This window comes from Streptomyces sp. Ac-502 (genome assembly GCF_045222935.1).
Lineage (GTDB): Bacteria > Actinomycetota > Actinomycetes > Streptomycetales > Streptomycetaceae > Streptomyces > Streptomyces monomycini.
The window spans coordinates 8889860-8941801 of record NZ_JBHFFO010000001.1 but is presented as its reverse complement, the minus strand read 5'-3'; the positions used below and the strand labels follow the sequence as shown (position 1 = coordinate 8941801).

The 51942-nt window shown below is 71.9% G+C and carries 71 protein-coding genes and 2 pseudogenes (2 of these 73 only partly in view); 15 read left to right on the top strand and 58 right to left on the bottom strand.

Annotation, left to right across the window (positions count from 1 at the left end; all coding sequences use genetic code 11):
* Window positions 1-22 carry the 5' end (the start) of a threonine/serine dehydratase gene (locus tag ACEXOX_RS40750; RefSeq protein WP_406525715.1) on the bottom strand. 935 nt of this gene lie to the left of the window's left edge, so the window shows 22 of its 957 coding nt (coding positions 1-22); it begins with the start codon at window positions 20-22; the stop codon falls past the left edge of the window.
* Between the two features lie 273 nt (window positions 23-295).
* On the opposite strand from ACEXOX_RS40750, the gene ACEXOX_RS40745 reads away from it, so the two are divergent.
* A complete protein-coding gene (locus tag ACEXOX_RS40745; protein WP_406525714.1) occupies window positions 296-1273 on the top strand; it encodes a hypothetical protein in 978 nt (325 codons plus the stop codon).
* Window positions 1274-1280: 7 nt separating this feature from the next.
* Here ACEXOX_RS40745 and ACEXOX_RS40740 read toward each other — a convergent pair whose 3' ends face one another.
* Both ACEXOX_RS40740 and ACEXOX_RS40735 read right to left on the bottom strand, forming a co-directional pair.
* Window positions 1281-1829, bottom strand: coding sequence for a hypothetical protein (locus ACEXOX_RS40740; RefSeq protein WP_406525713.1), 549 nt, complete (start codon window positions 1827-1829; stop codon window positions 1281-1283).
* A 64-nt stretch (window positions 1830-1893) separates the two neighbouring features.
* A complete protein-coding gene (locus ACEXOX_RS40735) occupies window positions 1894-2718 on the bottom strand; it encodes a hypothetical protein (protein WP_406525712.1) in 825 nt (274 codons plus the stop codon).
* A 437-nt stretch (window positions 2719-3155) separates the two neighbouring features.
* On the opposite strand from ACEXOX_RS40735, the gene ACEXOX_RS40730 reads away from it, so the two are divergent.
* Window positions 3156-3347 (top strand): hypothetical protein, encoded by a 192-nt coding sequence (locus ACEXOX_RS40730; RefSeq protein ID WP_406525711.1) that lies wholly within the window; start codon window positions 3156-3158, stop codon window positions 3345-3347.
* A 342-nt stretch (window positions 3348-3689) separates the two neighbouring features.
* Window positions 3690-5492: an ABC-ATPase domain-containing protein gene (locus tag ACEXOX_RS40725; RefSeq protein WP_406525710.1), complete on the top strand. Its 1803-nt coding sequence runs from the start codon at window positions 3690-3692 to the stop codon at window positions 5490-5492.
* Window positions 5493-5703: 211 nt separating this feature from the next.
* On the opposite strand, the gene ACEXOX_RS40720 is transcribed toward ACEXOX_RS40725, so the two are convergent.
* Complete coding sequence (locus ACEXOX_RS40720) at window positions 5704-7038, bottom strand: amidohydrolase family protein (RefSeq protein WP_406526632.1); 1335 nt, start codon at window positions 7036-7038, stop codon at window positions 5704-5706.
* A 544-nt stretch (window positions 7039-7582) separates the two neighbouring features.
* Between ACEXOX_RS40720 and ACEXOX_RS40715 the strand changes: the two genes are divergently transcribed.
* The 5 genes from ACEXOX_RS40715 to ACEXOX_RS40695 all read left to right on the top strand — a co-directional run bounded on the left by ACEXOX_RS40715 (window position 7583) and on the right by ACEXOX_RS40695 (window position 10634).
* The gene (locus ACEXOX_RS40715) at window positions 7583-8446 is read left to right on the top strand and encodes a GntR family transcriptional regulator (protein WP_406525709.1); all 864 of its coding nucleotides are present in this window, start codon (window positions 7583-7585) and stop codon (window positions 8444-8446) included.
* On the top strand, window positions 8433-9206 hold the full coding sequence (locus ACEXOX_RS40710; RefSeq protein WP_406525708.1) for an MFS transporter: 774 nt from the start codon (window positions 8433-8435) through the stop codon (window positions 9204-9206). The genes ACEXOX_RS40715 and ACEXOX_RS40710 overlap by 14 nt, the downstream gene beginning before the upstream one ends.
* Window positions 9173-9625: a hypothetical protein gene (locus tag ACEXOX_RS40705; RefSeq protein WP_406525707.1), complete on the top strand. Its 453-nt coding sequence runs from the start codon at window positions 9173-9175 to the stop codon at window positions 9623-9625. Before ACEXOX_RS40710 ends, ACEXOX_RS40705 begins: the two co-directional genes overlap by 34 nt.
* A complete protein-coding gene (locus tag ACEXOX_RS40700) occupies window positions 9622-9990 on the top strand; it encodes a hypothetical protein (RefSeq protein ID WP_406525706.1) in 369 nt (122 codons plus the stop codon). The genes ACEXOX_RS40705 and ACEXOX_RS40700 overlap by 4 nt, the downstream gene beginning before the upstream one ends.
* A gap of 83 nt (window positions 9991-10073) precedes the next feature.
* Window positions 10074-10634 carry a GNAT family N-acetyltransferase gene (locus ACEXOX_RS40695; RefSeq protein WP_406525705.1) on the top strand — a complete coding sequence of 187 codons (561 nt, stop codon included), beginning with the start codon at window positions 10074-10076 and terminating at the stop codon, window positions 10632-10634.
* Between the two features lie 66 nt (window positions 10635-10700).
* On the opposite strand, the gene ACEXOX_RS40690 is transcribed toward ACEXOX_RS40695, so the two are convergent.
* The 3 genes and pseudogenes from ACEXOX_RS40690 to gcl all read right to left on the bottom strand — a co-directional run bounded on the left by ACEXOX_RS40690 (window position 10701) and on the right by gcl (window position 14396).
* Window positions 10701-11594 (bottom strand): 2-hydroxy-3-oxopropionate reductase, encoded by an 894-nt coding sequence (locus ACEXOX_RS40690; RefSeq protein WP_406525704.1) that lies wholly within the window; start codon window positions 11592-11594, stop codon window positions 10701-10703.
* Window positions 11595-11622: 28 nt separating this feature from the next.
* Window positions 11623-12470 (bottom strand): annotated as a pseudogene (locus ACEXOX_RS40685) (TIM barrel protein).
* A 147-nt stretch (window positions 12471-12617) separates the two neighbouring features.
* Complete coding sequence (gcl, locus tag ACEXOX_RS40680) at window positions 12618-14396, bottom strand: glyoxylate carboligase (protein WP_406525703.1); 1779 nt, start codon at window positions 14394-14396, stop codon at window positions 12618-12620.
* A 316-nt stretch (window positions 14397-14712) separates the two neighbouring features.
* Here gcl and ACEXOX_RS40675 point away from each other — a divergent pair, with 316 nt between their 5' ends.
* Entirely contained in the window at window positions 14713-15465 is a 753-nt protein-coding gene (locus ACEXOX_RS40675; RefSeq protein WP_406525702.1) for a type 1 glutamine amidotransferase, read from the top strand.
* Between the two features lie 11 nt (window positions 15466-15476).
* Here the strand turns inward: ACEXOX_RS40675 and ACEXOX_RS40670 are convergent, their stop codons facing one another.
* Window positions 15477-16055, bottom strand: a complete 579-nt coding sequence (locus ACEXOX_RS40670) for a hypothetical protein (protein ID WP_406525701.1) — start codon at window positions 16053-16055, stop codon at window positions 15477-15479.
* A 51-nt stretch (window positions 16056-16106) separates the two neighbouring features.
* Here ACEXOX_RS40670 and ACEXOX_RS40665 point away from each other — a divergent pair, with 51 nt between their 5' ends.
* From ACEXOX_RS40665 to ACEXOX_RS40655, 3 genes are all read left to right on the top strand, one after another.
* Entirely contained in the window at window positions 16107-17006 is a 900-nt protein-coding gene (locus ACEXOX_RS40665; protein ID WP_406526631.1) for an alpha/beta fold hydrolase, read from the top strand.
* A 119-nt stretch (window positions 17007-17125) separates the two neighbouring features.
* Window positions 17126-17530, top strand: a complete 405-nt coding sequence (locus ACEXOX_RS40660; RefSeq protein WP_406525700.1) for a hypothetical protein — start codon at window positions 17126-17128, stop codon at window positions 17528-17530.
* A gap of 146 nt (window positions 17531-17676) precedes the next feature.
* Window positions 17677-17874 (top strand): hypothetical protein, encoded by a 198-nt coding sequence (locus ACEXOX_RS40655; protein WP_406525699.1) that lies wholly within the window; start codon window positions 17677-17679, stop codon window positions 17872-17874.
* Between the two features lie 20 nt (window positions 17875-17894).
* On the opposite strand, the gene ACEXOX_RS40650 is transcribed toward ACEXOX_RS40655, so the two are convergent.
* Entirely contained in the window at window positions 17895-18074 is a 180-nt protein-coding gene (locus ACEXOX_RS40650; RefSeq protein WP_406525698.1) for a hypothetical protein, read from the bottom strand.
* A gap of 133 nt (window positions 18075-18207) precedes the next feature.
* Window positions 18208-18300 (bottom strand): annotated as a pseudogene (locus ACEXOX_RS40645) (acyl-CoA dehydrogenase family protein); the annotation flags it as partial.
* A 502-nt stretch (window positions 18301-18802) separates the two neighbouring features.
* Between ACEXOX_RS40645 and ACEXOX_RS40640 the strand changes: the two are divergent.
* On the top strand, window positions 18803-19408 hold the full coding sequence (locus tag ACEXOX_RS40640) for a UTRA domain-containing protein (protein WP_406525697.1): 606 nt from the start codon (window positions 18803-18805) through the stop codon (window positions 19406-19408).
* A 114-nt stretch (window positions 19409-19522) separates the two neighbouring features.
* Here ACEXOX_RS40640 and ACEXOX_RS40635 read toward each other — a convergent pair whose 3' ends face one another.
* From ACEXOX_RS40635 to ACEXOX_RS40620, 4 genes are all read right to left on the bottom strand, one after another.
* Window positions 19523-19855, bottom strand: a complete 333-nt coding sequence (locus tag ACEXOX_RS40635; protein ID WP_406525696.1) for a DUF6415 family natural product biosynthesis protein — start codon at window positions 19853-19855, stop codon at window positions 19523-19525.
* Window positions 19852-20004, bottom strand: a complete 153-nt coding sequence (locus ACEXOX_RS40630) for a hypothetical protein (RefSeq protein WP_406525695.1) — start codon at window positions 20002-20004, stop codon at window positions 19852-19854. The genes ACEXOX_RS40635 and ACEXOX_RS40630 overlap by 4 nt, the downstream gene beginning before the upstream one ends.
* A gap of 131 nt (window positions 20005-20135) precedes the next feature.
* The gene (locus ACEXOX_RS40625) at window positions 20136-21320 is read right to left on the bottom strand and encodes a helix-turn-helix domain-containing protein (RefSeq protein WP_406525694.1); all 1185 of its coding nucleotides are present in this window, start codon (window positions 21318-21320) and stop codon (window positions 20136-20138) included.
* A 109-nt stretch (window positions 21321-21429) separates the two neighbouring features.
* Window positions 21430-22065: an HAD family hydrolase gene (locus ACEXOX_RS40620; RefSeq protein ID WP_406525693.1), complete on the bottom strand. Its 636-nt coding sequence runs from the start codon at window positions 22063-22065 to the stop codon at window positions 21430-21432.
* Window positions 22066-22105: 40 nt separating this feature from the next.
* Between ACEXOX_RS40620 and ACEXOX_RS40615 the strand changes: the two genes are divergently transcribed.
* Together ACEXOX_RS40615 and ACEXOX_RS40610 are read left to right on the top strand one after the other, a co-directional pair.
* Window positions 22106-22279: a hypothetical protein gene (locus ACEXOX_RS40615; protein WP_406525692.1), complete on the top strand. Its 174-nt coding sequence runs from the start codon at window positions 22106-22108 to the stop codon at window positions 22277-22279.
* 9 nt (window positions 22280-22288) lie between these two features.
* Window positions 22289-22492: a hypothetical protein gene (locus tag ACEXOX_RS40610; protein WP_406525691.1), complete on the top strand. Its 204-nt coding sequence runs from the start codon at window positions 22289-22291 to the stop codon at window positions 22490-22492.
* 276 nt (window positions 22493-22768) lie between these two features.
* On the opposite strand, the gene ACEXOX_RS40605 is transcribed toward ACEXOX_RS40610, so the two are convergent.
* From ACEXOX_RS40605 to ACEXOX_RS40390, 44 genes are all read right to left on the bottom strand, one after another.
* Window positions 22769-22930, bottom strand: coding sequence for a hypothetical protein (locus ACEXOX_RS40605; RefSeq protein WP_406525690.1), 162 nt, complete (start codon window positions 22928-22930; stop codon window positions 22769-22771).
* A gap of 75 nt (window positions 22931-23005) precedes the next feature.
* Entirely contained in the window at window positions 23006-23164 is a 159-nt protein-coding gene (locus tag ACEXOX_RS40600) for a hypothetical protein (protein WP_406525689.1), read from the bottom strand.
* A 2-nt stretch (window positions 23165-23166) separates the two neighbouring features.
* On the bottom strand, window positions 23167-23520 hold the full coding sequence (locus ACEXOX_RS40595) for a hypothetical protein (RefSeq protein WP_406525688.1): 354 nt from the start codon (window positions 23518-23520) through the stop codon (window positions 23167-23169).
* Window positions 23517-23948, bottom strand: coding sequence for a hypothetical protein (locus tag ACEXOX_RS40590; protein ID WP_406525687.1), 432 nt, complete (start codon window positions 23946-23948; stop codon window positions 23517-23519). Before ACEXOX_RS40590 ends, ACEXOX_RS40595 begins: the two co-directional genes overlap by 4 nt.
* Window positions 23949-23957: 9 nt before the next feature.
* Window positions 23958-24308, bottom strand: a complete 351-nt coding sequence (locus ACEXOX_RS40585) for a hypothetical protein (protein ID WP_406525686.1) — start codon at window positions 24306-24308, stop codon at window positions 23958-23960.
* 2 nt (window positions 24309-24310) lie between these two features.
* Window positions 24311-25153: a peptidoglycan recognition family protein gene (locus ACEXOX_RS40580; RefSeq protein ID WP_406525685.1), complete on the bottom strand. Its 843-nt coding sequence runs from the start codon at window positions 25151-25153 to the stop codon at window positions 24311-24313.
* A gap of 62 nt (window positions 25154-25215) precedes the next feature.
* On the bottom strand, window positions 25216-25848 hold the full coding sequence (locus ACEXOX_RS40575; protein WP_406525684.1) for a hypothetical protein: 633 nt from the start codon (window positions 25846-25848) through the stop codon (window positions 25216-25218).
* Entirely contained in the window at window positions 25848-26129 is a 282-nt protein-coding gene (locus ACEXOX_RS40570; protein ID WP_406525683.1) for a hypothetical protein, read from the bottom strand. The genes ACEXOX_RS40575 and ACEXOX_RS40570 overlap by 1 nt, the downstream gene beginning before the upstream one ends.
* Before the next feature lie 8 nt (window positions 26130-26137).
* On the bottom strand, window positions 26138-26743 hold the full coding sequence (locus ACEXOX_RS40565) for a hypothetical protein (RefSeq protein WP_406525682.1): 606 nt from the start codon (window positions 26741-26743) through the stop codon (window positions 26138-26140).
* On the bottom strand, window positions 26743-27834 hold the full coding sequence (locus tag ACEXOX_RS40560) for a DUF5047 domain-containing protein (protein ID WP_406525681.1): 1092 nt from the start codon (window positions 27832-27834) through the stop codon (window positions 26743-26745). Before ACEXOX_RS40560 ends, ACEXOX_RS40565 begins: the two co-directional genes overlap by 1 nt.
* Window positions 27835-27837: 3 nt before the next feature.
* Window positions 27838-30063 (bottom strand): hypothetical protein, encoded by a 2226-nt coding sequence (locus ACEXOX_RS40555; RefSeq protein ID WP_406525680.1) that lies wholly within the window; start codon window positions 30061-30063, stop codon window positions 27838-27840.
* Window positions 30064-30065: 2 nt separating this feature from the next.
* Complete coding sequence (locus ACEXOX_RS40550; protein ID WP_406525679.1) at window positions 30066-33110, bottom strand: transglycosylase SLT domain-containing protein; 3045 nt, start codon at window positions 33108-33110, stop codon at window positions 30066-30068.
* A 15-nt stretch (window positions 33111-33125) separates the two neighbouring features.
* Complete coding sequence (locus tag ACEXOX_RS40545) at window positions 33126-33398, bottom strand: hypothetical protein (RefSeq protein ID WP_406525678.1); 273 nt, start codon at window positions 33396-33398, stop codon at window positions 33126-33128.
* A gap of 539 nt (window positions 33399-33937) precedes the next feature.
* Complete coding sequence (locus tag ACEXOX_RS40540; protein ID WP_406519409.1) at window positions 33938-34498, bottom strand: hypothetical protein; 561 nt, start codon at window positions 34496-34498, stop codon at window positions 33938-33940.
* A 76-nt stretch (window positions 34499-34574) separates the two neighbouring features.
* Complete coding sequence (locus ACEXOX_RS40535; protein WP_406525677.1) at window positions 34575-34979, bottom strand: hypothetical protein; 405 nt, start codon at window positions 34977-34979, stop codon at window positions 34575-34577.
* Window positions 34976-35167: a hypothetical protein gene (locus tag ACEXOX_RS40530; RefSeq protein ID WP_406519411.1), complete on the bottom strand. Its 192-nt coding sequence runs from the start codon at window positions 35165-35167 to the stop codon at window positions 34976-34978. Before ACEXOX_RS40530 ends, ACEXOX_RS40535 begins: the two co-directional genes overlap by 4 nt.
* Entirely contained in the window at window positions 35164-35556 is a 393-nt protein-coding gene (locus tag ACEXOX_RS40525) for a hypothetical protein (protein WP_406519412.1), read from the bottom strand. The genes ACEXOX_RS40530 and ACEXOX_RS40525 overlap by 4 nt, the downstream gene beginning before the upstream one ends.
* Window positions 35556-35891, bottom strand: a complete 336-nt coding sequence (locus ACEXOX_RS40520; RefSeq protein ID WP_406525676.1) for a hypothetical protein — start codon at window positions 35889-35891, stop codon at window positions 35556-35558. The genes ACEXOX_RS40525 and ACEXOX_RS40520 overlap by 1 nt, the downstream gene beginning before the upstream one ends.
* Window positions 35891-36328 (bottom strand): hypothetical protein, encoded by a 438-nt coding sequence (locus ACEXOX_RS40515; RefSeq protein ID WP_406519414.1) that lies wholly within the window; start codon window positions 36326-36328, stop codon window positions 35891-35893. Before ACEXOX_RS40515 ends, ACEXOX_RS40520 begins: the two co-directional genes overlap by 1 nt.
* A gap of 185 nt (window positions 36329-36513) precedes the next feature.
* Window positions 36514-36741: a hypothetical protein gene (locus ACEXOX_RS40510; RefSeq protein ID WP_406519415.1), complete on the bottom strand. Its 228-nt coding sequence runs from the start codon at window positions 36739-36741 to the stop codon at window positions 36514-36516.
* A gap of 10 nt (window positions 36742-36751) precedes the next feature.
* The gene (locus tag ACEXOX_RS40505; RefSeq protein ID WP_406519416.1) at window positions 36752-37159 is read right to left on the bottom strand and encodes a hypothetical protein; all 408 of its coding nucleotides are present in this window, start codon (window positions 37157-37159) and stop codon (window positions 36752-36754) included.
* A gap of 10 nt (window positions 37160-37169) precedes the next feature.
* On the bottom strand, window positions 37170-38132 hold the full coding sequence (locus tag ACEXOX_RS40500) for a phage major capsid protein (protein ID WP_406519417.1): 963 nt from the start codon (window positions 38130-38132) through the stop codon (window positions 37170-37172).
* Window positions 38133-38184: 52 nt separating this feature from the next.
* Window positions 38185-38688 carry a hypothetical protein gene (locus tag ACEXOX_RS40495; protein WP_406519418.1) on the bottom strand — a complete coding sequence of 168 codons (504 nt, stop codon included), beginning with the start codon at window positions 38686-38688 and terminating at the stop codon, window positions 38185-38187.
* A gap of 50 nt (window positions 38689-38738) precedes the next feature.
* Window positions 38739-39713, bottom strand: coding sequence for a hypothetical protein (locus ACEXOX_RS40490; protein WP_406519419.1), 975 nt, complete (start codon window positions 39711-39713; stop codon window positions 38739-38741).
* Window positions 39694-41079, bottom strand: a complete 1386-nt coding sequence (locus tag ACEXOX_RS40485) for a phage portal protein (protein WP_406519420.1) — start codon at window positions 41077-41079, stop codon at window positions 39694-39696. The genes ACEXOX_RS40490 and ACEXOX_RS40485 overlap by 20 nt, the downstream gene beginning before the upstream one ends.
* A gap of 30 nt (window positions 41080-41109) precedes the next feature.
* Window positions 41110-42849, bottom strand: a complete 1740-nt coding sequence (locus ACEXOX_RS40480; protein WP_406519421.1) for a terminase large subunit — start codon at window positions 42847-42849, stop codon at window positions 41110-41112.
* The gene (locus ACEXOX_RS40475; RefSeq protein WP_406519422.1) at window positions 42821-43411 is read right to left on the bottom strand and encodes a P27 family phage terminase small subunit; all 591 of its coding nucleotides are present in this window, start codon (window positions 43409-43411) and stop codon (window positions 42821-42823) included. Before ACEXOX_RS40475 ends, ACEXOX_RS40480 begins: the two co-directional genes overlap by 29 nt.
* Before the next feature lie 580 nt (window positions 43412-43991).
* Window positions 43992-44219: a hypothetical protein gene (locus ACEXOX_RS40470; protein WP_406519423.1), complete on the bottom strand. Its 228-nt coding sequence runs from the start codon at window positions 44217-44219 to the stop codon at window positions 43992-43994.
* A gap of 24 nt (window positions 44220-44243) precedes the next feature.
* Window positions 44244-44444, bottom strand: coding sequence for a hypothetical protein (locus tag ACEXOX_RS40465; protein ID WP_406519424.1), 201 nt, complete (start codon window positions 44442-44444; stop codon window positions 44244-44246).
* A gap of 25 nt (window positions 44445-44469) precedes the next feature.
* Entirely contained in the window at window positions 44470-44796 is a 327-nt protein-coding gene (locus tag ACEXOX_RS40460) for a hypothetical protein (RefSeq protein WP_406519425.1), read from the bottom strand.
* A gap of 147 nt (window positions 44797-44943) precedes the next feature.
* Window positions 44944-45186, bottom strand: coding sequence for a hypothetical protein (locus ACEXOX_RS40455; RefSeq protein ID WP_406519426.1), 243 nt, complete (start codon window positions 45184-45186; stop codon window positions 44944-44946).
* A gap of 124 nt (window positions 45187-45310) precedes the next feature.
* Window positions 45311-45652 (bottom strand): hypothetical protein, encoded by a 342-nt coding sequence (locus tag ACEXOX_RS40450; RefSeq protein ID WP_406519427.1) that lies wholly within the window; start codon window positions 45650-45652, stop codon window positions 45311-45313.
* Entirely contained in the window at window positions 45649-45957 is a 309-nt protein-coding gene (locus ACEXOX_RS40445) for a hypothetical protein (protein WP_406519428.1), read from the bottom strand. Before ACEXOX_RS40445 ends, ACEXOX_RS40450 begins: the two co-directional genes overlap by 4 nt.
* A gap of 2 nt (window positions 45958-45959) precedes the next feature.
* Complete coding sequence (locus ACEXOX_RS40440) at window positions 45960-46382, bottom strand: hypothetical protein (RefSeq protein ID WP_406519429.1); 423 nt, start codon at window positions 46380-46382, stop codon at window positions 45960-45962.
* A gap of 16 nt (window positions 46383-46398) precedes the next feature.
* Entirely contained in the window at window positions 46399-46662 is a 264-nt protein-coding gene (locus ACEXOX_RS40435; RefSeq protein WP_406519430.1) for a hypothetical protein, read from the bottom strand.
* A 12-nt stretch (window positions 46663-46674) separates the two neighbouring features.
* On the bottom strand, window positions 46675-46848 hold the full coding sequence (locus ACEXOX_RS40430; protein ID WP_406519431.1) for a hypothetical protein: 174 nt from the start codon (window positions 46846-46848) through the stop codon (window positions 46675-46677).
* A gap of 10 nt (window positions 46849-46858) precedes the next feature.
* Window positions 46859-47161, bottom strand: a complete 303-nt coding sequence (locus tag ACEXOX_RS40425) for a hypothetical protein (protein WP_406519432.1) — start codon at window positions 47159-47161, stop codon at window positions 46859-46861.
* Window positions 47162-47247: 86 nt separating this feature from the next.
* Window positions 47248-47442, bottom strand: coding sequence for a hypothetical protein (locus ACEXOX_RS40420; RefSeq protein ID WP_406519433.1), 195 nt, complete (start codon window positions 47440-47442; stop codon window positions 47248-47250).
* Between the two features lie 81 nt (window positions 47443-47523).
* Window positions 47524-47715: a hypothetical protein gene (locus ACEXOX_RS40415; RefSeq protein WP_406519434.1), complete on the bottom strand. Its 192-nt coding sequence runs from the start codon at window positions 47713-47715 to the stop codon at window positions 47524-47526.
* Between the two features lie 8 nt (window positions 47716-47723).
* Window positions 47724-47927, bottom strand: coding sequence for a hypothetical protein (locus ACEXOX_RS40410; RefSeq protein WP_406519435.1), 204 nt, complete (start codon window positions 47925-47927; stop codon window positions 47724-47726).
* On the bottom strand, window positions 47924-48448 hold the full coding sequence (locus ACEXOX_RS40405; protein WP_406519436.1) for a hypothetical protein: 525 nt from the start codon (window positions 48446-48448) through the stop codon (window positions 47924-47926). The genes ACEXOX_RS40410 and ACEXOX_RS40405 overlap by 4 nt, the downstream gene beginning before the upstream one ends.
* A 242-nt stretch (window positions 48449-48690) precedes the next feature.
* Window positions 48691-50691: a hypothetical protein gene (locus tag ACEXOX_RS40400; protein WP_406519437.1), complete on the bottom strand. Its 2001-nt coding sequence runs from the start codon at window positions 50689-50691 to the stop codon at window positions 48691-48693.
* A 4-nt stretch (window positions 50692-50695) separates the two neighbouring features.
* Window positions 50696-51295 (bottom strand): plasmid transfer protein TraA, encoded by a 600-nt coding sequence (gene traA / locus ACEXOX_RS40395; RefSeq protein ID WP_406519438.1) that lies wholly within the window; start codon window positions 51293-51295, stop codon window positions 50696-50698.
* Window positions 51296-51388: 93 nt separating this feature from the next.
* A protein-coding gene (locus tag ACEXOX_RS40390; protein ID WP_406519439.1) for a hypothetical protein crosses the window boundary here: on the bottom strand, window positions 51389-51942 show its 3' portion. It continues 208 nt past the right edge of the window; the window shows 554 of its 762 coding nt (coding positions 209-762); the start codon falls outside the window, past its right edge; it ends in the stop codon at window positions 51389-51391.

The window sequence follows — 51942 nt, the reverse complement described above, 5'->3', positions numbered from 1 at the left end:
CCTCGTAGCTGATGCTGCTCATCGCGGGCCACTCTCCCGGGGTCAAGACGTCGGACGTCGTGTCACGGTGCCGTCCGGCGCGGCCGGCGGGGCCGCCCTCGCGGCCGGACCGGTCCAGTTGATCACGGGCCGCGTCCCGGGTGCCCGGCCACCCCGGTCCCGTAAGGGCGAAAGTCCCGCCCGGCCAGGACTTTCCGCCCTTGGCGCACGGGACCGTCGACCGAAATGATCTTGGTACGCCGAGCCGGCGGCGCGTCCGAGCCGCCGGCCGACCGAAGGAAAGCACCCGCACCTGATGACCTTACGTACACCCGCCGTGATCACTTCCGGCGCCGCGGCGGCCCTCTTCCTGGGCCTGCTCCAGGCCCCCGCCGCCCAGGCCGCCGACCGGCCCCGGCCGTCCGGCGCCGGATCGCTGGACAACGTGCTCTGCATCTACAGCACCGAGATCACCGACCGCACCACCGGCGGCTACGTCTGGGACATCGGCAAGCGGGCCCACGCGCTGTGGAAGAGCGACGACTTCACGAAGAAGTACGGCGACCTGTCCTACGCCGAGCAGACGAACAAGCTGCTCTACGAACTGAACGTGAGCCAGCACGTGTTCGGCCACAGCTGGCTCGTCCACTTCACCACCGGCGGCAAGCTGCACCGGAAGCTGGACAACGGCGAAGAGGCCCGGTACGACACGTATTCCTTCCAGCCGAACGACCCGGACGGCATCAACGGCGACGGTTCCCCGGTCGACGGCATGTCCGTCAACTACACCGGCTACGACATCAACGTCCCCGGCAAGCCCTTGGTCGAGTGGGACCGGCCGAGCCGCAAGCAGGACCAGGGCCAGGCGCACTCCCCGCGCGCCGCGCGCTGCACGGCACTGACCGGCGCCCAGCAGAGCGCCTTCAAGCAGGAGATCCAGCGGCGCGCCAAACTCGACGAAAAGTACACGCTCCTGCCCAGCTGGAACTTCCTCCTGACCGGCGGCTGGGCGGGAACCTCCGCCAGGAACTGCACCACGTTCGCCCTCCAGGTCTGGGACGCGACGATGAAGGACACCCCGGCCGAACGCATCGACGCGCCCGGCGGATACCCCGCGGCGGACATCGACAAGCTGGGCGGCGAGGTCCCCGGCGACCTGACGCGGAGCGAGTACTCGGCCTGGATCCCCGCCCTGGCCGGCAAGTGGATCCGCGAGAAGAACGGCGGCCACGACGAGAACCCGGGGGTACCGCGCTTCGCCGACGACGCGCTCGCGCCGGTTGACGCGCCCTAGGCTCCCGTCAGCTGTCCTTTTGCCGTGGCTCCGACGGGCCGGCGTCGTGTGGCGCATGCCCGTCGCGCCGCTTCTGCCGTTCCGACAATGCCACTTCCTGATCGACGGCCCGCTGTTCGACATCGTCGCGCGCTTCCGCGCGGCGCAGGGCCTCGTCGGCGCGCAGGAGCTGGTCCCGGCTGGCCGCGATCAGGCCCTGGGCCCGGTCGATGGCCTCGGAGGAGCGTTGCCGGTGGCCGGCGGTGCGCTCCCCGGCCGCGCGGGACCGGTGGTCCGCCTGCTCCTCCTGCGCGTCGAGCGCGTCCTCGCGCCGGTCGGCGGCTCTCTCCCGGTCGTCCGCGCGGCGTTCCCGCAGGGCGGCCTCGCCCTCCCGGACATCGGCGAGGCGTTCTCGCCGGTCGGCGGCCTCGTCACGCCGGTCCGCCAGCTCTTCCCGCTGGTCGGCGTGGCGTTCGCGGCGGTCCGTCTCCTTCTCGCGCTCTTCGAGCCGCCGTTCCCGTTCGGCGGACTGTTGTGCGGCAGTGTCCGGCACCTCGTCCGAGGACTCGTTGCTCACCCTGGCAGTATGCGCCGTGGCGCCGCCCTCGTGCGGCAACGGTGTGCCGGCCGACGACGCCATGTCAGCCTCCCGTGGTGTCCAGGTAGGCGCCCAGCGGCTGGAGCGGCGTCCACAGTTGTTCGAAGTAGGCGGCGAAGTAGGACATGTACGTCGGGGCCTGGACGCTGAAGCCGTTCAGTTTCTGGTGGGCGCCCCCGGAGAAGGTCAGGAAGACCGTGCTGTCGTCGATCAGCGCCATGTTCAGGCCGTCGGCCGCCGCCGTCCACCGCAGGACGTTCGCCTCGTAGTTGAGCAGGCGACCGGTCTCCTGCCGGTGCTGCCGGGCCCAGGCGAGGACGTCCCGGTCGGGCACGCCGTGGGTCTCGGGGATGCCGATGATGCGGCGGACGCTTCGCTGGTCCTCGGTGTCCTCGTGCGCCCAGGCCAGGGTGTCCGCGAAGTAGTCGGCGGAGGCCTTGGTCGTGTACTGGTCGGGCGGATAGCGGCGGGTGTACGTCACCCTGATCTCCGACCGGGCCACCCGGACGTACCGGGCCGCCGCCGAGTAGAACTCGGGGTTGCTGCGGTACCAGGTCGCGGCGAGGAGCGCGTCACCGCCGACGTCCGGCAGCGCCGCCGGGGCCGCCGCACCGTCCTGTCCGGCCGGTCCCCGGCGCGGCGCGTCGAGGCGGCGCTTCGCTTCCCGCCAGCGGTCCAGCCAGTCCGCCGGTTCCGCGCCGCAGGCGCTGACGAAGGCGGAGGTCGGTGCCCAACCGGGGAAGCGGCGCCCGTTCAGCATCGCGGACACCGAGCTGCGCCCGCACTTCATCTGGAGGGCGAGGCGGGCCTCGGTCGGTTCGAAGCAGCGCGGCCGCAGTTCGCGCAGTTGCTCCGCGAATGCTTCCACGGGCTCCGGGACGGGCGGGGACGCCGGCCGTTCGGTCAATGGATCATCATCCCCCCGGGTGCGAGGCGGCGGCGTCACAGATGTTCCGTGCCTGTCCGTCATTGTCCGCCGGTGCCACCGGTGTTCGCCAGTGTTCCGCCGCGCTGTCGCGGTGCTCAGAAGTGCCTGCGCCCGTCTCTGTGCCATAGGCGCAGGTGAGCGCGGGGCCGACACTTCCGGTGTACGGGCTGCATCGGCTCCGCGCGGCGGGAGCGCGGGAAGGAGGACGCCATGTGACCTGACAGCCGATCGCGACCGACCCGGACGAACCGACGGACGGGCGGCGCCCGTACCGCCACCGGCACGCGAAGAGGCCGCTCCCTGGTGCTTCTGGCGGGAAGCGGGGAACGGCCTTCTGCCGAACTCGGAAAACCTCGTGTTCCCCACAAGGCGATCTCATGTCCGTCGACTTCAGGATAGCCCTTCGCTGTACGGGCATCGCCTTCGTGGCGGTGCTCGTCGTGGGCGTCAGCCTGGTGACGCCCTCCCCCACCGGTTTCCCCGTCCCGCAGGGCTCCCTCTGGGTCCTGCTCGTGGCATCGGCGCGCACGCCGGCCGCCGTGCGCGGCGGGACGGGACGGCGACGGTGAGCGCGGCGCCGACGGCGGCGTGCCGCCGGTGCGGGGCCTCGGAGCCGCGCACCTTCACCGCCCCGGTCGTCGACTGCTCCGGCCGGCTGCTCATCGCCACGTCCGTGATCTGCGCGTGCGGCGGCTCGCCCCTGGTCGGTCTGCGGCCGCCCGTCCGGCTGACGGCCGGGACGCGCGGGACCGGTGACCGTGACCGGCCGCGGACGGGTGCGCCCCGCCGTGGCCGGTCACGCGTCCGCGTGCGACGGCGCGGGGCCGGTCTGGGTATCGTCGGCCGTCGGGCCGGTGGACCGCCGGTGACCGTACGACACGACGAGACACGACGAGAAAGGTGCAGGCGCTGTGCCACGCCCTCAAGGCCGGGACCACGACCGCGGACGCGCACACGGCCGGGACCGCGGGCAGCCCCGTGGCCACGGCCGTCCACAGGACTGGTCGCCGGCCGACCGCCCGCAAGGGGTACGGGACGGACTGGCCGGGGAACTGCGCCGGATGGACGGCGCCTCGTACGGCAGATACAAGGCGCTCCTCGGCAGCTGGTCCATGCCCGGCTTCACCCTGGAGGTGATCCGCGGACAGTCCGACCCGTACGCGCCGCCCGCACGGGTCGCCCTGCGCGTACCGGCCGAGGAGGCCGGGTTCCCCGCCGATCTGTGGGAGTCGCCGGTCCGGCGGCGGGCCTTGGCGAGCTATCTGGCGCGGCGGGCCGCCGAGGCGGCGGACCACCGGGCGCTGCGGGTGGACGCCGGCGGCCAGGAGGTGCTGGAGCGCAGTTCCTGCCTGGTCGACGCGCGGGACGGCTCGGTGACACTGCGCCTGGGCGTCGACCTGCCGGGGCACGGCCGCCGCATCGACGGGCACGCCGCGGAGCACGTCCTGTGCGGTCTGCTGCCGAGGGTCGCCGAGCGCGCGCTGCGGTACGCGGCGCTGGACGCCGACGACGTACGGGCCTTCGCCGACACCGTCGAGGACTCGGCCGCCCTGCGCGCCGCGCTGCCCGGCCTCGGCCTGGTCGCGTTCGTGGCCGACGGCGCGGTGCTGCCGCGGCGCAGCGGCGTGGACGACCGCCCGGCGGCCGGTGACGGAGTCGTCCCGTTCACCTCTCCGGAGGAGCTGCGGGTCTCGGTCGACCTGCCGCACGCGGGGACGGTCACCGGCATGGGCGTACGCGAAGGCGTCACCCTGATCGTCGGTGGCGGCTTCCACGGCAAGTCGACGCTGCTGCGGGCCCTGGAGACGGGCGTGTGGGACCACGTTCCGGGGGACGGCCGCGAGCGCGTGGCGGCCCGGCCCGACACCGTCAAGATCCGCTCCGAGGACGGCCGCCGGGTCGAGCGGGTGGACGTGCACGCCTTTGTCGACCATCTGCCGAGCGGCGCGGACACCACCGACTTCTGCACGGACAACGCCTCCGGCTCCACGTCGCAGGCCGCCTCCCTGTGCGAGGCCGTCGAGGCGGGCGCGCGGGCTCTGCTCATCGACGAGGACACCGCGGCCACCAACCTGATGATCCGGGACGCGCGGATGCAGGCGCTGGTCGCCAAGGAGCGGGAGCCGCTGACGCCGTTCGTGGACCTCGTCCGCTCCCTGCACCGCGACCACGGGGTCTCGACCGTGCTGGTGATGGGCGGGTCCGGCGACTACATGGAGGTCGCGGACCAGGTGGTCATGATGGACGCGTACCGGCCGTCCGACGTCACCGAGCAGGCACGCCGGCTGGCGGCGGTGCCGACCGGCCGGACCGCCGAGGCGGACGCCTTCCCCGGCGTCGCCCACCGCCGCCCGGACCCCGGTTCGCTCGACACGTCCGTACGCGGCCGCTCCCGTATCCGGGCGCGCGGCGACGACGGGCTGACCTTCGGCGAGCACGACATCGACCTGCGGGCCGTCGAACAGATCGCGGACGCGCGCCAGGTGGTGGGCATCGGGCTGGCCCTCGAACTGATGGTGCGGCGCGGACACGTGGACGGGAAGCGCACCCTGGCCGAGGCGCTCGACCTGCTCGACGGCGACCTGGAGGACGGCGCGCACCGCCTCCTGGCCGTCCGCGACGAGGACTTCGCGCTGCCGCGCCGCCACGAGGTGGCCGCGGCCCTGAACCGCCTGCGCGGCCTGCGGGTCCTGGGCCGGCCGACGGGAAGCTAGCCAACGGGGCCGGCCGCCGGGGGCCTGCCATCGGGGGCGGCGGAAGGCTAAGGACCGACCGTCAAGGGTGGCGGAGGACTGAGAACCGGGGCTCTCCGCGTACGCGGCGCGCTGCGTACGGCTACGCGGGTGTGCGGCGCGCGCTGCGTACCGGCTGGTGCGCGCGCTGTACGTACGCGGACGGGCCCCCGGCGCACTCCCGCGGCGCGCGCTACGACGCCGAGGGCACCGGTTCCACACGCCGGATGCCCGCCCGCCGCACGACCTCGCGCCCCACCTCGGCGGCCCGCCGTACCAGTGCGGCGCCGTCCCAGTGGGGCGGCCGGCCCTCCCACAGCCGCAGGCGGCCGCCGACCACGACCGCGCGGATCTGGTCGCGGCCCGCGAGCCGTACCAGCTCCCAGCTCAGGTCCCACGACGGCGTCAGCTCCGGTACGTCGAGGTCCACGACGAGGAAGTCCGCCGCCTTGCCGGGCGTGATCTCGCCGGTGACCCGGCCGAGGCCGAGCGCGTCGGCGCCGCGCGAGGTCGCGTGCTCCAGCCACAGCCGCCCGGCGCCGCACACCGAGTCGCCGCTCTCCAGGCCGAACGCCAGCCGTTGCGCGGTTTCCGCGGCGTCCACCAGCCGGAACCCGTCGCCGCGGGTGCCGTCCGTGCCGGTGCCGAAGCGCACCCCCATGGCGGCCATCGTCCCGGCCTGCGCGACGCCGTTGCCCTTCCACGCGCTGGCGACGGGGTTGTAGCTGACGGCCGTGCCCGTGTCGGCCAGCAGGCGGAGTTCGCCGGGGGTGAGCAGGGTGGCGTGGGCGCCGAGCGTGTGCGGTCCGAGGGCGCCGACGTGGTGGAGGTGTTCCACCGGGCGCCGGCCGACGCTCTTGAGGGAGCGTTCGACGGAGGCGAGGTGTTCGTTGACGTGCACCTGGAAGACGGCGCCCGCTTCGGCGCACAGCCGTGCCGTGCGCCGCAGTACCCCGGCGTCGGCGGCGTCCTCCGGCACGGGGATCGCCAGCGAGGGGTGCACCAGCCGGGATCCGTCCCAGCGGGCGAGGTGCCGTTCGCCGCCCTTGCCGTCCGAGCACACCCGGCCCAGCACGCAGCGGACACCGGCATCCTGAGTGGCCTGCGCCAGGACCGCGACGTCGACGGGCGCGCGGGTCCCGGCGTCGGCGACGGTGGTGAACCCGCCGCGCAGCGCTTCCAGCGCGGCCAGTTTCGCCGCCAGGTAGGCGCTCTCCTCGTCGAGCGCGCGTTCCAAGGGCTCCCAGACCGTCTTGAAGATCTCCGACGGCTGCCCGAACGCCTGCGCCTTGCCGAAACTCTGCGTCAGATGGTGGTGCGCGTCCACGAATCCCGGCATCAGCAGCGTGCGTCCGAGGTGTACCGGGGTCAGGCGACGGTGGGTGCCGATCAGCTTGCGCGCGGGCCCGACCTCCCGGAAGATTCCGTCGGCCACGCGTACGGCATGGTCCCTGACGGGCCCTCCGGGCAGCAGCAACGCTTCCGGTACGAGGAGGAGTTCGTCGCCTTCGAAGTGCTCGGGGCGCAGTGCGGGGGCGGCGGCCGACGCGGGACCCGCCGCCGCGGTCGCCGTCCCCGCGGTCGCCGCCAGCAGCCCGCCCGCCCCGGTCAGCCCGGCGTGCGTCAGGAAGGACCTGCGCCCCGTTCCCGCCTCCCGGCCCTGAGGGTTTTCCCGACCCGGCCGCTCCTTCTGGCTCCCCCGGCCCTCCTCCGGGCGCGGCCCTTCGTCCGCCGCCCGCGCGCCCTCGTCCCCCGACCGCTCCCGCCCTGCCTGGTTCGCCAACGCGCTCTCCTCCGTAGCCGGTTTCCCGCCGCCCTGGGCCGGGCGGGCCGACGATAAAGGAGCCCGCGACACGGAACAACCCTTCCGGCATACGGGAGAAGCCGTATCCCCACGAGCGCGCCGCCCCGGGTGGCGGAACCCCCCGACACGGCGCACAAACTCGCATGTCCCAGCGTCGTCCCAGGTCAGCGCGGGTGGCGTAACTTCGGGGAAATGTGCGGACCCTAGGTTGGGCGGGCGCCTGGCACCCTGCCGCCCGGCGTACCCCGAGCCGAGTTGCGGAGATCCCATGACCGCGTCGCCGTCCGACCCGACCGCCGCTCCGGCAGGCCCCCGCACCCGGTCCCGCGCGGACCGGGCCCGGCAGGTCGCGGAGGTGCTGCGCCGGCAGATCGCCTCCGGCGCCTTTCCCTCCGGCGTCCTGCCGGACGAGCGGAGCCTGGTCGCCGACCACGGCGCCTCGCGGAACACCGTCCGCGAGGCGCTGGGTGTCCTGCGCGACGAGGGCGTGGTGGAACGGCGGCAGGGCGTGGGCACGGTGATCCGGCACCGTACGTACGAGCACACGCTGGAGCGGCTGACCGGACTGGCCGAGACCCTGTCGGCGTACGGGCGGATCAGCAACGAGGTACGGGTCGCGGACGTGGTCCGGCCGCCCCGTGAGGTGGCACGCAAGCTGTGCGTCCCGGAGGACGGACAGGTGGTGTACATCGAGCGGCTGCGCCGCCTCGGCGAGGACCCGCTGTCACTGGACCTGACCTACCTGACCACCGACATCGGACGGCCGTTGCTGGACGCTGACCTGGCGGGCCGGGACCTGTTCGGCCTGATCGAGGAGTCGGTCGGCGGCCCGCTGGGCTCGGCGAGCGTGACCGTGCACGCGGTCAACGCGGACCCCGGCACCTCGGCCCTGCTCGGAACCCCGCCGGGGCAGGCGGTGTTCACCGTCGAACGGCTCACCCGGCTGCCGGACGGGCGCCCCGTCGACCTGGAGTTCCTGCGCGTACGGGGCGACCGGCTGGCGTTCCGCGCGGAGCTGGGCCGGGACACCGGTGCGCCCGGCAGCCCGCCCGCCGGTTCCGGCCTTGAGGGGAAGCACGGGTCCGCCCCGACGGAGTACAACGGTTCCGGCCCGGCAGGTGACGACCGATGACCCGCGCCGCACCCACCTCCCGTACCGCTTCCCCCGCGCCGCGAACGCCGCCGCCACCGGCCCGACCCGCCTCAACATCGCCGTGCTGTGCCTGTGCGTCACCCTCGTCGTCGGCATGGTGTCCGCCGTCAACCTCGCCATCCCGTCGCTGTCCCGCAGCGCGCTGCATCCGTCCGCCGAGGCGGTGGTGTGGGTCGTGGACGGGTACGTGGTGTTCTTCGCCTGCCTGCTCGTCCCGGCGGGCGCGCTCGCGGACCGGCTGGGCCGCAAGGGCACCCTGCTGGGCGGGATGGCGCTGTTCACGGCGGGGTCCGCGCTGTGCGCCGTCGCGCCCGGCATCGCGGTGGTGATCGCCGGCCGGATGCTCTCCGGAGCCGGTGCCGCCGCCGTACTGCCGACGACGCTGGCCCTGCTGGTGGCGGACGCGGCGCCGGAGCGCCGGCCCCGGCTGGTGGCGGTGTGGGCGTCGATGACGGGGCTGGCGGCGGTGCTGGGCAATGTCGGGGGCGGCGCGGCTCTCCAGACCGGTTCCTGGCGGGCCCTGTTCCTGTGCGTCGTCCCGCCGGCCCTCCTGGCCCTCGTCCTGATCGCCGTCTGCGTTCCGGCCGCCGTACGCCACGGCCGTCCGGTCTCTCCGCTCTCGGCGGCCCTGCTGACCGCCGGCTTCCTGGCCCTGCTGGCGGGCATCGTCTCCGGGCCGGAGTCGGGCTGGCTGGGGGACGGACGGTGGGCGGGTTCGCCTTCGCCGCCGTACTGCTGACCTGCTGGGTGCGGTACGAACTCCGGCGGCCGCAGCCGATGCTGGACCCGCGGCTCTTCGCCCTGCCGGTCGTGCGGGCGGGAGCGCTCGGTCTGGCGCTCGCTTTCGTCGGCATGTTCGGCCTGTTCTACGTCAACGGCCAGTACCTCCAGTACGCGCAAGGCCATTCGCCGCTGGGTGCGGGCATCCGCCTGCTGCCGATGGCGGCCGCGCTTCTGCTGGCCCCGCGCTGTGCGATGGCACTGGAGCGGCGGCTGGGCGGCCGGGCCACCGTGGGTACGGGGCTGCTGGTACTTGCGGCGGGCCTGGCCACCGTGTCGACGGTGAGCGCGCGCACCCCGTACGTCCTCTACGCCACCGGTGTCACACTGACCGCGGCCGGCTGCGGCCTGGCCACCCCCTGCTCTCGCACGGCATGATGTCGGCGCTGCCGCCGGACCGGGCCGGAACCGGCTCCGGACTGCAGAGCCTGGCCCGCGAGTTGGGCAGCGCGCTGGGCATCGCGATCAGCGGCAGCATCGTCACCGCCCTCTTCACCGCCCGCCTGCCCGCCGTACTGCGCGGCCCGCATCCGCCGACGACCGTGGCCGCGGCGGAACGGGAACTGAGCGCGTCCGGCCCCGCGGGCAGCGGCCTGCGGGACGCGGTGCTGGACGCCTTCACCGGGTCGCTCGATGCCGCGATGCTCGTACTGGCCGCGGTGGTCGTGGCGGGCGGGGCGCTGGTGGTCGCGTGGTACCCAGGACGCCGCTCCCGCACGGCCGCTGGCAAGATCCACCCATGACTTACGCCACCACGCCTGCCGCGGTTCCTTCCACGGCCGCTTCCACACCGTCCCCGATACCTCCCGTGGTACCCGCCGGTCGTATGCGGGACAGCGATCAGCCCACCCTCGGGCTCACCGCGGACGCCGAGTTACGCCCGTGGCGGCCCACCGACGCGCACGCACTGGTCGCCGCCTGCCAGGACCCGGACATCCGGCAATGGAACCGGCCCGCGCAGGTCTCGGCGGAGGGCGCGCGGGCCAAGATCGCGCACTGGCATCAGCGGTGGCACGACGAGCAGGCCGCCGTCTGGGCCGTCGCGGACGGCGCGGACGGCGCAGCGGTGGGACTGGCCGGACTCGCGGACCTGGACCTCAGGGGCGGCAGCGCGGAGTTCCTCTACTGGCTGCTCCCGGCCGGACGCGGGCGCGGGCTCGCGGCGTCGGCGACCGTACGGATCAGCCGATGGGCCCTGGAGGATCTCGGCCTGCACCGGTTGCGGCTCAGCCACTCCGTGGCCAACCCGGCGTCCTGCCGGGTGGCGGCCAAGGCGGGCTTCCGGCTGGAAGGCACCCTGCGCAGCGCGCTGTTGCACGCCGACGGCTGGCACGACGAGCACCTGCACGCCCGCATCGCGGGCGACGACTGGCCCGCGGACGCCTGAGCCACCGCCGCGGGCTGCTGGTCGCGGCGGTGGCTCGGGCAGGCGTCGTCCGGTACGGGCGCGGTGTCAGCCGGTGGTGTGGCCGGAGAGGCGTTCGACGCCGCGCAGGAGGGCGGAGTGGTCGAGGTTGCCGTCGCCCTGGGCGCGCAGGGCGGCGACCAGGGAGGCGACGAGGGTGCCGGTGGGCAGGGCGGCGCCGACGGCGCGGGCGGCGTCGGTGACGATGCCCATGTCCTTGTGGTGCAGGTCGATGCGGAAGCCGGGCGTGAAGTCGCGTTTCAGGAAGTTGTTCTTCTTGCGGGTCAGGACGGTGGAGCCGGCCAGGCCGCCGCCCAGGACGTCGAGGGCGGCGGCGAGGTCGACGCCGGACTTCTCCAGGAAGACGACGGCTTCGGCGCAGGCCTGGAGGTTGACCGCGACGATGAGCTGGTTGGCGGCCTTGACGGTCTGTCCGGCGCCGTGCGGGCCGCAGTGCACGATGGTCGTGCCCAGGGCCTCGAAGAGCGGGCAGGCGGCGTCGAAGTCCTCCCGGGCCCCGCCGGCCATGATGGACAGGACCGCCTCGACGGCGCCGGCCTCGCCGCCGGAGACCGGGGCGTCCAGCACCCGGATCCCGCGCTCGGCCGCGGCGGCGGCCAGGTCGCGGGAGGTCTGCGGGGTGATCGAGGACATGTCGATCAGCAGCGCGCCGCGCCGGGCGTTGGCCAGGATGCCGTCGGGGCCGTAGGCGACGGCCTCGACCTGCGGGGAGGCGGGCACCATGGTGACGATGACGTCCGCTTCCCGGACCGCCTCGGCGACCGAGGCGGCGGGGGTGCCGCCGGCGGCGGCCAGCCGGTCGAGCTTGGCTGGTTCGAGGGTGTGGCCGGTGACCGGGTAGCCGGCCCTGAGCAGGTTCTCGGCCATGGGCGCGCCCATGATGCCCAGCCCGATCCAGGCGATTTTCGAAAGAGTGCTCATGTGCGGTGCCTTTCGGGAGACGGGGGTGTCAGGGGGCGGCGGTGGCGGCGCGCAGGGGGCGGGGCAGCCAGGCGAAGGACTGGGCGGAGGGCCGGTCACCGGGTGTGTACTCCAGGCCGGTGAAGCCGGTGTAGCCGTTGGTGTGCAGCCGCTCCAGGAGGTCTTCGAGGGGCAGGGTGCCGGTGCCGGGGGCGCCGCGGCCGGGGCTGTCGGCGATCTGCACGTGTCCGGTCCGGGGGTGTAGCGGTCGATGACCTCTGCCAGGTCCTCGCCGTTCCTGGCCAGGTGGTAGAGGTCCATCAGGAAGCGGGCGTTGTCCAGGCCGGTGGCGGCGTTGACCGCGTCCACCACCTCGACGGCCCTGGGCGCGGAGACGAGCGGGCACGCGGGCGACTCGGGCGCGTTGAGCGCCTCGATCAGCAGGGTGGCCCCGATGCGGTGTGCGGCGCGCGCGGCCAGCGTCAGGTTCTCCAGCGCCAGCGCGTCCTGGGCGGCCGGGTCCACGCCCTGCACCCGGTTGCCGTACAGGGCGTTGAGCGCGGTGCAGCCCAGCGACTGCGCGAAGTCCGCGGCCACCTCCACATTGGCCCGGAACCGCTCGGACTCCCGCCCCGGAATCGACAGGGCGCCGCGGTCGGGACCGGGCAGCTGCCCGGCATAGAAGTTCAGCCCGACCAGCTGCGTGCCCGCAGCACGCAACGCCCCGCGCAGCGCGTCCAGCTCCCGCTGCGCGGGCACCGGGGCGTCCGCCCACGGCCACCACAGCTCCACCGCGCCGAACCCGGCGGCCGCGGCCGCCGCCGGGCGTTCCAGCAGCGGCAGTTCGGTGAACAGGATCGACAGGTTGACGTTGAAACGCGCGTCCGAGAAGCCCATGCCGGGCCGTCCTTTCGTGAAGCGGGGTCTTGCGTGAAGCGGGGTCTTGCCTGAAGCGGGGTCTTCCATGGAACGGAATGCGGAAGCAGAGCGGTCGGGAGGTGGTGGGCGAGGGCCCCCGCCCCCACCTGCTCCACCCGGCCCGGCTCAGCTCATCGGCACGACGGCGGTCGGCGCGTGGCCTGGCTCGGTGGCCAGGTCCTCGAACTCGTTGACGCTGCCGATGTCGGTGCCGCTCATCGCGATGTTGGTGACCCGCTCCAGGATCGCCTCGACGACCACCGGGACCCGGTGCTCGGCGGCCAGCTTCTTGGCCTCCTCGAAGGCGGGCAGCAGCTGGTCCGGCTCGGTGACGCGGATCGCCTTGCAGCCCAGCCCCTCGGCGACCTTGACGTGGTCCACGCCGTAGACGCCGAGTTCGGGGGTGTTGATGTTCTCGAACTCCAGGGTGACCTGGTAGTCCATGGCGAAGTTGCGCTGCGCCTGGCGGATCAGGCCCAGGTAGGAGTTGTTCACCAGCACGTGCACGTACGGGATGCGGTGCTGGGCGCCGACCGCCAGCTCCTCCAGCATGAACTGGAAGTCGTAGTCGCCGGAGAGCGCGACCACGCTGCCGTCGGGGTCGGCGGTGGCGACGCCCAGCGCGGCCGGGATGGTCCAGCCCAGCGGCCCGGCCTGGCCGCAGTTGATCCAGTGACGCGGCTTGTAGACGTGCAGCATCTGGGCGCCGGCGATCTGCGAGAGGCCGATGGTGGTGACGTAGCGGGTCTCGGGCCCGAAGGCGCGGTTCATCTCCTCGTACACCCGCTGCGGCTTGAGCGGCACGTCGTCGAAGTGCGTACGGCGCTGGAGCGTGGCCTTGCGCTGCTGGGCCGAGGCGGCCCACTCGCCGCGGTCGGGCAGTTCGCCCGCGGCCTTCAGCTCCTTGGCGACCTCGACGAACAGTTCCAGCGCGGCCTTGGCGTCGGAGGCGATGCCGTAGTCCGGGGCGAATATCCTGCCGATCTGGGTGGGCTCGATGTCGACGTGCACGAAGGTGCGGCCCTGGGTGTAGACGTCCAGCTTGCCGGTGTGCCGGTTGGCCCAGCGGTTGCCGATGCCGAGGACGAAGTCGGACTCCAGGAAAGTCGCGTTGCCGTAGCGGTGCGAGGTCTGCAGGCCCACCATGCCGGCGTTGAGGCGGTGGTCGTCGGGGAGGGTGCCCCAGCCCATCAGGGTGGGGATGACGGGGACGCCGGTCAGCTCGGCGAACTCGACGAGCAGGTCCGAGGCGTCGGCGTTGATGATGCCGCCGCCCGCGACGAGCAGCGGGCGCTCGGCGGCGTTCAGCATGGCGAGGGCCTTCTCGACCTGCTTGCGCGTCGCCTTCGGCCGGTGCACCGGCAGCGGCTCGTACGTCTCCGGGTCGAACTCGATCTCCGTCATCTGCACGTCGATCGGCAGGTCGATCAGGACCGGTCCGGGCCGCCCGGAGCGCATCAGGTGGAACGCCTGCTGGAAGACGCCGGGGACCTGGGCGGCCTCCAGGACGGTGGTGGCCGCCTTGGTGACCGGGGCGGCGATCGAGGCGATGTCGACGGCCTGGAAGTCCTCCTTGTGGATCACCGCGGTCGGCGCCTGGCCGGTGATGCACAGGATCGGGATCGAGTCGCCGGTCGCGGAGTACAGGCCGGTGATCATGTCGGTGCCGGCGGGCCCGGACGTACCGATGCAGACGCCGATGTTGCCGGGGCGGGCGCGGGTGTAGCCCTCGGCCATGTGGGAGGCGCCCTCGACGTGGCGGGCGAGCGTGTGGTGGATGCCGCCCCCGGCCCGCAGCGCCGCGTAGAACGGGTTGATCGCCGCGCCCGGCACACCGAACGCGTCGGTCACGCCCTCGCGCTTGAGGATCTCCACAGCCGCACGGGCGGCGGTCATTCGAGGCATCGAGTACTCCTGCGTCGGCCGGTCGGGATCGCGCTCCGGCCCGGGGCGGAAGCGCGAGCTGGGCTCTTTCCGCATAGTGGAATACTTGTTTTACTCTGCGGAAGTAACGACGAAAGTAGAGCGCGTTCTTCCCGCCGTCAAGGGATCGCCGTACGGAGAAGAACCCCGGCAGGCCGGTGCGTCGAAGAGGGCGGAGGCGCGGCCGAGACAGGCCCGAGGGCGTCGGCCCATACGCCGCGGCACGGCCCTGACCAGGCACGTTAAGCTGCTCATCCCCCTGTTGTCGCTTTGCCGCCCCCACGGAGGAGACCGCCCCATGCCCCCGCGCACCGTCCTGATGCTCCAGCACATAGAGGTCGAGAAGCCCGGCCTGATCCTGGACGCCCTGGACGGCAGCGGCCTGCACGTCGACATCCGCAATCTGATCGACATGCCGGGCGCCTCGGCGGACGACCTGCCGCCGCTGTCCGACCTGGCAGGGCTGGTCGTCTTGGGCGGCCCCATGAACGCCGACGACACCACGGAGCACCCGGTGCTGAAGGTGGAGCGGGACCTCCTGGTCGACGCGCTGCGGGCCGGCGTCCCGACGCTGGGCGTGTGCCTCGGCGCCCAGCTCCTCGCCCGCGCCCAGGGCCTGGCCGTACGGACCGGTGCCGAACTCGGCCGGGAGAGCGAGATCGGCTGGTCCGCGCTGGTCGACGTGGACCGCGCCGACCCGTTCGTCGGCCCGCTGGCCGACGCCCCGGCCGTACTTCACTGGCACGACGACCGCATCGTGCCCGCCCCCGGCACCCGCGTCCTGGCCCGTACGGGCACCACCGAGTGCCAGGCGTTCCGCGCCGGCCCGGCTGCCTGGGGCATCCAGTTCCACCTGGAGGTCACGCCCGGTCTTTTGGACACGTGGCTCACCGAACCGGCTTTCGCCACCAAGGCCACGGACGCCCTCGGCCCCGGCGCCACGGCCCGGCTGCGGGCCGATGCCCTGGCCGCGGCCCCCGCCCTGCGCCCCCTGGCCGAGCGGAGCCTGGCGCACCTGCGCGCCCTCTTCATGGAGCGCGCGGGACTCTGATCCCTACGGCCTCACAAGGCGGCGCCACCGAGCCGCTCGTCGGCCCCGTCCCGGCCCGCTCCCCCGCCGAGCCACACCCCGATCACCTCGGACGCCACCGACACCACCGACCGTCCGGTGGTGTCGATCACCCACGTGCCCGGCGGCTCCGGGCGCGCGAGGTCCGCGTGCTGACGGAGCGTACGGGCGAGCTGGTCCGCCGTCCCGGACCCGATCTCCCGGCCGCGGACCCGGCGCTCCAGGGTGGGCACGTCGGCGGTCAGCCGTACGGAGGTGATGCCGGCGTCCGGCACGGCGTCGGCGATCCACGCCACCTCCCGTTCCAGCGTGACGAACACCCCCGTCAGGATCAGCCGGGTGTGGCCGACCGCGGCCAGGTTGGCCCAGAGCGCGGCGAGGTTGCGGCGGGACAGCTCGCCCGGCCCGAGACCGGGCGGCGGCCAGGGGTGCACCTGGTCCAGTTGGTCGGTGTCGATCAGGGCGTGCGGGACGTCGGCGCGGCCGAGCTGGTGGGACACCTCGTACGCCGTCGTGGACTTGCCGACCCCGGCGGCGCCGCACAGGACCAGGATTTCCGTCGTGGGCTGCATCACCGCCCATGATGAGCCGTCAGCACCCGCCTCGCCAGCGAATTCCCGGGCCTGAGAAGGTGTGCCCGGGCCCCGGTCGCGCCGCGACGCGCCCCGGGCGGCCCGCGTCCGCGACCGCCTCGGGCCCGCAGCCCACATCCGACGAGTTGGAGGGACGACCGTGCGCAACGCCGTGGTGACGCCGGGGGCGACCGTATCCGCTGGGCCGAACTGCCGGGCGCGGAACCGACCCGGGTCTACCTGCACGGCCTCGGCGCCACCTCCCCCGCCTACTTCACCGAGACCGCCGCGCACCCGCTCCTGGCGGGCCGCCGCTCCCTCCTCCTGGACCTGCTCGGCTTCGGCATCAGCGACCGGCCCACCGGCTTCCCGTACACCCTGGAGGCGCACGCCGACGCGGTCGCCGAGGCGCTGCGCGCCGCCGGTGTGCGCGCGGCGGACGTGGTCGGCCACAGCATGGGCGGCTCAGTGGCGATCGTGCTCGCCGTCCGTCACCCGGATCTGGTGGCGCGACTCGTCCTCGTGGACGCCAACCTCGACCGGATCGAGCCGCGGCGCGGCGCCTCGGGCAGCGGCGGCATCGCCGCGCTCTGCGAGGAGGAGTTCCTCGCGGGCGGCTGGGAGCGGATACGGGACGCCGCGGGCGCGCACTGGTGGTCCACGATGCGGCTGGCCGGTCTGGAGGCGCTGCACCGCAGCGCGGTCCACCTCGCCCGGGGCAGCGAGCCGGTCATGCGGGAGCTGCTGATGAAGCTGGCGATTCCGCGTACGTTCCTGCTGCCCGCGGCCGACGGCCCGCTGCCCGGTGCCGGCGCACTGGCGGCGGCGGGCGTACGGGTCGTGCCGGTGCCCGACTGCGGGCACAACATCATGCTGGACAACCCGGAGGCGTACGTACGCGCGGTCGCGGCCGCCCTGGCACCGGAGGCGGGCCCGGCGCCCACCACGTGACCAGGCCGGACAGCGGCCGGGAATTCGGGTGCCCGGTCGTTCGCCTCCGTGCGAAGATCCCCTCATGCACATCCCACACATATCCACCGGCCGGCACCCGCGCCCGGTGCGGAAGGCCCATGGCGCGTAGGCGCCCAGCCCAGGTCCGGGACGGCCTGGCGCTCCGGCGGCCCACCGCTTTCACGGTGGTCGACGGCCTCGACGCCGCCGCCCAGCTCGATGTCCGCAGGTTCGAACAGACACGCCTGGCGCCCGGAGTCCTGGCCAAGGCCCTGAAGAGCTGGCGGCAGCAAGTACGACTGCCGGGCCGTTATCCGACTGATACGACACCGTTCGGCTGCCCCTGCTGCTGCGACGGCGGGCACGGGCGCACGGAACTGGAACTCGCGCTGCACGCCCTCCCTCGCCGCAGCGCGCGCCAACTCCGCGCCCTCGTCGAGCCCCTGGATCACATTTTCCTCTCCCGTACACTTCACGACCCGCACCTGCCGGATGACCTGCCCTGGTGGGATCGCCGCTGCTGAGGGGGAGGCGGACGGCCGGGCCGGGCCGGATTGACGCCGCCTGACGCGGCGTTGAGCTTCTGTTCATCGCCGTGTCGCAAGCTGGCTGAGCCGACGGCGCGGTGGTGCCGACGGGGGATATTCCGTGCCGAGATGGGGCTGATGTCATGAACGTCGTTCAGGAACCGCTTCGCGTGCCCGCCGTGTCGTTACCGCGCCAGCTGCCCGCGGGCAGCGCCCGGTCGCTGCCGATGCTGGACGCGGTGGTGGAGGTACTGCGCGCCGCCGGTGAGGATGTGCACGTGGTGTACGCCGCGCACGGTGACGTGTTCAAGGTCGTGCCGCGACAGGACGCCGCTGCCTGAGCGGGCAACAGCGCCGCGGTTCAGCCGTTGTTGTCGCGCAGCAGGACGTCGCGGCAGGCGGCGGAGAAGTCGCTGAGGCGGGCGTGCACATCCGCCCTGCTGTCGGCGAGGCGCTCCTGTATGGCGTCGGGTTCTGCCGGCCCGGAGGGCTCCCGGCGCTCCGCGAGTTCGCGGTGCGCCGCGACGAAGCTGCCGGTCACGCTGACCAGTGCCCGAGCGGCATCGTGAACCCCCGGGCCCGAGACCAACGCCCGGGTGGCGGAGACCCGGCCGGACCGGCTCGGCCGGGTCCGCGCCTCCTCGGAAGCGCCGCGGAGCGGCGGGCGGCGTCCGCTAGCGGATCGGCACTCCCGCCACCGTCCGGGCGATGACCAGCCGCTGGATCTCGCTCGTCCCTTCGAAGATCGTGTAGATGGAACTGTCGCGGTCTACGGCCTCGGCGATCTCCTTGATACGCGGCTCATTCACCTCGTGTGTTGGTGATTGCTCTGGGTTGCTTGTGCGTACCGCCGGGTTTCGACTGCATGATCGTCTCCCATTTTTCTCCCACGCGGGAGAGGGGCGTCAGGGCGAACAGTTGGCTGTGATTGGGGCAGCGGGCGTGCCTACTGAGGGGCAGAATGCCAGCGAGCCCCCTCCGCAGAGTGGAGGGGGCTCGCCTGTGCCGGAGATCGAGGGGGCCACCTGGATGCCCCGGCACGCCTGAGGGTGTCGATCGCTTTCCCTGGTCAACGGATGTACTGATCAGCAGTTCTTCACTCTTCCGAGTGAACATTCATTCGAATTTAGCGCAGGCGTCTCAGTCGTGCGACAGCAGGCCAGTGCGGCGGAATCTCGCGTCGATCTCCCGACAGTATCTGTTACGTAGCAGATTCTGCAGGTTCTCCTACGGTGACCATCCGCAAGATCGTTCGCCGCAGGGACCCCCATGGACGTGCCGCACCGCCGCCTCGCCGCGCTGCTGCGGCAGCGCATGGCCGACGGCACCTACCCACCCGGCAGCACCTTCCCCTCGGTCCGCACGATCGCCGCTGACTACGAGGTAGGCCTTGGCGCTGCCTACCGGGCCGTCGAGCTACTCCGCACGGAGGGCCTCCTCGACGGAGAGCCCCGTCGGCGGCTGACCGTGGCGCACCCTGTAGCCGTGCGCACCCTGACCGACCCGGACGCCGAGTGGCCGCACGGTCACGGTGACGTCGAGCACGCCTCGGTCCGCGCTACCAACGGACTGGCGGAACGTCTCGGCGTATCGCCGGGTACGCCGCTACGCCGCGAGCGTGCCGAGCTACTGGATCCCGACGGGCGGCCGGCGATGCTGGTGACGACCTGGCGGCGCGGCGCTGCCCGGCGCCACGCGTCGTTCCGCTGTACGGCGCAGGTGCGGCCGATGGGCCGTGAGGAGGCCGCCCTGCTGGGCCTGGCTGTCGGTACGCTCGCCTTGCTGCTGGAGCGCACCCGGCTGGATGAGCGGGGTGCGGTGGTTGAGGTGGCGGATCTCGTCCTCCCCACGGACAGATGGGTCATCGCCTTTTGACGGCCCGGTTGGGGGCCCGAGCCGATGTTCATGCAACAGTAAACTATCCCCCAAGCGCATATGCCAGGGTGTGATCCGAGTCCCCATATGCGCCCGATCTACACCCCGGGTGAGTCACCCCGGCGGTGCGTGCTGGTCGAGCAGCCACTGGCAGTGCCGGGCGCGCTGCTCGATGTCGGCCAGGGCGGACAGCGGCGAGGCGGGCAGAGGCCGGGTATGTTCGCGGATGGCGTCGAGGATGCTGGCCTGGCGGTACCAGTCGATCGAGCCGCGCCACAGGCCGTCGACGGTCTTCTCCGCTTCGGGCAGCAGGCGGGCGACGTGCTCGCGCAGCTGCCGGTCGAGGTCGGTGAGTGCGGGCATGGAGGTGCGGCCGTGCCGCATCGACAGCGCGGCCGTGATGGTGCGCTGGATCTCCGCCGTGCCGGCGCTCGCTTCGGTGCTCACGTGGCCCTCCGGTCCCGGTGTGCGTCGCAGGCGACGATGAACCACTGGCGGAAGCCGCCCTCCTGTAGGGGCGTGGTGACGGTCCCGGCGGCGTGGAGGTCGCCGAGTGCTGCGCCGCACCACCAGCAGGCTTCGCCGTGCAGGCGCACGATGCTGACGTCGGGCGGAGCGGGGGCGCCGCTGGGGCGCTGGCTGCTTTCACCTGGTCTCCCTGGGGTGCGGTCAGGAAGATGGTGATCCATCGCAAGGGGCACAAGTACCCCTGTGAGGGGTAGCGGGGTCACTCGCCCGCGCGGCACCAAGCGGCGAAGTTGTTGAGCGTCTCGGCGTCGGCCCGCTTCAGGCGGCGCAGGGTGGCGGCGTCCTCGCGTACCCAGCGGTGTTCGCGGGTGTGCTGCGGGGCGATGCGGCGGGCGACCTTGAGCGATTCGAAGGCGTGGTCGGCCTGGCCGGCCCACAGTTGGGCCCGGGCCAGCTCGATGTAGAAGCCGGAGCGCCGCTCGGCGGGCAGGTCGGCGGGTGGCTGCCATTCGCGGGCGAGGTCCAGGGCGCGGCCGGTGTGGGCGTCGCCGAGGCTGACGGCGAGAGAGACCTCGTGGATGCGGACGCTGTCCGGGCCGACTGCGGTGCCGCCGTAGACGCCCTCGGGGACGCGGTCACCGAGGGCTCGGGCCTCGTCGAGGTGGGTTTCGGCGGCGGCGTGCTGTCCGGCGCGGCCGGCGATGACGGCAGCCCGCATGTGCAGGGCGCTGCGGGCGGCGAGCGCGGCGGTGGTGGTGCTGCTGGGAGCGTCGCCCATCGCACGCTCCAGTGTGCGGAGCCCGGCGTCGTGGGCGCGGGCGGCGAAGAAGGTCTCCGTGCGGACGTAGGCGACGGTGGCGTCGAGCAGAGGGTTCTCGGCCTGCGGGGCGGCCCAGCGCATGAGGTCGATGAGGCGGGCGGACAGGTCACGTGCGCCGTACTTGTAGGCGACGGCGTCGGCTGCCCGGTAGGCGGAGACCAGCAGCGCGGCGATGGCGGCGCGCTCGCCCGGCGGCGCAGTGTGCAGGGCGCGGGAGAGTTCGGGAAGCAGCGCGGGTACGTGGCGGGTGATGCGCACGTACTGGGCGGCGAGGCGCCAGCCGACCACGTCCTTCACCGCGGTCTGCAGCTGGTGCAGGGGGCGGACGGGCCCGTCGTCCGGTGTGTCGTAGGTGGCGATGACGGTGGACAGGGCGGGCATGGCCTGGTGGACGCGGTCGTCGGGCCGGTCTTGGCCGGGCAGCAGGTCGGCGGTGTCGATGCCGAGGGCGTCGGCGAGGGCGTCGAGGACCGCGTCGGAGGCGCCGCGCTCGTCGCGTTCGATCTTGCGTAGGGTGCCGAGGGCGATGTCCGCGGCGGTGGCGAGCTGGGCCTGGGTGAGGGCGGCGAGGCGGCGCTGGTAGGCGACGCGTGCGCCTACCCCGCGGTACACGGTGGCGGGCATACTGGCTCCGTTCGGGGCGTCCACTCCGAACCGTACCCGCGCGGCGACGTGCGGGTAGGCGAACGGCCCCGTCCGCAATGCGCGGGCGGGGCCGTGGTGTTGACGCCGGTCAGCGGATGAGTGGCAGCAGGTCGTGCAGGGAGTCGATGCGCCAGTCGGCGGTTGCGGCGTCGGGTGTGTCGGCCCAAAGATGGCCGAGGGCGCCGCGGCGGATGTGGGCGGTGCGCAGGCCGGCCGCGCGGGCGGGGGCGATGTCGTTGGCGGGGTGGTCACCGACGTAGACGATGCGTTCGGGAGTGGTGCCGGCGAGTTCGGTGACGTGGGCGAAGAAGGCCGGGTCCGGTTTGGCGACACCCCAGTCGCCGGAGGTGGCGATGGCGTCGGCCGGCAGGTCCAGGCCGCGCAGCAGGTCGCTGGCGCGGACGGTCTGGTTGCCCGCGATCAGGACGCGCAGCCCGGCGTACTGGAGAGCTTCGAGGGCGGGGCGGACGTCGGGGTACAGGTCGCTGTCGTCGAGGTGCTCGCCGCGGCCGGCTGCCTCGCGTGCCCGGTATTCGGCGGCGATGTCGATGCCCGGCTTGAGGAGCCGGACGGCGTCGGCGTTGTCGCGGCCCTGGGCAACGACGGCCCCGACGAGAGCGGAGAGGGTGTGCCGGGGAACGTCGAGCCAGTCGGCCCAGTCACGCCAGTACCGCTCGTCGCTGACGAGGGTTTCTCCGACGTCGAACACCACCGCTTCGATCATGCGGCCAGCCTACGGGGCCGCAACTCAGGTGAGATTGTCAGTGCTCGCCCGTAGTATCCGCACCATGACGGCCACCGAGGCGAACGAGGCGATCCGCGCGTTCATGTCGGCGCGCGCCGACCGTCCGCTGTGGCCGGAGGAGCAGGCGGAGTACGAGCGGCTGCTGGAGGCGTGGGCCGCGGCGGTGCGTCGGGATTTGGCCATGGCCGCGTAGGATCAGCCAGTGGCTATCGAACTCACAGGCGAATTGATCAAGCTGGAGGCCGCTGCCTGGGCCGAGATCCAGGCCGGGGCACTCACCGCGGACACCGCCGAGCAGGTGCAGGCCGCCATCACAGCGCACGCCGAGGCGACCGGCGCGAGCAGGTTCGAGGTCGAGCGGGAGCTGAAGCGGCGCGTGCGGCACCCGGAGCCCGAGGGCGAGTAGTCCGACAGCCGTCCGCCCCGCGCGGCGCTGTCCGGGCGGGGCGGTTCGAGCAGCGCTCCCAGCATGAGCGCACACAACGGGTGTGTTGATTCGAGGGTAGGGGCGGGCACTGACAACGCCGGTCGGGTCGAGCCTCAGCAGCGCGTGAACGGTGTGGCGTGAGGGGCTGACAGCGACCGGCGCCCCGGTCTACGGTGTGCTCGCGGCCGGTGAGCGTTCGCAGCGCCCTTCGGGGTGTGGGACTTGAAGCCCACCTCATCGGCCGTCCTGCTGCCTTCACCAGTCCTGGGCAGCTATGCGCTCCCGTATTGCGTCGAGCTGAGCTTCCATCTCATAGCGGGTCAGCCGGCCGTCACGCCGGATGGCGCGCCAGGTGTACCAAGCCAGCTCGTAGGCCGCGGTGGTCGGATAGTCGCCGTACTGTGGCTGCTCGCCCATTCCCCCAGTATGCGACCGCCCGCAGCGAGTACGACGAAGCGCCCCGCCGCCTGCCGGAGCAGGGGCGGGGCGCGGTCATGCGGGTGCGTCGAGCGTCTCGGGGGGCGGCGGTGGCGGCTCCGGGGACGGTACGGGTGGCGGGTCGACGACACCGAGCCGCACCAGCGAGCCGATGTCCCCCGCGGTCTCGTCAACGCGTAGCTCGGCAGGCAGCGGCGCAGGCTGATCAGGCATGGTCACACTCCGGTGCGGTTGTACTCGTCGATGAGGGGCGGCGGTTCGGGCGGGGTGATGCCGCCGGCGCGCATCTGCAGGGTCAGCTCCCCCACGTACCCGGCGAACGCCCTGACCACGGAGCGCAGGCGCGTCGTCTCGCTGCGCAGGTCGCGGATCTCTTCCTGCATGTCGTCCCTTATGGCCTTGAACGCCTCCAGGTCCCGTTCGCGCTGTGCCGGTTCCGCTGCCGCCTGAGCTGCTGCCCGGGACGCTTCCGCGGTGGCCTGAGCTGCGGCCTTCGTGGCCCGCGCGGCGAACCACGCCGCGAGCGCCACGCCCAACGCCCCAACGATCCCCGCCCAGATGTTTGTCATGCGCCCTTGCCTCTCCGGGCGCGCGGCTCTGGGGGGACCGAGTGCTCGGGGACCGCAGCCGCCCACAGGATGACCCCGACATGGGAGGTCAGATACCAGATGGCGACGAAACCGCCACGGGGATACTCGCCGCTGATGACGGCGACGGTGTAGGCGGTGGCCCAAGTGGTGGGGGGCACCAGGGCGACCGCGAATCCAGCCCAGTCCCGGCCGACGCGCAGCCAGGCGCAGACGAGCATGGTGAGACCGGCTGCGATCCACAGCCATGCCCAGTGGCGCGGGCTGCAGACCTGCGTGAGGAGGTCGAGCCCGGCCGGGTCGGCAACCGGGGAGACGATGAAGCCGATCCCCCAGCACGTCTTGCCCAGCCCGAGCACAAGGAGGAAAACGCCGCGGCGGCCCAGGTGCTCGCGGAGCCGCCGGGCCACCGCGCACACTCACACGCCCCGGAGCGGAGCCGACGGCGAGGCGGGCGACACCTGGGAGCGGGTCAGCAGCGTCAGCACGGCCAGCACGAGCGTGTTGATGGCGCCGACCGTGGGCTGGGACACCTCGTAGCCGAACGTCGCGACGAGGGTGACGCCGGCCGCGACGGCCACGGTGAACGCCTGCGGTGCGATCGGCCGGGTCAGGGCTGCGGCGATGGCGCCGAGCACAGCGGTGACCGCGCCGACGATCGCGCCTGCCTGCTCCGCGGTCAGCGACGTGATGCCGAGGCTGACGATCAGACCGAGGAGGGCGGACAGGGTGTTGAGAATGACGACGGGTTCTCTGCCGAAGATCTTCATGGTCAGGACTCCTGGTTCTGCACGCCGGTGACGTCGACGTCGACCTTGACGACGGCTTCGGCGATGGCCTTTTCGACGGCGTCGACGACCTGCTGGGTGTTGACGCCGGAGCCGACGAGCTGTGCGAGCTTGCTGATCGCGGCGGTCTGTGCGGCGATCTGCATGGTGAGGGCCTTCACCGAGGCGTTGGTGCCGCGGAGGTAGGCGTAGGCGTCAGTGGTCTCGTCCTTGCCTCGGTACTGCCAGCCGGCGTAGGGCACGAGCACGTCGTGCAGCTCGGCGAGCTGCTTGGCCTGAGCGACAGTGAGCGTCACGTCATCCTCCGTAGGTGGTGTGGTGGTTCCGGGCCGCGGGGCGCCCTTCTGCACCCACGCGTACAGCGACGCTCCGGGGCAGGTGGTGGCGTATCCGTCCCGGTGGCCTCTGATTTCCGGTCCGGCGCCGTGCTTGCGCAGCAGGTCGATGCCGTCGCGGATCGCGCCGAGCATGGCGTCGGTGGGGGTGACCAGGCCGCTGCTGCCGACCAGGCCGAGGACGGCGTAGTGCGCGCGGTTCAGGGTCTGGTTGCCGTTGGCGCCGGTGCGCTTGCCGATACCGCGGCCTTCGAGAAGGTAGCCGTGCGGGCAGGCGGCGAAGTTGTAGGCGACGTCCGAGTAGCTCTCGACCTTGTTCGCGAGGTGGCTCGCCCGGATGGCCTTCCACTCGGCGATGCACGCGGCGTGGTCGGTGAGCAGCTTGGTGCTGACCGCGGTCCCCTCGTAGTGGACCTTCACGCCCTTCGTGGTCGCCTGCGCGGGCGCGGCGGAGGCGGGCCAGCCGAGCTGCGAGCGGGTGACGAGCTTCAAGGTGGCCCCTTTCCGGGCATGAAAAAGGCCCCATCGCAGGGGCGTTAGGAAGGAAGAGCTGCTCAGAGGCTGTAGAGCAGCCCGCTCAGCGAGATCCACGGCGGCGTGATGCGTTCGGTGGCGGTGCTGGCCGTGGTGCCTACGATCCTGAGGTGACCGTCAGGCTGCGCGTCCAACTTGAGCGATAGCGAGTCGCTGGTGACGGCGGAGCAGCTCGCAGGCACGGTGCGCAGCGATCCGGGCCGGGCGGCGGACGGCAGCGCCGTGCTGGTGATGATGCCGCCGTTGCTGATCACGGCCGGGCTTCCGGAGTAGCTGATGTCGATTCCGCCCTGCAGCATCACCGTCAGCTCCCCGAAGAGATTCACGATCCTGTACTGCGCGGTGCCGTTCGAGTTGCCGTTGTGCGAGAACCCGGAGGCCAGTGGGATGGTGGACCATGCCGACGTGCCCGCGGCGACCACCGTCCACGCGGTGCCGTCGTAGACCGTCAGCAATTTCTCGGCGATCAGGAACGCGGTCATGCCCGCCGTCGGACTACTCAGGGTGGCGTTGCGGGCGGACGCGGACGCGAACCGCATCACGCTGCGGGGCACAAGGCCGACAGCGAGGTTGTTGGCCAGCGTCTCCATGTTCGGGGCGTCCGTGAGCGCCGCGATCTGCACGCCCTGCCCGCAGGCGTCGGTGGTGGGCATCAGGCCCCCGGGGCGGGGAGGAGAGTCACGCTGTGGCCGCCGGTGTAGGAGAGGGTGGCGCGCGTCTCGTGCGTGCCTCCGACGTCGGTGAGCTGCTCGGCGGCGTAGTCGGCGACGGTCTGTGTGATCCGGTCGAGCAGCTCGGTGGTGAGGCCCTGGCCGCGGCCGTCGAGCCAGAGCTGGGAGGTGTAGGAGAAGAGCGGGTTGTCGGTCTGCAGGTCGATGACGCGGACCCAGTGGGTGAGCGTCTCCGGGGCATAGCCGTCGGTGGGGTGTGGCATGAGGGCTCCTAGGTAAGTCGGTACTGCACGCCGTCCAGGGCGGCCCACGTGGCGTTGCCCGCGTAGTCCTGGATTTGCAGCGTGCCGGTTGCGTTGACGTCGAGGACGCCGTGGATGGCGGACGCGACTTCGGTCGGGAAGCGGCTCTTCGATGCGGGCACGATGGCCGCGGGCAGGGTGCACAGGGTCTGCGGCTGCCCTGCGCTGACGGGGGCCTTCGCGAGCCCGCTCAAGGACACGGTTCCGTCGCCGTTGATGCGGTAGGACGGCGCCCAGTACGGCGTGCCGTAGGTCGTCCAGCCGCCCGAGAGGGTGATCGGCTGCCATGTGCCAGCGGCTGTCGCGGGAGCAGTGCAGCCGTGGGCGAGCCAGTTGCCCGAGCTGGAGACGCTGACGACGATCGTGTCCCCTGCGGCCGGGGAGAGGTAGGTAGCCATGCGGCGGGCGATGATGCCGTCCGTCGTGGTGATGGTGCCGTCCGAGCCGACGGTAGCGACGACGGCGAGGCGCCAGTCCGCGCCGCGCACGGCCGGGCTGGTGGCGCCCGCCTGGATGGCCTGCTGCTGGAGGGCGTCGGCGAGGTCGGCGTGGACCGCGATGTCCGAGCTGGCCATCAGGCGTCCTCCTTCGCGGCGATCGTGGTGATCGGGAAGTCGCCGCCGACGTCGAGCGGGACGCTGAGGCTCTGGATCTGGTGCAGCTCGCGGGTGCCGTCCGGGTAGACGACACGGATCACGTCGCCGGGCTCCAATGCGGGGTTCGGCAGGCTGCTCAGGTCGCCGGTCGCGTTCGGCGACTTCGCGGCCCGCAGCTTGAGTCGGGCGGCGCCCTCCGCTGCGACCGTGCTGGTCAGCGTCGAGCTGGTGTAGAAGGTCGGCCGGTGACCGAACGGCCCGGACCAGTACGTCGGGCTGGTGGAGTCGTCGTCGACGACGAGCGCCGCCACCGGGGCCGTGTTGCTCTCGGTGTTCTCGCCACGCGCGAGCACTCCGTTGAACACTTTGTCGCTGGTCATGCCGCGGTCGGCCTTGATGTAGGCGCCGCCTTCCCCAGCCGCGACCGTCCACGCCGGGGTGGTGGTGAGCAGATCGGGCAGCTCGGCGACGACGAAGACGCCGTCCGGGTCCGCGTACACCTCGGCGCCGATCGCTGCCGCGCACTCCTGCGCCGCGGCCCACGGGTCGCCCTCGACGTCCCAGGTCCGCGGCCCGATGGCGGCGTCGGTCGCTCTGTTCACGACCGTGGCGTCCGGGATGGAGCGCTGGATGAGCGCGGTGACGGCGCCGACCGCGGTGCCGGAGGCGCGGTACGGCGCGGTGAGGCGGTCGTCGGTCACGATCGCTTCGAGGCCCTTGCCGGCCAGCGTGACCGGGCCCTCGTCGACGTCGCCCACGACGGAGTCCAGGCGGAACACCCCGAGGGGCACCAGCTCGCGCGAGCCGTCGCCGTACTGGACGCCGCGGGAGATGCGCAGCTTGGCGCCGTACACGCTGAGCTTGTCGCTCGGGGTACGCGGGATCAGCGAGGTGCCGGCGATGGTGACCGTGCAGGTGCGGCGGATCGCCTGCCCGCGGTCCACCGTCACCGACCCGCCGGTGACCTCCAGCGGCTCGACGCGGCCATCCGCCCGGAACAGCGTGACCTCGGTGACGGGGGTGTGGGACTCGGTGAGGGCCGCCAGGAACCGCGGGGTGACCGGATACACCGATCACCCCCGGCGGTCGAACAGGAGATCTTCACCTGTCGTGTAGGCGTTAAGGACGTCAGCCCAGGTGGCGAACTCGCTCAAGAGGTCCTGCCAGGTGCGGCCGGCCGTGCCGCCCACACCGACCGAGACGGGCATGTCGGCTTCGGTCAGAGGGAGTTTCCAGGTGCGCCACGGCTCCTGCGCGGGCCCGCCGATGCGGCCCTCGGTGACCTCGCCGACGGTGACGTACATGTCCGTCACGCCCATGCCGGGGGCGGCCTGCCAGAGCAAGACGTTGCCGGAGTCCAGCAGCCAGTGCAGCCGGGCGCGCTCGTCGTCGGTGCGCGTCCAGATGGAGAGGTCGCCCTCCAACCCGCCGCGCAGGCCACTCAGTACGACGGCGTTGCGGCGCCCCTTGACTCGATAGGTGGCTTGCTCGATCGGCCGGGACCAGTCCGGCGCCCGCTCCACCAGCACGCGGGTGTTCCTCTGCGGCTGCCCGGGGTCCTTGAGCCAGGCTTCCTGCGGGTCGCCGGGGTCGATGGTGACGGCCGATGTGGTGCGGATCTGGATGCTGCCCCCGGCCGCCGGGACGATCTCGACGCGGTAGGCGACCGGCACCCCGAGCGGCGCCTCATAGTCCTCGATCACCATCAGATCCGAGGTGTTGACGGACTTGTCGAGGAGCCCGGCCGGGCCGCGCACGAGCGTCTGGCTGCCGTCCTGCCCGGTCCGGTAGACCGTGATGAGGTAGCTGATCGGCAGCTCGCGCAGGGTGAGCGTGATGGCCGCCGCGGTGTCGTCGACGTCCACGTGCTGGAGTGGCAGCGCCGGCCACAGCGAGGCCACGTCCAGCCGGAGCACGCTACTGACGCTGGTGGCGGTGAGCGTCCACTCGATCGCCGCCTGCGTAGCGTTGGCGGGCGCGACCCAGTCGTTGGTCAGGATCCACCAGCCCGAGGCCGGCACCGCGCTCGACGCGGCGCTGGACAAGCCGAGGCTCGTACCTCCTGCGTCGTACCAGCGGATGCCGCGCACCGCCGTCCAGCCGCCCGCTGTGACCTGGCTGTACAGCTCAGATCGCCAGTTCAGGCCGACCCCCGGGGTGAGCGGGAAGAGCGGGGAGCGCAGGGTGGAGGCGGTGGCGGTCGCGCTGGTGACGGTGAGCGCGTAGGAGCCGTCGGCACCGTAGGCGCCCCACGGTGTGCTGCGTGCGATGGTGGCCGCGCCGGACGTGACGGCCCATCCGCCCGCGTCCTGTTCGAACGACATGCTGCGGTATGGGATGACCGTGCCCGCGCGGGCCGTCGGTGCGACGATGACCGAGGTCTGCTCCAGGCGCAGCACCTGCCCGGCCGACGCGCCCACGATGCCCGCGGCCACGGCGCACGTCGCCGCGGTCGGTGGCGCGACGGCCGAGACCCGCTGCCGGTACCAGCCGGTGCCCGGCGCGGCGAGCGAGCCGCGCGAGACGCTGACCAGGGTGTTGCTGGCGTCGTAGAACCGCAGCTCGATCCACGTGTCCGCGACTGCGGCCGGCGGGTTGAGGTAGGCGTAGGCCAGATACTCGGTGCCCGGCGTGACGACCGGCCGCTCGGCGCTGATGGCCGACGCGTTGCCCGCGGCCGTGGCGGTGACCGCGATGACGTGCCCGCCCACCGTGTACGCGGTCGCCGACCAGGTCACCGGCGGCGCTTGCCGGGCGATCGTGGCGTTGGTCTCGGCGGTCCAGCCGGAGCTGTCGACCTCGGTGGTCTCCGCGTTGAAGCCGAGGAGGTTGCCGACCGTGCGTTGCGGCAATCCCAGGTAGCCGTTCTCCCAGAAATGGGTCACGTTCCCCGCGGCGGGCGTCGAGGACAGCAGTACCTGTGCCCGCGCGGCGTTCACCGGCGCGGCCCCGGCCACGCTCACCCGGTGCCACGAAGCCGAGGCAGCCGACGTGGTCAGCGACCACGTGATGCTGATCTCCGCGTTGGCCGCGGTCAGCCAGCGGATACCGATGCGCTCCGGCACGCTGCCCGACGAATCCGCGAAGGTGTGGTACACCGTGCCCGGCACGACCGGGTACGAGGAGACGGTGCGGGCCTGCATCTCGCCCGCGGCCACCGACTTCACCGTCAGGACGCCGTCGCCGTTCCGCCCGCCCGAGCCCAGCGACAGCGTGCAGTTCAGCTTGCTGATCCAGCCGGAGGTGTTCGGGTCGACGCTCTCCGTCGTGCTGGACAGCATGTTGCCGGGGATCGCCACGGTCACCTCCTTCCTGCGCGGAGCACGCTGGTGAGCTGCTGCTGTCCGCGACGCACGCGCACGTCGATGAAGTCGGCGAGCGCGTCGTCCTTCGTGTGCACCTCGACGACGACAGGCTCCTCGGACCGCGCCGCGGCGGCCGACATGGCGTCCCACTGTCGGCCGGTCAAGACCGCCTCGGGCTGCCCGGTGCCGTTGTAGGTGGCACTGAGCCCCGGCATGAGCCAGCCGCCGGAGTCGTAGCCGCCGGGCCGGGCCATGCGTGCAGCCCACCCGGAGCCGTACCGCGACCTCGCGTAGCTGATGCCGGCGTAGATGTTGGCGTAGGGGTCATACGGGCCGCGCCCGCGGTACTTGCCCGCATAGGCGTTGAAGGTGGGCAGGATCGTCTGGATGAGCCCCATCGACGGCGTGCCCGCCTTGGCGTTGGAGTCCCACAGATTGATCGCGCGCGGGTTGCCGCCGGACTCCTTGCGGATCGTCTGCAAGATCGCCGTCAGGTTGTACGGGGAGAACACTCCCAGCTCGCGCAGGACGGCGCTTGCGACGCCCCGCCACTGCTCGACGCCCGCGGAGGGGTTGTACTTGATGTTCGGTACGGCGAGCTTGTCACCCTTCTCGCCGGCCCCGAGCAGCTTCTCGACCAAGCGCCGCATCCCGCCCTTGAGGAGGCCGGGAAAGCCTCCGCTGCCGGGGATCAGATCGATGACTGGGTTGACCAGGGACCGGACGCCGTTCTTGATGGCGCCGCCGAAGGTGTCGGCCAGCCACTTGGCGCCCTTCTTGAGCTTGTCCCAGGCGCCGGAAACGAACGACCCGATGCCGGAGAAGATGCCGCCGTCGGCGAAGCCGGGCAGGCCGAGGGCGCGCTGGACGCCGGAGACGCCCCCACCGCGGGCGGCGGCGTTCATGGTGTTGACGTAGCCGGGGCCGACCGCACGGGTCCACTCCGGGCGCATGATGGCCTCGCCGCCAGAGAGGGCGGCCAGGTGCACGTCGCGGCCCGGGGTGTAGCCGGGCATCACGCCGCCGGTGGCGAACTTGACGACGCCCAGCTCTTTGCCGCCGAACGCTCCGACGACGGTGTTCCACACCTTGCGGATGCCGTTGTTGTAAACGGTGTCGATGATGAACTGGACCGGTTTGCGGGTGATGTCCCGCAGCTTGTCCCAGGCCCGGCCGATGGCGTCCTTTGAAGCGGAGAACGCCTTCGCCACGGCCTGCACGGCCGTCTTGACCGCGTTGAACACCGGTCGGATGCCGTTCTGCCACACGAAGCCGACGACCGTCTTGATCCCGTTGAACACCGGCCGGACGACGTTGTCGTACAGCCACCGGAAGACAGCTCCGAGGGGGCCGGCGATGTAGGCGCGGACCAGGCCGAAGATGACGCGGGTCGCGGCCCACCACGCAGCGACAACCGTCTTGATCCCGTTGAACACCGGCTTGGCGATGTTCTCGTACAGCCAGCGGGCCACCGCGCCTGCTGCCCGGAATGCCGCCGCCCACGCGGCGAACGTCGGCTTGATCACCGTGCTGTACAGCCACCGGGCGATCGACGCGATCGCGTTGAACACCGGCTTGATGGCGACGGTCCACAGGGCGCGTGCCACCGCGGAGACGACGTTGAAGGCGACGACCAGCGGCCCGAAGACGGCGACGGCAACGATGCCGAGCAGGATGCGCGCGGCGGCACCGATGAAGCGGAACGCCGGGCCGATCGCGTTGTTCCACAGCCACATCGCCACCTGCCCGACCACACGGGCCGCCGCGGCGATGCCGGTGAAGACGGGCCTCAGGACGTTGTTCCAGGCCCAGGAGGCCGCCGTCTGGATGCCCTGCCAGGCGGCCTGGACGACGTTGCGGAAGGTCTCGCTGTGCCGGTAGGCGAGGACCAGCGCGGTCCCCAGGGCGATGACGATGAGCACCACCCGCAGGACGGGGTTCAGCGCCATGACGCGGTTGAGGATGCCCTGGGCCACCGCCCAGCCGCGGGTCACGGCCGCCGCGGCCGTGACGTAGACGGCGTAGAGCTTGGCGGCGACCACGGTGGCGGCCAGCACGTTGACGAGCACCCGCATGACCGGCGTGGGGATGGCGGCCGTCAGCCGCGCGAAGACGGTGACCACCTGGAGCGTCACGCCGCCCAGCGGCGCGATCGCCTGAACCAGCGTCACCGCGGTTCTGGCCAGGCTCGCGAACAGCCCCAGCACCTGCGGCGCGGTGGCGCGCACATAGGCGATGAACTGCTGGAAGCCGCTGGAGGTGCGCAGTGTGGCGCCGAAGGCGGCGAAGCGGGCGGTGAGGCTTTCCAGACCGCCGGTCACCCCGCGCGACATGGGCGCGAAGGCGTTGAGGACGCCGGCGAAGCCGACCGCGATGTTGCGGAAGACGTTCAGGAACGAGGTCAGCGACGAGCCGGACAGGCGGCGCATGGTGGCGCCGAACTCGGCGAAAACGCGGCCGGCCTGCCCCTTGCCGAGAGTGTCGAGAAAGCCGGTGAAGGCGGCAGCGGTGCTCTTGACGAAGGGGGTGAGCTTGGGCAGGGCCGCGCGTAGCAGGTTGATGCCGCGGGTGAACAGCGGCATCGTCGTGCCGGACAGGGAGTCGGACCAGGCGGTGAAGTCCTTCTTCAGCCCGATGAAGGCCGTCGCCGTCTTGCGGGTCGCCGGCGGCATCGCCGCCAGGGCCTGCGTGTACGCCTTCTGGGCTTCGGCCGCCTTCTTGCCGCCCTCGGCCTGCGCCTCCTGGGCCTTGGTGTACAGCTCGGAGGCTTCGGTGACCTTCGCAAGCTGCGGCTTGACGGCGGCGGCGAAGGCGCCCGCTCCGGCGCCGGCGGCGGCCACCGAGGAGGCCAGGGCGGCCCCGACGGTGGCGCCCATGGCGGCGATCGGGACGGCCGCTGTGGCCAGCACCTTGCCGAACTGGGCGGCGAATGCCTGGCCTGCGGCGGTGCCCTGCTCGCGCAGGGTGCGGTTCCAGTTGCCCTGGAACTCGGGGCGGATGGCGACGTATCCGCGCCCGACGAGAACGCCGCCGGTGGCCATGGCGCACCTCCCTGATCAGGTCGGTGCGCCTCCGAAGACGCCGGCGAGCTGCTGAGCCCCGGAGCCGTGGCGGCCTCCGAAGCGGATGGTGTTGCGGGGCTTGCGGGCGGCCACGCCGGGGCGCGGGATGGGGTCCGGTGGCTTCAGCCGGCGGGTGCGCTTGGGGTCGCCGTGCAGGCGCACCTGCGCGTAGGTGCCCTCGGCGACCCGGTCGGCGATGGTGGCCAGCAGCTGCCGGTCCGGGGTCCAGAACTCCTCTTCGGGGCTCCGGCCGGTAAGGACCCGCACGGTCGCGGCGTCCGGCGGCAGGTGCTCTACGAGAACGCGCAGGCGCCGCCAGGTCAGCGCGCCGCGCCACAGGTCCAGTACGTCGAGCTGGTAGTAGCGCAGCAGGTCGGCTTCGATGGCCTCCCCGTGCTCGCTCAGGAGCCGGAGGAGGCCGCGAATTCCCCGGGTCGACGCCGGAGCGCGCCATCCACTCCTCGGAGATCAGTTCCAGGTCGTCGATGGTGTACCCGGCGGCGACCATGTCCTTGACGGTGTCGGGGCCTGCAGCGATGCGCAGGATGCCGAGGGCGTCTTCCCTGTTGGCCACGCGTTCTTGCAGGTCCATCGGCAGCGTCTGGAACGGCGGCAGGGTGAACTCGACGCCCATGAGTTCGAAGGTGGTGGGCTCGCCGAGGGCCTCGCGGCGCTGCTTGGCCCGGGCGTCGAGGGAGACGACTTCACGCCCGGCCGGCTTGCTGGTTGCCATGGGTTCTCCTTGCGGGTGGTAGCGGGTTTTTGGCCCGGCAGGCGCGACCCGCATGGCGCGCCCGCCGGGGGTATCAGGCGGCGGACCAGGACGGGTCGTTGGACAGCCAGGTGGCCAGCTCCGGGGCGCTGGTGGCGTAGGCGGAGACGGTCATGTTCAGGCCCACGGCCTCGGAGCGGGCCACGGTGATGGCGTCGCGGTCGGTGACCTCGCCGCGCGGGACGACCAGGCGGTTCTTGATGGCGCCGTCGGCCCATTCCAGGCCGAACGCCCACTCGGCGGGGCTGGGGGCGGCGGGAATGTCGAGCTTGTGGACGGTGCCGGAGACGTCCGTCATCGTGCTGCCCGGGAAGTAGAGGGTGACGGTGCGGGTCTTCAGCTCGATCGCGGTGAAGCCGAGCGTCATGTCGACGCTGGTCAGCACCTTCCGGACGGGGCTCAGCGACTGCCAGGCCGTGATGTCCTCGGTGTCGGTGGAGTACTCCATCTCGACGCCGTCGTCGGACATGTAGCCCAGGTCGGCCCACCCGGGACCCCATGCGGTGTCCAGGTCGGTGGGGGCGGTGGTGCCCTTGGGGGCCAGGTAGATGGTGCCGGTGAGCCCGACCCTGACGTTGTCGGCGTTGAGCGCCACGTGCGCCTCCAGGCATGGCGAGGACCCGCGCGGCGCTCGCCGGCGGGTGTAGGGGCAAAGGGGTGCGGGTTGGGTGTCAGGCGGGGCGGATACGGGCCTGCATGACCAGCACGTACCGCGGGATCGGGTCGGTGTCCTCGCCGGGCTGGTAGGGCAGCCAGATGAGGCTGATGTCGCGCACGCCGTAGATGCGGGCGCCGGGCTGAACGCTGCCCTCGGCCCCGTAGAGCAGGGCGCGGACCTGCTGCGCCAGGTCCTGGGCCTGCTTCTTGGCCGCAGCCAGGATGTCGATGTCGAAGGAGACGTCCTCGGTCACGCCGCGCTGCACGATGGCGCCTCCGCCGCGGGTGACCGCCACCACCGGCAGGCGCGCGGCCAGATCGTCGGGCCACTCGGTGCCCACCGAGCTGACCGGCAGGCCGGTGCGCAGCAGCGTGGTGACGACCAGCTCGGCGTCGGGGAAGGCGGCCGGGATGCTCATCGGTCCTTGCGCGGGCGTTCCGCAGGCGCCTGCGGGCCCGCATCCGCGCGGACAGGGGGCGGGGCATCGTGGACGGCGGCGATACGGCCGTCGCGGGCCAGGCCGGCCAGTTCCTCGTCGGTGACGTCGATGGTGTCACCGGGGGCAGCGTCGCCGTGCCAGTGGGCGAGGGTGATGCGGGGCATCATCTGCTCCTCAGCGATTCCAGGGCGCGGCCGAGGGTGCGCCATTTCGGGGAGTGTCCGTGCTGCGGCCGGGCGCCCCGGCGCCGGGGCCGGCCGCTGCGGGTGACGCCGGAGCCGAATTCCACCTGCAGTGACCAGGGGGCTCGCGCGCCGAACTCCGCCCGCCAGCCGTTGGGACGCAAGCTGGCCGCCGAGTAGATGCTGGCCCGGTACTCGCCGTGCCGGGAGACGCCGGGCGCCCAGGTGGGGCCGGAGTAGGTCGGCGCGCGCACGCGTGCGGCGTTCGCGCCGCGCTGTGCGGCGTCGAACAGGACGTCGTACATCTCGTCGCTGCGGGCGAACTGGCGGTACATGTCGGGGTTGGGCTCGAAGCGCGATCCGCGTGCGGCCATCAGTCCACCTCTTTCAGGTCGGCCTCGATGTGGTGGACTCCGCCGCCCGGCGCCGGCCAGCGCGCCACCTTGCCCGTCACCTGCAGCGTCATCCCGCCGGTTTCGACGCGGTCGCTCTCGCGCAGGTCCAGGTCCATGCCGCGGGGCGTGTACAGGCGCCAGCCGGTCACGGTGACCTGCCGGTCGTCGGTGTCCTCGCTGCTGCCGCCCTGAGGCTGGACGTTGACGCCGGTCACGGTGGTGCGGGCGGCGTCGGCCCAGTCGGGTTTGTGGTTGCCGTACTCGTCGGTGTCGGCGGCGGGCCGCACGACGGTCACGCTCTGGGTGAACAGCATCAGGCGGGCCTGACCCGCACAGTCCCGGCGGTGCGCCGGTAGCGGTCCAGGACTCGCATCTCGGTGCGCGACAGCAGCACGCCCAGCGCCTCGCCGGTGGTGGGGATCAGGTAGGTGACCGCTTCGCCGCCCACGGTCTCCGAGCGCAACTGCGAGGGGTTGACCATGACCCGGTTGGCGGCCTGCATCGCGATCGCCGTGACGTCGCCGGGCACCGGGTCCCAGCCGTGGGTGTACGTCACCGTCACCCGCGGCGGCTGGTGGGCCGCCGGCGGATGATCCCAGGTCCACGCCCGCACCAGCAGGTCGCTACCGTCCAGCCACCAGTTTGAGGTGGCAGTGCCGTTGACAACGACCGTGGCGACTTCCTCGACGGGCCGCTGCGGAAGGGTCACCACGCCGGCGCAGCGGTGCCGCAGCGGGTCCGGGCGGCGCATCGTGAAGGTGCCGGTGGTCGTCGCGCGGGTGATGTCCTGACGCAGGTAGCCGCGGATGACGCTGGACGCCTGGTCCAGCAGGGCCTGCGCCTGCGCCTCCTGAGCGGGGGTGAAGGTGCGGCCGAGCAGCGCGGCGAGGTCGGCCGCCGTCGCCAGCGGGGGAGGGGCACGGCGGCCTCCTCTCGTCAGCCGTGCGAGGCCGCGCGGGCCGCCTTGGCGGTGGCCCCGTCGGTCTCCGGTGTCGGCTTGCCCGCCGCCTGCCCGGCGAAGGTGTAGTGCGCGTTCGGTGTCGGGTCGACCTCAGTGCCGAGAAAGCCCTGGTCCTCGGCGGTATCGGTGCGGCGCTGGATCTCCTGGGCCACCCCGTCATCCGGTGTCGCCTGCTTGCCGCTCTTGGGCGTCTGCGAAGCCATGGAGTACTCCTCAGTTCCGGGAGACGGTGATGCGGACCAGGCCGCCGGGGTCGGTGATGCCGGTGCCGATGTGCACGGATCGCCACTGCAGGGTGTCGCCGGCGGCGAGGGCGAGGTTCGCGGCCGTGCCCGACAGCGGGATGACGCGTTCGTTGTTGGCGGCGGCCGTGACGCCGTTGTCGAAGTTGAGGGTGGCGACGGCCGTGCTGCCGCTGCCTGCCTGCCCCTTGTTGACCAGGGACACGGTGCGGTTGTTGGTCGCGGCGCCGGTGATGGCGGCCTCGGGGACGTACTCGACGGCGGTGACGGTGCAGGCGAACGGCGCCTGGGCCAGCACGGTGTCGTCGTCGTTACCGGCGGTCGACACGGGCGGGACGTCCGCCTCGATGACCTTGACGAAGGGGGCGGTGTCAGCCATGACGGTCTCCTTACGCGCCGGCGGTCTTGATGAGGCCGGCCGGGTAGCGGTCGGCTTCGGTGGGCCGCTCGTTGTTGATGGGGTTGGAGACCTGCCAGGCGACCCGGAAGGTGAGGCGCACGGCGGTCATGTCCTGCTGCGCCAGGTTGAAGATCACGTTGCCGCTGTTGTCGAACAGCGTCGCCTCGGTGAGGATCTTCATGGTGATGTCCTGGCGGACGCCGACGATGAACTGCGACCAGTCGCCGCCGAACAGGTCGACGCCGTCGACGCCGGCGCCGCCCGCCGCGGGCCACATGCCCTTCATCGGGTACACGATCGGCTTGCCGTCGAGCAGGTCCAGGGCGCCGGAGGTGCGGCCGTCGTCCAGCTTGCGGCCCTGCGAGTCGCGGGCCGAGCGCAGCTTGCCGCGGGCGGCGTTGGCCGCGGCGAACCCGGTGATCTCGTAGCCGTCGGATTCCACCGCGGCGTACAGCTTGTCGATGTCGCCGAAGTAGCCGCCCTGGTTCGCTGCGGTGCCCGCGCTGACGCTGTTGCCCGCGGAGGTGGCGGCGGTCAGAACGTTTACCGGCCACGAGGAAGGGGCGTTGGTGCCGAAGAACACCGCGGCGTCCAGGGTGCGGCCGAACGCCTCGGTCAGCAGCGGCATCGCCTCGTCCCAGATGTTCGCCTCGACGTCGGCGAGGACGTTGTCCGGCACCGGCATGATCGCCGCGATCTCCTCGACGTTCATGTACTTGTTCGCCCAGTTGACCTCGGTGGTCTGCTTCAGGCCGGTGTCCCCCGAGACGAAGTACGCCACCGGCAGCGCCGACAGCACGGGGAAGCGGACCTGGGCGCGCTGCACCGGCACCCGGCGGAACAGGGACAGGACCGCGGAGCGGTCCGTGGCCTTGCCCAGCATCTCGGTGGAGACCTCTTCCGGGATGAGCGCCGCGGCGTCCGTCCTGGAGGTCACGTTGTCATAGGCCATGCTCCGGCCCCTTCTCGGTCATGCCGGCCGGAACCTGCCGTGCCGGAGGTGGTCAGCCGAGGCCCGCCGCGCGGCGGATCACGGCGTTCATGTCGTTGGTCTTCGGCGCCTGCTTGCGCACGCCGCCGTCGAAGCTGGGACTGTGGCGCCGCTGCTGCTCGGCCAGTTCTTTCACGAGCGTCTCCGCGTCGGCCTCCAGCTCTTCCCGGGTGGAGCCCTGCAGGCGTCCGGCCCAGCCGGGCGGGAGCTTCTTGCGGGCGGCGACCTCGAAGCGCAGCAGCTTCCTGTTGGCCTTCTCCGCCTCCGCTTCGGCGGTCTGGGCCCGCTCGGCGAGCTTTTGCGCCTCGCTCTTGTCGCGGTCCTCGAACGCCTTCAGCTTCAGCCGCAGCGACTCGGCTTCCTTGTTGGCCTTGCGCAGCGCGCGCTCGACCTCCGGAGGGACCGTCTGCCCCTGTGTCTCCTTCGGCTGCTCGCTGGCGCGGGGGTCCGTGCCCTCGGTGCCGTCCGTCTCGGACGTTTCCTCGGCCCGGTCGGTGGTGCTGTTCTCGTCAGCCATCACGGCTGCCTTCCTGCTCGCCCCGCCCTCGCGGCGGGGAAGTGTGCGGGCTACACCAGGTAGCCGTAGCGCCGCAGCAGGCGAAGCTGCTCGGCGCGGCCCTCGGCCCGGCGGAAGATTTCCTCCGGCGTCAGGCGGGACTGCGTGGTGCGTGCGTACCGCTCGCCCGGGATGCGGGCCGTGCCGCCCCCGGTCCGGCGCACCCGGCGCCCGTACAGGCCCCGGCGGGTGGTGCCCTCCGACGTCGTGGCCGCGTCCGGGCGGGACATGCCGCGGCGTGCGTTGACGACCTGTCCGAGGTCCGCGCCCTCACCGACGGCCCGGGACCCGGCCACGGTGAACGTCCGCCGCCGTTCGGCCTCGCTCATCGCCTCGTACAGGTCGCGGGGAGACTGGACGCCCGCCCATTCCTTCTCCCGCAGCGGCACCGTCTGGCAGTCGCACCGCGGGTGGCGCAGGAATCCTTCCGAGTAGGCGTACTGCTGGCCGGCCAGCACGATGCACCGCGAGCACGCAGGCAGGTTCACGACCCGCGTGTAGGCGACGACCTGCGGGTCGGCGGCCATCGCCACCTGCGCGGAGGAGCGGGCCGTATCGGCAACGGTGGTCGTGGCGTACATCGCCATGTCGGCCAGGCCGCCGAGCATCGCCTCCTGCGCCGGCATCCCGGCTGCAAGACGCTGGCGTACCCCGATCGCAGGCACGAACAGCAGTGTCTCCAGCGAGCCCCCGCCCGGCGCGAAGCCCGCGAAGGCCGCCGCCGTCAGCGCCGCCTCCGCCACCCCAGCCCCGCCCTGGGCGGCCATCGAGGCCGCCACGAACGCCTGCGCGCCTTGGGCGACGGAGATCTGCCCGGCGACGACCGCGGCAAGGATGGCTGCCCCGGCCTCGCCTTCGAGGTCTTCCGCGATGGTGGCCGCCGACAGGCGGCGCCAGATCCGCTGAATGAGGGCCACCAGGGCGCGTTCGGTGCGGGCCACCTGCCGGTAGCGGCCCGCCGCGAGGTCAGCCGCCGTCGCCATCATCGGCCCCCGTGCCCGGCTTGGGCCCGTACATCGCGGCCAGGTCCCCGTCCATCACGCGGGCCGCTGCCTGCTCCCGCAGCTCCCGCCATTGGGCGATCTCCGTCTGGGAGGCACCCCACCGCTCCCACAAAGCCTCGTGCGGCACCCCGAGCGTGCTCATTTTCACCAGAGCGTCGACGAGTTCGCCCTCGGTGCGGAACTCCGGGTTGTGCCAGATCACCTCGGTCCGGGCCAGGTCCCGGGTATCGCCCGCGGCCCTGAGATACAGGCGCACCACGTCCTCCAGGCCCTCGCCCAGCGGCCGGCAGCGCTGGCGCACCTTGGCCACCAGGCCGGACTCGGTGGCCTTGAGCGTCTCGCCGTTGACGTTGGAGAGCTTGCCCAGCAGGTATTGCGCGGGCGTTCGGGTGCGCGCGGCCATGTGCTGCACGTCCGCCTCGATCGACTCCAGATACGGGCCCAGGTCGGTCGCCGAGAACTCCCCGATCTTGACGTTCTCGTCCTCGATCACCCACAGCCGGTCCACGGCCGCCTTGAACGGCTCGATCGGCTGGCCGTCCTCGTCGACGGGCACCTCGTAGCCGGTCATCCACCGCTGCCGGAAGGCGCTGTACTCCTGCGCCATCAGCCGGTCGATGAGCGTCTTGTTGATGCGGTCCTGGACGTCGAGAACATCCTCGATCTCCGAGTGCGGGTTGCCCAGCAGGTCCGGGTGGTTCTGCACCTCGACCAGCGGCACCTCGCGCAGGTCGTTCGGCGCCGGCCACGCCTCGCCCGCGACCTCCCGCTGCACCCACCGCGGCGTGCCGCCCAGCCCCTTCTTCGGCTCGGGCGCCCGGTACTTGTACAGGCCGTCCGGCAGATACAGCGTGGCCATCAGATCGCCGGTCCAGTCGTCCGTCCACGCCTTCAGCCCGGCCGCCCGGACATAGAGGCTGCCGGGCTCGTAGGCGACGATCGCCTGGGAAGCGTCCTCGGCCGTCACTAGGGGCGTCGCGGCATCCGCCGGGTTGGGAGCGACCAGCGCGAAGCTGCGCCCCACCTTCACGGCTTCAGCGATCAGCAGGTCCGAGTTGACGTCCATCCGGTTCGCCTGCCAGATCCGCCACGCCTCCTCATCGCCCACCTCGGCATCCCCCAGCCGGAAGCCGTCGACCTGGATGCGCTCGGCGGTGGCGTCCACCACCAGGCCGACATAGTTCGAGCGGGCCTGCTTGAGCAGCCGCTGGAAGGCGGGCCTGGCCTTCTCGGTGATCATCGGAAGGGGATGGTCGCCCGAGTAGTACGTGCGCATCACGTCCACGTACTTCCGGCGGTCCTCCAGCTGCGCCCACAGCCGCTCCAGCCACCACTCCGGGGATCCCACGGGATGTCGCTGCGCCACCCGGCACCCCCGTCAGAATCCGACCGCCACCCGGGACTTCTTCTTCGGCCGCCGCAGGAAGCCGTCCAGCGCCATCACCGTGGCCGCGACCCCGTCGATCCGCGCCTGCGACTTCTTGCGGTCCGGCTTGGTGGGCCGGTAGTTGTCGTTGCCGTCCGCGATCGTCTCCACGCAGCCGGCCATCCACCGCAGCACCGGATGCCCGCCATGCCGCACCGCGTCCTCCAGCAGCAGCCGGTCCATCTCCTTGCACGCCGGCGACAGCCCCAGGAACGTCTGGCTGATCGGCGCCACCTTCACGCCCCGCCGGGTCTCGCGGTCCACGTTCTGCACCAGCTGGCCGGCGAACATCCGGTCGTAGCCGATCCACTGCAGATCGAAGGTCTTGCAGTCCTCCAGGACGCGGCGCTCGATCGTGTCGTAGTCGACCGCGTCGCCCTCGGTCAGCTCCAGAAAGCCCTCGCGGGCCCACTGCGCCAGCGGCACCTGGAGGTGACGCTGCAGGTCCTCCATCCGTTCACTGGGGAGCCAGAACCGCGGCACCAGCTCCACCTCGACGCCCGGCTGCTTGGACTCCACGGCCAGCACCCACGCCGACAGGTCGCTCACCGCGGACAGGTCCAGGCCGCCCCACGCCCGGCGCCCCTTCAAAGCGCCTGTGTCGACCATGCCCGCGACGGCGTCCCACTTGCGCACATCGATCCACCGCGTGGACGCCTTCTCGCGGACGTTCAGGCTGAGGCGCAGAAACGTCGGGAAGTACGAGGGCGTGGCACGGGCCTTGTTCGCCTCACGCCGCAGGTAGGCCAGCGTCGGACTGGTGCCGAGACCGGGGTTGGCCTTGCGCCACGTCGCCTCGTCGAACGGGTCGTCGCTCTCGTCGGCCGCCCAGATGACGCCGTAGTGCGCCGGGTCCTCGACGACGCCCTCGGCGACCTTGCGGGTGTAGGCGTGCTTCTCGTCGTAGATCGAGCCCTCTTGCGCATCGTCCGCCGTCGTGATGAACACGATCAGCGGCTGGTCGCGGGCGCCCGTCCCTGTCTCGATCGCGTCGATCAGATCCCGGCTCTTGTGCACGTGAACCTCATCGATCACCGCGCCGGACACGTTCAGACCGTGCGCCGTCTCCGCTATCCGCGACAGGGCCCGGAAGACGCCGCCCGTGCGCGGCACCCGGATCACCGAGGTGAGCACCTCGGCCCGGCCCCTGACCGCCTTCGACGTCTGCGCCATCCGCTTCGCGTCGTCAAAGACCCGCTTGGCCTGCTCCAGCGACCCGGCCGCCGCATACACCTCGGCACCCGTTTCCCGGTCCGCCAGCAGCAGCGCCAGCCCGATCCCGGACGACAGCGTCGACTTGCCGTTCTTCCGGGGCACCTCGATCCACACCGCCCGCACGACCCGGACCGGATACCCCAGCTCCGGGTCGTGCCACAGCCAGCCGAACACCGGGGCGATCACCCACAGGAACTGCCACCCGGCCAGCTTCAGCGGCGTACCGCCCCAGCGGCCCTTCGTGTGCCGGAACGACTCGATGGCCCGCTGCGCCCGCCGCGCCGCCGCCACATCGAACCAGGCCCCGGGCTGGTCCGGCATCCGAAACGCCGACACCAACGGCCGCGACGCCAGCGCCTCGGAGATCTCCTCGTCCGACATGCCCAGCTCGCGAAGAGCCGCCCGCGGAACCGGCAGCCCCTCCTCGCGGTCCCGGGCCGAGAGCCTCTCAGTCGAAGGGGTCGTCCTCGTCGCCATCGCCGCCACCCTCCGGCGGCGTCAGCCGGCCGCGAGCCGACGGCGACAGCCCGAGTTCCCCGATGTACGCCTTCAACTGAGTCCGGTACTGGGTCGCGATCGTCGTCAACGGGTTGCGGCACGGGCCGCGCTGCCCCATCGTGACCAGCCCCTCGATGGACAACTGGCGCTCACACCACTCCAGACGGGCGACACACACGCAGTAGTCGACCGCCGTCGACCGGTCCACCGACGTCAGCCCGGCCATCAACTGCAAAACCGGGACGACCCGGCCCCACTCCCGCCCGGCCACCTCGCGGCCGAACTTGGCGGCCTCGGAAGCCAGCTTCACCCGCTGCCAGGCCTCGACCTCACGCCGGTACTCCTTCAGCTCCTCGTCATCCGCACCCCTAGGGGCCCGGGGCTTGGCCGGAACGCGGACGTCGGGGAAGAAGTGAGCCCAGTCCGGCTCAACCAGCTCAGCCGGCGGCAGCTTGACGCCCTCACGGACCGGCCGCTTGCCGGGGTTGCCTTCGCGGACGACCTGCAGCGGGGGTTTCGGCTTGCGTCCAGGCACGGACACGCTTGATCACCCCCAGGATCAAAAGATCATGATCCGCGGCGCCAGGAATTTCCCTCCCCCGCGGTCCGGGTCGGGATGATCAAGGGGGTCACCCCCAGGTCTCGGCCCGAAAATCCTTGATTATTTTCAGGAATTCGCTGCTTCGTTCGCCTCGAAATGCGCCGTCCCGAGCCCCGATTTCGCCGCCCCGTCGCACTGATCACTGTTTCGCGTGCCAGCCTCCGGGCTGGTGCCGGGCGGTCTCCTTGCCGTGGCACGGCTTGCACAGTCCTCGCCCGTACTGCGGGTCATCGGCGTCGAGTCCTTGAGCTTCGAGCTGTCGACGTGATCGCGGCCAGTGGTCTGCCTCGGTGGCCGGGGCCTGCCTGCACAGCACGCACACGGGCTGGGCATCCAGCACGCCACGCCTGAAGCGCCGCTCATGCCTGATCGTGTAGCCGCGCTGCCGCGCTCCCCCTCGCGCACGCGTGTCCTGCCCATGTTCGGGACAGGGCTTGGTGTTCTCGCAGCCCGGACGTGAGCACGGGGGCTTGAGGCGTGAAGGCATCGCGTCACCCCCTCGCCCTCTGCGGGCCGCCCCTCACGGCCCTTCGACGCCGTTGTCGGAGATGAGGGTCAGCGCTCCGTGGAGGAGCCCGAGTTGCCCTACCCAGTCCAGCGTCTCGGACTTGCCGATGGAGATGGCCACGCCTCCGTCGGGCTGTACGGCTTTGATCAGCACGAGCGCGTCGGTGGGCATGTCGTCGGCCTCCAGATCCGCCGTCACGCCGAGATTGTCGAGCAGTTGCCCGATCTTCTGGTCAGCCATGGCGCGCCCCCTGTCATCCGCCGCTCACGGCAGTTCGACGGTGTCCGGCGTGACCATCAGGGCGCGCGCTCCGACGTTCTTCGCGAAACGCTCCCAGCTCACGTTGAGCACGCCGTTCACGTCGGGTACCGAACTGCACTGGTCAACGATCACGGCGAACGGCGTCTCGTCATCGCTGCCTTCGCGGTAGATGGTGGGCAGTTCGAGGATCTGGATGCGGGCCATGTGGGCTTCCCCAGTTCGGTGCGGATCAGACCCGCACGGCGTTGATGGTGAGTTCGGCGTGGGTCACGTCGAAGGCAAGGCCGGTGCCGTAGTCGTTGGCGTCGAACGGCCCGAACACCTGCGTTTCGCCTGCGGGGATCGCCTCGACGCGGGTGGGTGCGGTGAGGCCGTCGATGGAGCGGGCGGTCAGGAAGGTGATGTTCCTGCTGCTGGCTCCGGTGTTCTTCACGATGAGGATCACGCGGCCGTCGTTCTGTACGGAGTGCCCGTTGGTGGCGTCGCCTGTGGTGGGTGCCGGGAGGACGGTGCCGGCCCGGGTGGCCTGGGTGGGGGTGATGGCGGTGCGGGCCATGACGGGCTCCTCGGTAGACGGTGAGCCGTCCGGCTCGGTATGCGGGGCGCGGCCGCGGCCGCTGGGGGTGCCTGCTGCCCGGCGGGCCGCCGTGGTGCCGGGCAGCAGGCGGGGCCCGACCTGGGGGACGTCGGGCCCGGTCGGGGGTCAGGCGGCGCGGGGTGCGCGCTGGGGTGTGGGCCGGTAGGTGGCGGCGAGGGCGCGTATTTCGGGGAGGGCGTACATGGTGCGTGCTGCGTGGCCGAGTCCGGTGGGCCGGCCGTCGCCCTGGAAGCGCTGGATGCGGCCCCGCGAGGCCCATTTGCGGATGACCGCCTGCGGTACGCCGGTGAGGCGTTCGGCGTCGTGGGCGTAGACGAGGTCGTCGGGGAACAGGTCGTGGGGCCGCACGGCACCTCCCCGGCATGCAGAAAGCCCCCGACATGGCCGAGGGCTCCTGTGGTCTACGGGCACACTACTGGCGCCTGCGATCACTGTGACATAGCGGTGATCGGCGGTCAAGCACAGACGGAAATCAGCCCACCATCCGCCACGGGAACGCGACCTCCTGCACGTCGCGCACGTCCGGATCCCAGAACCAGCGGAACGGGAAGAAGGGGACGCCGAGTTCCAGGGCGATGACGGCCCGGTGGTGGCCCTCATAGACGAACACGAACTTGTCGCGCTCGCGGACGCCGAGCAGCAGCGGCTCCTCGATGCCCCGCTCCGGGATGGTGGCCCGCAGGTGCTCCAGCGTCTCGCGGTCGCGCCAGTACCGCTCGTGATAGCGGCGGGCACCCTCCCAGGTCGAGAACTCCGCAGGGTGCACGTGCCGGCCGAGGAGCGCCGTCTTCATGCGCCCGGTCCAGGGGCTCACGAGGGCGCTCCGTCACCGAAGGTGGCGACCATGGCGTCTTCGGAATGCGCCAGCGGGTCGGCGCCCTTGGTGCGGCAGCCGGGGCAGCGGTAGCCGGCCCCGTCGGGGGCCATGACCAGGTGCTCGTTGCAGAACCACTTGCCGCAGCCGAACTCGTCGCCGCCGGGCGTCAGTCCGCACAGGGCGTCCATCCCCCGCGAGACGGTCTCGGGACAGCCCGGCCAGTCGCACAGGGCCTCGACCGCGTATCCGGCTTCGATCGCAACTCCGTCGCTGCGCGTGATCTCGTAGCGTGCGTAGCCCATGGTCAGTTCTCCTTCGAGTTGGAGCCGACGGCGCCGCGGAGCTTGGATGCGGCCCATCCGGCGGCGAGGACGAGGCCGATGAACGTGATGCCGATGTAGGGCAGGGCGTTGCCGACGGTGCCGATGATGCCGATGAGGGTGCCGCCCATCATGACGACGATGGCGACGAGCGCGCCGGTGCATACGACGATGACGGCGAGGATCAGGAACGTGACGATGACGAGGCGTTGCAGCTCGGGCGGCAGGCCCTGCTGCACGGGCGCCTGCACGACGACCGGCGGCGGCTGTAGGGGCTGGCCGATGGTGAAATGCACCGGCCGTCCCTCCGCGTCGTAGAGCACGTTCGGCGGCCGGTGGTGGGCGGGGACGGGCAGCTGCTGCCCGCCGTACTGATGCTGCGGGTCGGGCAGCGGCTGCGGGGACATGACGGTGCGGCTCCTCTCAGGGACGGTTGCTGTCGTCGAAGCGCTGGGTGAAGGCGTGGCGCCCGGGCATCGCGTCGATGGCGGCCTGGTGCTCGGTGTTGATCCAGCCGCCGAGGTGGCACACGATCCGGTCGCCGCTGACCGTCCACGCGGGGTCGGCGGCGACGGCCTTGGCCGCCTCCTCGGCCGTGGCGAAGTGCTGGGTGAAGTGATCCTCGCCGTAGCCTTCGCCGCAGACGTCGCAGCGGGCCACGTAGCAGGTGTGCGTGGTGACGGGCATGGTCGGTTCCTCTCAGCCTCGGGCATTCTTGATGTCGTCGTCGGTGGCGCCGGCCGCGTGGGCGGCGTCGAGCGCGACGTTGGCGATGACGGCGGCCTGGTCGGCTTCGGCGCTGCCGAGACCGTGCTCGTTGGTGGCGTCGATCAGGCCTTGGATGGCGTCCGCGGCGTTCTGGGCTGCGCTCATAGCGGTCTCCTCAGGGGCGGTTGCTGTCGGTGCGGATCTCGGAGCAGGTGGTCAGGTGCTGGTCGGTCCAGTTCCATGCGGCGAGCACACCGGTCTTGTACGGGCCGTCGACGTACTTCTGGGCGCTGCCGTGGACCTCGCCGATGCCGAACGGCACGGTCATGCCGCAGGCGTGGCAGCGGCCGACGGCCTGCACGGCCACGTCGATGACCACGGCGCCGTCGTCGGTGTACGCGCGCATCTGCTGGCCGGGGGCCCGCGGGATCTGGTCGGCGCGGCGCTCGCCGGCCGTGCTCTGGGTGATGGTGTCCATGAGGCTCCTTCGGTTCGGCGTCGGGCGGGCTGCCCGGCGTCCTCCTCACCGCCCGGCACAGGTCCGGGCGGATCGGGGGCAGCCGGTCAGCGGTTGCGGTAGGCCTGCTCGGCGTCGCGCAGGCGGTCCTGGGCGTCGAGGTTGGCCCGGCCGGCGGGCGAGTCGATGTCGATGCAGCCGAGCGAGCCGGTGTTGACCGGGTCGGAGGCGAGCGCCTCGCGGGCGGCCGTCAGTTCGCGACCTTCGGGGCTGTCGTCAGGGGTGCGGCGGAAGAGGGACATGACGGTTCCTCTCGATACGGGCCGGGACTGTCCCGGCTCCCCTTGCCGCCCCGGCGCAGGCCGGGGCGACGCGGGCAGCCGTCAGGCGTAGAGGGCCCAGCGGTCGTGGACGCGGCGGATGGCGAAGCCGGGCCCGGCGAGCTGGCCGGGACGAAGCAGGAGCGCTCCGCACTTCAGGTCGTCGATCTTGTTGAGGAGTTCGGCGATCTGAGCCGCGTGCTCGGCGGCCTGCTTCTCGCGCTTGCGCAGATCTCGGGCATTTCCGGTGAACATGGGGCCTCCTACAGGCGGGTGTTGGCGCGGATGGTGTTGGCAAGCCGTCCCAGCGGGACAGTGAGGACCAGGTCGGCGGCGGCGATCAGACAGATGAGCAGGACCATGGCGGGTCCGGGCAGGGTGCTTCCGAAGATCCAGAGGGAGCCGCCGAGGGCTGCGGCGTGGATCACGAAGATGAGGGTGTCGACGATCGTGTGGGCCAGCCTCACGGCGCCTCCGGCTGGCGATCGGCGAAGAGGTCCCCGTTGAGCAGGTACTCGCCGCTGCGGCCCGCCTCGATGACGCCGTCCACGACCAGGCGTTGCAGCTCGGCTACGACCCAGGGGCGAGAGCGCGTCAGCCGGGGCAGGTAGACGGTGAAGTCCTTGGGGCCGATCATCCGGCGCCCTTCTTCCGCGAACTGGTGGATCAAGTCCCACATCAGTCCCCGCGCCTGGTGCTTGCCGAGCTTCGGTTCCGGCTCTTCGACCGGCCATGCGGGCAGCGGAGGCGTCTCGGTGAGCGCTGTACGCGCGGCGTTGATGCATTCGGCGGCCGTGCTGAGGTCGAGGCTGACTTCCAGCCGGACGGGCGTGCGGCGTTCCGTCTCGGCCCGGCTCTCCCCGTCGGGCACGGAGAGCCGGAGAGTCCCGATGTGGGCGTCGAGGAGGTCGGCGGCCGCCTGCAGCACCACCGAGGCTTGTCGGGCGGTGGTCGCGGTCCAGGTGTAGCGGGGTGGATCGAAGTTCATTTCGCGCTCCTTTTTGTGGTGGTTTGTTCCTTGCTGTTCGGTGCGCTGTTCCGTCGCTGTTCCGTGGGCTGTTCTCGCGCGCGCGTTACGGTTTTGAGGCGGCGCTGTTCCGTCGGCGGAACAGGACATTTGCGCTGTTCCGCGAGGTCGGAGCTGTTCCGTGGGCTGTTCCGCCGCTGTTCGGTGCCTGTTCCGTGCTGTGCAGGCCCTGTTCCGCCGCTGTTCCGTGCTGTTCCAACAGGTCAGGACGCTGTTCCGGCCCCGGTGAGGGTCTTGACGATGCGGTACACACCTCCTTCGTCGCCGTCGGCGAGGACGCCCTGCGCGACGAGCTTGGGGATCTCCCTGCGCACCCACGAGGCGGACTTGCCGATCCGCGGCAGCTCCGGCGTCAGATCCTTCGGCCCGAACTCCATCCGGCCGCGGGCGGCGAACTCGGCGAGCACCTCGTTCAGGGCGGCCAGCGCCTGCTCGCGCGTCTTGGTGTCGCGCTGCTGCTCGCCGAAGTGCCAGTCGCGGCCGGTGTGCGGCGGCAGTTCCTGGTCGATGTCGATGCGGCGGGCCTCGGCGGCTTCGTCTCCCTCGCCCCACAGCGCGTCGTCCTCGGGGTCCAGCTCGGGATCGGAGGCGTCGTTGGCGGCCGCGCTCTGGGCTGCCGCGGCGTCTTCGGCGCCGGCGTAGCGGACCCGGTTGGCGTAGGCCGGGCCGGCGGCCTCGGCCGTGACCTGCCCCGCGTCCGCGGGGCGCACGTCGCGGTAGGCCGCGACGGCCTTCGCCGCCACCTCCTTGTCCAGCAGGTAGGTGCGCACCGGGGTGGCGTAGCGCTGTTCGTCGATGCCGGGGCCCTCGATGTAGCAGTAGCCGGCCTTGCGGTTGCGCCACAGTTCGGGGCGGGCCCCGGCGTCGATGGTGTCGTCGGACAGGGCGAAGCCGGAGTCCACGGAGCTGTTGGTGCCGAACACGGCCGCGCCGGTGATGTTGCCCCGGACGTCGGTGTCCATCGACGTGTGGGAGGAGCGCTGCAGGGAGAACACCAGGGAGATGCCGGCCGAGCGTGCCTCCTGGGCGACGGGCGCCAGGTCGACGCCGTCGCGGAAGAGCTTGGCGACCTCCTCGAACCAGCAGACCAGGTAGGGCATTCCGAGCTTCTCGCCAGCCTCTGGCGTCCACTGGTCGTAGCCGTGTTTGCCCAGTTCGTTCGCCCGCGCGGTGATCACGTCGGGGAGTACGGAGATGCCGGCCTTGCACTCCTTCATGGTCAGCAGGGCCCAGTCGGCGCCGGGCAGGATCGGCCCGAAGGTCTGCGCTCCCTTGGACGGGTCGAACAGCCACAGGCACACGTCGCGGCGGGTCATCAAATCGGCGAGGATGACCCGGCCCCCCTGGGACTTGCCGGCGCCGGTCATGCCCATGAACTGGTAGTGGGCGGCGTTGCGTCCGTCCGCCTCGTCACCGGGGAACCAGATGTCAGCGGTGCCGTAGTCCTCGTACACGCCGGCGGGGACCGGGGCGTCGCCGATGCTGCCGCCGGGGCAGGACGGCCCCGGCCAGGGGGTGAACTCCTTGAGCATGTCGTCAATGACCAGCGTGTATGTGCCCTGGGAGGCGTCTTCCGGGTCCGGCTGCCAGCGCACCGCGTTGGGGCGCACGCCCACCGCCGAGGCGAGGCGGGAGCCGGCCTTGGCCGCGTCTTCCTGGGTCTGGACCCCGGCCTCCAGCTGCATGGGGATGACGACCTTGTTGGGTTCGGCGCGGATCTCCTTGGCCTTGGCCCGCCCCAGGCCGATCTTCGACCAGAGCGTCTTCTGCGTCTCGTCCCCCGCCTGCTGGCCCTCGGGGCTGACGCGCATGGTCATCTTGATCGACCAGGCCAGGGCGATGCCGGGGCCGCCCATCAGCCAGGCGTTGACCAGCGTCGGGTCGGTGGCCCCGGCGATGGTGGCGGCGGTGAACCAGCCGGTTGCCGCGCCGACGGTGACGGTGGCCTGCATCTGCCGCTGCTTCTTCGCGTCCCGCCCGACGTACCAGGTGTGCCAGGTCAGTCCGGCGGAAGCCAGGGACAGGAACGCTGATGCGGTAGCTGAGCCGCCCCACTGCAGGTGGGCCAGGGCGGCGACCGGCCACTCGGCCAGCCACACCGCGAACGGCGGCGTGTGCGGAATGACCTTGCGGTTGAGGAACGCCAGGACCGCGGGCATCTTGCCGCCGCCCTGCGGAACCTCGGTGGTCTGCTGCTGCGCCATCACGTCACGCCCCGAAGTCCATGGCCTGGCGGCGCTGGGCCCGCGGCCCGCCGAAGCGGTTCAGCTCCGGCTCGTACTCCCGCGTGTAGGTGACCCACGTCGCGGCCATGTGCGCCGATCCGGCCTGAGCTGCGTTCTTGGCTCGCTTCAGGTGACGCGCCACCTTGTTGGCGCGCACCCACGCGGCCGAACGGCCCTCCCCGGAAGGCGGGGGTACCTGGCGCAGCGCCTTGCGCAGCGTCTCCTCGGCGAACGCGATGTCATTGCTCGCCTCGCGCAGCACGCGCCGCCCCCGCTCGCACAGCGCCCGCAGACCGGAGGCGGACAGCACCTCGATGTCGCCGATGCCCTGCTGGCGGCCCCACTGCCCGCCGCCCGCGGCGGCCGCGGCCGCCGCGCTGCGCTGGGCGTTGATGTGGACGTGATATTCCTTCGTCCGGCTCTTGGTTTTGTAGGTGGTGCGGTTGCGCTTCGCCTCACGGGCCTCCGCCCGCTGGCGCGGCGAGGACTGCTTCAGCCGGGGCTGCTCGGCCCACACGCCCGGCGGCAGGAAGTTGTCCGGGGGCTGCGGGAGGCGTGACACCCGGTTGCCGTTGACGGCCATTCGATCTCTCCTGGTCAGGTGATGGTCTGGAGTCCGGTACCGGGTGCCGGTCCGGTGCGCGCGGCCATGGGCCGCAGTAGCGGTACTGAGGGGTCAGCTGGCGAGGGCGGCGCGGCGGACGCGGCGGCCGTAGGAGTCGCCGGTACCGAGCCGGTTGCCGATCGCGGTACCGGACAGGTCCGGGTCCTCGGCAAGCCACTGGCGGGCGGTACTGACGTGCTCGTCGAATGAGCCGGTGACCTTCGGCTTGCGGGCGGTACTGGACCGGGTGGTGCGACGTGCCCGCCGTACCGGTACCGCTGTCTCGTGCTGCGGCTCCGGCTCCGGTACGGCCTGCAGTTCCGGGCGCGGTACCGCCTCATCCGGTACCGGCAGTTCGCGCGGTAGATCGGCGGTACCGGCGGGCGGTACCGGGGTGGTCTGCGGTACCGGTACCGGCTGCTGCTCGACGGTGACGCGCACGGGCTCCTCGGCCAGCTCTGCGGGCGGTACCGGTACCGGCTCGGCGGCCGGTACTGCGAGGGTGTGCACCCGCCAGATCACGAGCGGTACCAACAGGGACACGGCGGCGACGAGCGGTACCGACACGGTCGCCACGCGGGCCTCCAGTGCGTGCGCGGCGATCTGGGCGGTACCCATCAGCACGA

What these genes read in the sequence shown, in the direction of transcription:
- ACEXOX_RS40745 (WP_406525714.1), top strand. Translation starts at nt 296, where the DNA reads ATGACCTTACGTACACCCGCCGTGATCACTTCCGGCGCCGCGGCGGCC.
- ACEXOX_RS40730 (WP_406525711.1), top strand. Translation starts at nt 3,156, where the DNA reads ATGTCCGTCGACTTCAGGATAGCCCTTCGCTGTACGGGCATCGCCTTC.
- ACEXOX_RS40715 (WP_406525709.1), top strand. Translation starts at nt 7,583, where the DNA reads ATGACCGCGTCGCCGTCCGACCCGACCGCCGCTCCGGCAGGCCCCCGC.
- ACEXOX_RS40700 (WP_406525706.1), top strand. Translation starts at nt 9,622, where the DNA reads ATGATGTCGGCGCTGCCGCCGGACCGGGCCGGAACCGGCTCCGGACTG.
- ACEXOX_RS40695 (WP_406525705.1), top strand. Translation starts at nt 10,074, where the DNA reads ATGCGGGACAGCGATCAGCCCACCCTCGGGCTCACCGCGGACGCCGAG.
- ACEXOX_RS40690 (WP_406525704.1), bottom strand. Translation starts at nt 11,594, where the DNA reads ATGAGCACTCTTTCGAAAATCGCCTGGATCGGGCTGGGCATCATGGGC.
- gcl (WP_406525703.1), bottom strand. Translation starts at nt 14,396, where the DNA reads ATGCCTCGAATGACCGCCGCCCGTGCGGCTGTGGAGATCCTCAAGCGC.
- ACEXOX_RS40675 (WP_406525702.1), top strand. Translation starts at nt 14,713, where the DNA reads ATGCCCCCGCGCACCGTCCTGATGCTCCAGCACATAGAGGTCGAGAAG.
- ACEXOX_RS40670 (WP_406525701.1), bottom strand. Translation starts at nt 16,055, where the DNA reads ATGCAGCCCACGACGGAAATCCTGGTCCTGTGCGGCGCCGCCGGGGTC.
- ACEXOX_RS40660 (WP_406525700.1), top strand. Translation starts at nt 17,126, where the DNA reads ATGGCGCGTAGGCGCCCAGCCCAGGTCCGGGACGGCCTGGCGCTCCGG.
- ACEXOX_RS40655 (WP_406525699.1), top strand. Translation starts at nt 17,677, where the DNA reads ATGAACGTCGTTCAGGAACCGCTTCGCGTGCCCGCCGTGTCGTTACCG.
- ACEXOX_RS40640 (WP_406525697.1), top strand. Translation starts at nt 18,803, where the DNA reads ATGGACGTGCCGCACCGCCGCCTCGCCGCGCTGCTGCGGCAGCGCATG.
- ACEXOX_RS40625 (WP_406525694.1), bottom strand. Translation starts at nt 21,320, where the DNA reads ATGCCCGCCACCGTGTACCGCGGGGTAGGCGCACGCGTCGCCTACCAG.
- ACEXOX_RS40620 (WP_406525693.1), bottom strand. Translation starts at nt 22,065, where the DNA reads ATGATCGAAGCGGTGGTGTTCGACGTCGGAGAAACCCTCGTCAGCGAC.
- ACEXOX_RS40605 (WP_406525690.1), bottom strand. Translation starts at nt 22,930, where the DNA reads ATGGGCGAGCAGCCACAGTACGGCGACTATCCGACCACCGCGGCCTAC.
- ACEXOX_RS40600 (WP_406525689.1), bottom strand. Translation starts at nt 23,164, where the DNA reads ATGCCTGATCAGCCTGCGCCGCTGCCTGCCGAGCTACGCGTTGACGAG.
- ACEXOX_RS40595 (WP_406525688.1), bottom strand. Translation starts at nt 23,520, where the DNA reads ATGACAAACATCTGGGCGGGGATCGTTGGGGCGTTGGGCGTGGCGCTC.
- ACEXOX_RS40585 (WP_406525686.1), bottom strand. Translation starts at nt 24,308, where the DNA reads ATGAAGATCTTCGGCAGAGAACCCGTCGTCATTCTCAACACCCTGTCC.
- ACEXOX_RS40575 (WP_406525684.1), bottom strand. Translation starts at nt 25,848, where the DNA reads ATGCCCACCACCGACGCCTGCGGGCAGGGCGTGCAGATCGCGGCGCTC.
- ACEXOX_RS40570 (WP_406525683.1), bottom strand. Translation starts at nt 26,129, where the DNA reads ATGCCACACCCCACCGACGGCTATGCCCCGGAGACGCTCACCCACTGG.
- ACEXOX_RS40565 (WP_406525682.1), bottom strand. Translation starts at nt 26,743, where the DNA reads ATGGCCAGCTCGGACATCGCGGTCCACGCCGACCTCGCCGACGCCCTC.
- ACEXOX_RS40550 (WP_406525679.1), bottom strand. Translation starts at nt 33,110, where the DNA reads ATGGCCACCGGCGGCGTTCTCGTCGGGCGCGGATACGTCGCCATCCGC.
- ACEXOX_RS40535 (WP_406525677.1), bottom strand. Translation starts at nt 34,979, where the DNA reads ATGAGCATCCCGGCCGCCTTCCCCGACGCCGAGCTGGTCGTCACCACG.
- ACEXOX_RS40530 (WP_406519411.1), bottom strand. Translation starts at nt 35,167, where the DNA reads ATGATGCCCCGCATCACCCTCGCCCACTGGCACGGCGACGCTGCCCCC.
- ACEXOX_RS40525 (WP_406519412.1), bottom strand. Translation starts at nt 35,556, where the DNA reads ATGGCCGCACGCGGATCGCGCTTCGAGCCCAACCCCGACATGTACCGC.
- ACEXOX_RS40520 (WP_406525676.1), bottom strand. Translation starts at nt 35,891, where the DNA reads ATGCTGTTCACCCAGAGCGTGACCGTCGTGCGGCCCGCCGCCGACACC.
- ACEXOX_RS40515 (WP_406519414.1), bottom strand. Translation starts at nt 36,328, where the DNA reads ATGCGCCGCCCGGACCCGCTGCGGCACCGCTGCGCCGGCGTGGTGACC.
- ACEXOX_RS40510 (WP_406519415.1), bottom strand. Translation starts at nt 36,741, where the DNA reads ATGGCTTCGCAGACGCCCAAGAGCGGCAAGCAGGCGACACCGGATGAC.
- ACEXOX_RS40505 (WP_406519416.1), bottom strand. Translation starts at nt 37,159, where the DNA reads ATGGCTGACACCGCCCCCTTCGTCAAGGTCATCGAGGCGGACGTCCCG.
- ACEXOX_RS40500 (WP_406519417.1), bottom strand. Translation starts at nt 38,132, where the DNA reads ATGGCCTATGACAACGTGACCTCCAGGACGGACGCCGCGGCGCTCATC.
- ACEXOX_RS40495 (WP_406519418.1), bottom strand. Translation starts at nt 38,688, where the DNA reads ATGGCTGACGAGAACAGCACCACCGACCGGGCCGAGGAAACGTCCGAG.
- ACEXOX_RS40490 (WP_406519419.1), bottom strand. Translation starts at nt 39,713, where the DNA reads ATGATGGCGACGGCGGCTGACCTCGCGGCGGGCCGCTACCGGCAGGTG.
- ACEXOX_RS40480 (WP_406519421.1), bottom strand. Translation starts at nt 42,849, where the DNA reads ATGGCGACGAGGACGACCCCTTCGACTGAGAGGCTCTCGGCCCGGGAC.
- ACEXOX_RS40470 (WP_406519423.1), bottom strand. Translation starts at nt 44,219, where the DNA reads ATGGCTGACCAGAAGATCGGGCAACTGCTCGACAATCTCGGCGTGACG.
- ACEXOX_RS40465 (WP_406519424.1), bottom strand. Translation starts at nt 44,444, where the DNA reads ATGGCCCGCATCCAGATCCTCGAACTGCCCACCATCTACCGCGAAGGC.
- ACEXOX_RS40460 (WP_406519425.1), bottom strand. Translation starts at nt 44,796, where the DNA reads ATGGCCCGCACCGCCATCACCCCCACCCAGGCCACCCGGGCCGGCACC.
- ACEXOX_RS40445 (WP_406519428.1), bottom strand. Translation starts at nt 45,957, where the DNA reads ATGGGCTACGCACGCTACGAGATCACGCGCAGCGACGGAGTTGCGATC.
- ACEXOX_RS40440 (WP_406519429.1), bottom strand. Translation starts at nt 46,382, where the DNA reads ATGTCCCCGCAGCCGCTGCCCGACCCGCAGCATCAGTACGGCGGGCAG.
- ACEXOX_RS40435 (WP_406519430.1), bottom strand. Translation starts at nt 46,662, where the DNA reads ATGCCCGTCACCACGCACACCTGCTACGTGGCCCGCTGCGACGTCTGC.
- ACEXOX_RS40430 (WP_406519431.1), bottom strand. Translation starts at nt 46,848, where the DNA reads ATGAGCGCAGCCCAGAACGCCGCGGACGCCATCCAAGGCCTGATCGAC.
- ACEXOX_RS40425 (WP_406519432.1), bottom strand. Translation starts at nt 47,161, where the DNA reads ATGGACACCATCACCCAGAGCACGGCCGGCGAGCGCCGCGCCGACCAG.
- ACEXOX_RS40420 (WP_406519433.1), bottom strand. Translation starts at nt 47,442, where the DNA reads ATGTCCCTCTTCCGCCGCACCCCTGACGACAGCCCCGAAGGTCGCGAA.
- ACEXOX_RS40415 (WP_406519434.1), bottom strand. Translation starts at nt 47,715, where the DNA reads ATGTTCACCGGAAATGCCCGAGATCTGCGCAAGCGCGAGAAGCAGGCC.
- ACEXOX_RS40405 (WP_406519436.1), bottom strand. Translation starts at nt 48,448, where the DNA reads ATGAACTTCGATCCACCCCGCTACACCTGGACCGCGACCACCGCCCGA.
- ACEXOX_RS40400 (WP_406519437.1), bottom strand. Translation starts at nt 50,691, where the DNA reads ATGGCGCAGCAGCAGACCACCGAGGTTCCGCAGGGCGGCGGCAAGATG.
- traA (WP_406519438.1), bottom strand. Translation starts at nt 51,295, where the DNA reads ATGGCCGTCAACGGCAACCGGGTGTCACGCCTCCCGCAGCCCCCGGAC.